General features: G+C 52.1%; 54 protein-coding genes (2 of these 54 running past the window's edge). 14 read left to right on the top strand and 40 right to left on the bottom strand.

All coding sequences use genetic code 11. The features are described 5' to 3' along the window. The 4 genes in view from BB497_12965 to BB497_12980 are tightly spaced (each overlapping or abutting the next) and all read right to left on the bottom strand, a layout consistent with a single transcriptional unit that may run on beyond the window. A protein-coding gene (locus BB497_12965; protein AVI63547.1) for a hypothetical protein crosses the window boundary here: on the bottom strand, window positions 1-573 show its 5' end (the start). 831 nt of this gene lie to the left of the window's left edge; 573 of the gene's 1,404 nt are visible here — the first part of the coding sequence; it begins with the start codon at window positions 571-573; its stop codon lies beyond the left edge, outside the window. Next, the gene (locus BB497_12970; GenBank protein AVI63548.1) at window positions 570-1,034 is read right to left on the bottom strand and encodes a phenylacetic acid degradation-related protein; all 465 of its coding nucleotides are present in this window, start codon (window positions 1,032-1,034) and stop codon (window positions 570-572) included. The genes BB497_12965 and BB497_12970 overlap by 4 nt, the downstream gene beginning before the upstream one ends. Further along, window positions 1,031-2,632, bottom strand: a complete 1,602-nt coding sequence (locus BB497_12975; protein AVI63549.1) for a long-chain fatty acid--CoA ligase — start codon at window positions 2,630-2,632, stop codon at window positions 1,031-1,033. The genes BB497_12970 and BB497_12975 overlap by 4 nt, the downstream gene beginning before the upstream one ends. Further along, window positions 2,632-3,783 carry an acyl-CoA dehydrogenase gene (locus BB497_12980; protein ID AVI63550.1) on the bottom strand — a complete coding sequence of 384 codons (1,152 nt, stop codon included), beginning with the start codon at window positions 3,781-3,783 and terminating at the stop codon, window positions 2,632-2,634. The genes BB497_12975 and BB497_12980 overlap by 1 nt, the downstream gene beginning before the upstream one ends. Before the next feature lie 231 nt (window positions 3,784-4,014). Here BB497_12980 and BB497_12985 point away from each other — a divergent pair, with 231 nt between their 5' ends. From BB497_12985 to BB497_13015, 7 genes are all read left to right on the top strand, one after another. Further along, the gene (locus tag BB497_12985) at window positions 4,015-5,538 is read left to right on the top strand and encodes a 3-hydroxyacyl-CoA dehydrogenase (protein ID AVI63551.1); all 1,524 of its coding nucleotides are present in this window, start codon (window positions 4,015-4,017) and stop codon (window positions 5,536-5,538) included. Between the two features lie 29 nt (window positions 5,539-5,567). Further along, window positions 5,568-6,776 carry a beta-ketoadipyl CoA thiolase gene (locus BB497_12990; GenBank protein AVI63552.1) on the top strand — a complete coding sequence of 403 codons (1,209 nt, stop codon included), beginning with the start codon at window positions 5,568-5,570 and terminating at the stop codon, window positions 6,774-6,776. Between the two features lie 102 nt (window positions 6,777-6,878). After that, window positions 6,879-7,700: an IclR family transcriptional regulator gene (locus BB497_12995; GenBank protein AVI63553.1), complete on the top strand. Its 822-nt coding sequence runs from the start codon at window positions 6,879-6,881 to the stop codon at window positions 7,698-7,700. A gap of 86 nt (window positions 7,701-7,786) precedes the next feature. Next, window positions 7,787-8,902 (top strand): ABC transporter permease, encoded by a 1,116-nt coding sequence (locus tag BB497_13000; GenBank protein AVI63554.1) that lies wholly within the window; start codon window positions 7,787-7,789, stop codon window positions 8,900-8,902. Then, window positions 8,902-9,699, top strand: a complete 798-nt coding sequence (locus tag BB497_13005) for an ABC transporter ATP-binding protein (protein AVI63555.1) — start codon at window positions 8,902-8,904, stop codon at window positions 9,697-9,699. Before BB497_13000 ends, BB497_13005 begins: the two co-directional genes overlap by 1 nt. Before the next feature lie 27 nt (window positions 9,700-9,726). Next, a complete protein-coding gene (locus BB497_13010; GenBank protein ID AVI63556.1) occupies window positions 9,727-10,668 on the top strand; it encodes an ABC transporter permease in 942 nt (313 codons plus the stop codon). After that, entirely contained in the window at window positions 10,665-11,282 is a 618-nt protein-coding gene (locus BB497_13015) for a hypothetical protein (protein ID AVI63557.1), read from the top strand. The genes BB497_13010 and BB497_13015 overlap by 4 nt, the downstream gene beginning before the upstream one ends. A 5-nt stretch (window positions 11,283-11,287) precedes the next feature. Here BB497_13015 and BB497_13020 read toward each other — a convergent pair whose 3' ends face one another. From BB497_13020 to BB497_13065, 10 genes are all read right to left on the bottom strand, one after another. Continuing rightward, window positions 11,288-13,129, bottom strand: coding sequence for a serine/threonine protein kinase (locus BB497_13020; GenBank protein ID AVI63558.1), 1,842 nt, complete (start codon window positions 13,127-13,129; stop codon window positions 11,288-11,290). Between the two features lie 14 nt (window positions 13,130-13,143). Beyond that, the gene (locus tag BB497_13025) at window positions 13,144-14,427 is read right to left on the bottom strand and encodes a dihydrolipoamide acetyltransferase (GenBank protein ID AVI63559.1); all 1,284 of its coding nucleotides are present in this window, start codon (window positions 14,425-14,427) and stop codon (window positions 13,144-13,146) included. Between the two features lie 17 nt (window positions 14,428-14,444). Beyond that, window positions 14,445-15,422 carry a 2-oxoisovalerate dehydrogenase gene (locus BB497_13030; protein AVI63560.1) on the bottom strand — a complete coding sequence of 326 codons (978 nt, stop codon included), beginning with the start codon at window positions 15,420-15,422 and terminating at the stop codon, window positions 14,445-14,447. Window position 15,423: 1 nt separating this feature from the next. Further along, entirely contained in the window at window positions 15,424-16,626 is a 1,203-nt protein-coding gene (locus BB497_13035; protein AVI63561.1) for a 3-methyl-2-oxobutanoate dehydrogenase, read from the bottom strand. A gap of 133 nt (window positions 16,627-16,759) precedes the next feature. Next, entirely contained in the window at window positions 16,760-17,533 is a 774-nt protein-coding gene (locus tag BB497_13040; protein ID AVI63562.1) for an osmoprotectant uptake system permease, read from the bottom strand. Continuing rightward, window positions 17,523-18,491: an ABC transporter gene (locus BB497_13045; GenBank protein AVI63563.1), complete on the bottom strand. Its 969-nt coding sequence runs from the start codon at window positions 18,489-18,491 to the stop codon at window positions 17,523-17,525. The genes BB497_13040 and BB497_13045 overlap by 11 nt, the downstream gene beginning before the upstream one ends. Further along, window positions 18,488-19,687, bottom strand: a complete 1,200-nt coding sequence (locus BB497_13050; protein AVI63564.1) for an ABC transporter permease — start codon at window positions 19,685-19,687, stop codon at window positions 18,488-18,490. Before BB497_13050 ends, BB497_13045 begins: the two co-directional genes overlap by 4 nt. Before the next feature lie 3 nt (window positions 19,688-19,690). Next, entirely contained in the window at window positions 19,691-20,599 is a 909-nt protein-coding gene (locus BB497_13055) for an osmoprotectant uptake system substrate-binding protein (protein AVI63565.1), read from the bottom strand. Between the two features lie 101 nt (window positions 20,600-20,700). Continuing rightward, a complete protein-coding gene (locus BB497_13060) occupies window positions 20,701-22,149 on the bottom strand; it encodes a cysteine--tRNA ligase (protein ID AVI63566.1) in 1,449 nt (482 codons plus the stop codon). Window positions 22,150-22,160: 11 nt separating this feature from the next. Further along, entirely contained in the window at window positions 22,161-23,840 is a 1,680-nt protein-coding gene (locus tag BB497_13065) for a glutamine--tRNA ligase (protein AVI63567.1), read from the bottom strand. A 156-nt stretch (window positions 23,841-23,996) separates the two neighbouring features. Here BB497_13065 and BB497_13070 point away from each other — a divergent pair, with 156 nt between their 5' ends. Beyond that, on the top strand, window positions 23,997-24,497 hold the full coding sequence (locus tag BB497_13070; protein AVI63568.1) for a peptidylprolyl isomerase: 501 nt from the start codon (window positions 23,997-23,999) through the stop codon (window positions 24,495-24,497). 15 nt (window positions 24,498-24,512) lie between these two features. After that, a complete protein-coding gene (locus BB497_13075; GenBank protein AVI63569.1) occupies window positions 24,513-25,283 on the top strand; it encodes a UDP-2,3-diacylglucosamine diphosphatase in 771 nt (256 codons plus the stop codon). A gap of 97 nt (window positions 25,284-25,380) precedes the next feature. Here BB497_13075 and BB497_13080 read toward each other — a convergent pair whose 3' ends face one another. From BB497_13080 to BB497_13115, 8 genes are all read right to left on the bottom strand, one after another. Beyond that, window positions 25,381-27,198, bottom strand: coding sequence for a peptidylprolyl isomerase (locus tag BB497_13080; protein ID AVI63570.1), 1,818 nt, complete (start codon window positions 27,196-27,198; stop codon window positions 25,381-25,383). A gap of 111 nt (window positions 27,199-27,309) precedes the next feature. Continuing rightward, complete coding sequence (locus BB497_13085; GenBank protein ID AVI63571.1) at window positions 27,310-27,582, bottom strand: DNA-binding protein HU; 273 nt, start codon at window positions 27,580-27,582, stop codon at window positions 27,310-27,312. Window positions 27,583-27,775: 193 nt separating this feature from the next. Further along, window positions 27,776-30,205, bottom strand: a complete 2,430-nt coding sequence (locus BB497_13090) for an endopeptidase La (protein ID AVI63572.1) — start codon at window positions 30,203-30,205, stop codon at window positions 27,776-27,778. A 223-nt stretch (window positions 30,206-30,428) separates the two neighbouring features. Next, window positions 30,429-31,706 (bottom strand): ATP-dependent protease ATP-binding subunit ClpX, encoded by a 1,278-nt coding sequence (locus BB497_13095; protein ID AVI63573.1) that lies wholly within the window; start codon window positions 31,704-31,706, stop codon window positions 30,429-30,431. 74 nt (window positions 31,707-31,780) lie between these two features. Further along, window positions 31,781-32,398, bottom strand: a complete 618-nt coding sequence (locus tag BB497_13100; GenBank protein ID AVI63574.1) for an ATP-dependent Clp endopeptidase, proteolytic subunit ClpP — start codon at window positions 32,396-32,398, stop codon at window positions 31,781-31,783. A 65-nt stretch (window positions 32,399-32,463) separates the two neighbouring features. Then, window positions 32,464-33,816 carry a trigger factor gene (locus BB497_13105; GenBank protein AVI63575.1) on the bottom strand — a complete coding sequence of 451 codons (1,353 nt, stop codon included), beginning with the start codon at window positions 33,814-33,816 and terminating at the stop codon, window positions 32,464-32,466. A gap of 231 nt (window positions 33,817-34,047) precedes the next feature. Further along, complete coding sequence (locus BB497_13110; GenBank protein AVI63576.1) at window positions 34,048-34,419, bottom strand: hypothetical protein; 372 nt, start codon at window positions 34,417-34,419, stop codon at window positions 34,048-34,050. Between the two features lie 2 nt (window positions 34,420-34,421). Further along, a complete protein-coding gene (locus BB497_13115; protein ID AVI63577.1) occupies window positions 34,422-34,883 on the bottom strand; it encodes a nitric oxide synthase in 462 nt (153 codons plus the stop codon). Window positions 34,884-35,026: 143 nt separating this feature from the next. Between BB497_13115 and BB497_13120 the strand changes: the two genes are divergently transcribed. After that, window positions 35,027-35,233 (top strand): hypothetical protein, encoded by a 207-nt coding sequence (locus BB497_13120; GenBank protein ID AVI63578.1) that lies wholly within the window; start codon window positions 35,027-35,029, stop codon window positions 35,231-35,233. Window positions 35,234-35,399: 166 nt separating this feature from the next. Here BB497_13120 and BB497_13125 read toward each other — a convergent pair whose 3' ends face one another. The 12 genes from BB497_13125 to BB497_13180 form a co-directional block, all read right to left on the bottom strand. Continuing rightward, a complete protein-coding gene (locus BB497_13125; GenBank protein ID AVI63579.1) occupies window positions 35,400-35,699 on the bottom strand; it encodes an integration host factor subunit alpha in 300 nt (99 codons plus the stop codon). A gap of 67 nt (window positions 35,700-35,766) precedes the next feature. Beyond that, on the bottom strand, window positions 35,767-38,148 hold the full coding sequence (locus BB497_13130) for a phenylalanine--tRNA ligase subunit beta (protein AVI63580.1): 2,382 nt from the start codon (window positions 38,146-38,148) through the stop codon (window positions 35,767-35,769). A 26-nt stretch (window positions 38,149-38,174) separates the two neighbouring features. Next, window positions 38,175-39,194 (bottom strand): phenylalanine--tRNA ligase subunit alpha, encoded by a 1,020-nt coding sequence (locus BB497_13135; GenBank protein ID AVI63581.1) that lies wholly within the window; start codon window positions 39,192-39,194, stop codon window positions 38,175-38,177. 155 nt (window positions 39,195-39,349) lie between these two features. Then, a complete protein-coding gene (locus BB497_13140) occupies window positions 39,350-39,703 on the bottom strand; it encodes a 50S ribosomal protein L20 (GenBank protein AVI63582.1) in 354 nt (117 codons plus the stop codon). 57 nt (window positions 39,704-39,760) lie between these two features. Beyond that, entirely contained in the window at window positions 39,761-39,955 is a 195-nt protein-coding gene (locus tag BB497_13145; GenBank protein ID AVI63583.1) for a 50S ribosomal protein L35, read from the bottom strand. 81 nt (window positions 39,956-40,036) lie between these two features. Further along, on the bottom strand, window positions 40,037-40,528 hold the full coding sequence (locus tag BB497_13150; GenBank protein AVI63584.1) for a translation initiation factor IF-3: 492 nt from the start codon (window positions 40,526-40,528) through the stop codon (window positions 40,037-40,039). 60 nt (window positions 40,529-40,588) lie between these two features. Continuing rightward, window positions 40,589-42,511 carry a threonine--tRNA ligase gene (locus BB497_13155; protein ID AVI63585.1) on the bottom strand — a complete coding sequence of 641 codons (1,923 nt, stop codon included), beginning with the start codon at window positions 42,509-42,511 and terminating at the stop codon, window positions 40,589-40,591. Window positions 42,512-42,730: 219 nt separating this feature from the next. After that, window positions 42,731-43,600 (bottom strand): flagellar motor protein MotB, encoded by an 870-nt coding sequence (locus tag BB497_13160; protein ID AVI63586.1) that lies wholly within the window; start codon window positions 43,598-43,600, stop codon window positions 42,731-42,733. Window positions 43,601-43,902: 302 nt separating this feature from the next. Further along, window positions 43,903-44,370 (bottom strand): hypothetical protein, encoded by a 468-nt coding sequence (locus tag BB497_13165; protein AVI63587.1) that lies wholly within the window; start codon window positions 44,368-44,370, stop codon window positions 43,903-43,905. Window positions 44,371-44,462: 92 nt separating this feature from the next. Continuing rightward, window positions 44,463-45,503 (bottom strand): cytochrome B, encoded by a 1,041-nt coding sequence (locus BB497_13170; protein AVI63588.1) that lies wholly within the window; start codon window positions 45,501-45,503, stop codon window positions 44,463-44,465. 34 nt (window positions 45,504-45,537) lie between these two features. Next, the gene (locus BB497_13175) at window positions 45,538-46,047 is read right to left on the bottom strand and encodes a hypothetical protein (protein AVI63589.1); all 510 of its coding nucleotides are present in this window, start codon (window positions 46,045-46,047) and stop codon (window positions 45,538-45,540) included. 15 nt (window positions 46,048-46,062) lie between these two features. After that, window positions 46,063-46,752 carry a Surfeit locus 1 gene (locus BB497_13180; protein ID AVI63590.1) on the bottom strand — a complete coding sequence of 230 codons (690 nt, stop codon included), beginning with the start codon at window positions 46,750-46,752 and terminating at the stop codon, window positions 46,063-46,065. Here BB497_13180 and BB497_13185 point away from each other — a divergent pair. Beyond that, window positions 46,751-46,942: a hypothetical protein gene (locus BB497_13185; GenBank protein AVI63591.1), complete on the top strand. Its 192-nt coding sequence runs from the start codon at window positions 46,751-46,753 to the stop codon at window positions 46,940-46,942. The genes BB497_13180 and BB497_13185 overlap by 2 nt on opposite strands. A 3-nt stretch (window positions 46,943-46,945) precedes the next feature. Here the strand turns inward: BB497_13185 and BB497_13190 are convergent, their stop codons facing one another. From BB497_13190 to BB497_13205, 4 genes are all read right to left on the bottom strand, one after another. After that, window positions 46,946-47,806 (bottom strand): MFS transporter, encoded by an 861-nt coding sequence (locus BB497_13190; protein ID AVI63592.1) that lies wholly within the window; start codon window positions 47,804-47,806, stop codon window positions 46,946-46,948. Continuing rightward, window positions 47,803-48,393, bottom strand: coding sequence for a cytochrome c oxidase assembly protein (locus BB497_13195; GenBank protein ID AVI63593.1), 591 nt, complete (start codon window positions 48,391-48,393; stop codon window positions 47,803-47,805). Before BB497_13195 ends, BB497_13190 begins: the two co-directional genes overlap by 4 nt. Before the next feature lie 27 nt (window positions 48,394-48,420). Then, window positions 48,421-50,064: a cytochrome c oxidase subunit I gene (locus BB497_13200; GenBank protein ID AVI63594.1), complete on the bottom strand. Its 1,644-nt coding sequence runs from the start codon at window positions 50,062-50,064 to the stop codon at window positions 48,421-48,423. 70 nt (window positions 50,065-50,134) lie between these two features. Then, window positions 50,135-51,250, bottom strand: a complete 1,116-nt coding sequence (locus BB497_13205) for a cytochrome c oxidase subunit II (GenBank protein ID AVI63595.1) — start codon at window positions 51,248-51,250, stop codon at window positions 50,135-50,137. Between the two features lie 431 nt (window positions 51,251-51,681). Here BB497_13205 and BB497_13210 point away from each other — a divergent pair, with 431 nt between their 5' ends. The 3 genes from BB497_13210 to BB497_13220 all read left to right on the top strand — a co-directional run bounded on the left by BB497_13210 (window position 51,682) and on the right by BB497_13220 (window position 55,168). Beyond that, window positions 51,682-52,041 (top strand): hypothetical protein, encoded by a 360-nt coding sequence (locus tag BB497_13210; protein ID AVI63596.1) that lies wholly within the window; start codon window positions 51,682-51,684, stop codon window positions 52,039-52,041. A gap of 87 nt (window positions 52,042-52,128) precedes the next feature. Continuing rightward, a complete protein-coding gene (locus BB497_13215; protein ID AVI63597.1) occupies window positions 52,129-52,335 on the top strand; it encodes a hypothetical protein in 207 nt (68 codons plus the stop codon). Between the two features lie 115 nt (window positions 52,336-52,450). Next, entirely contained in the window at window positions 52,451-55,168 is a 2,718-nt protein-coding gene (locus BB497_13220) for a carbonate dehydratase (protein ID AVI63598.1), read from the top strand. Here the strand turns inward: BB497_13220 and BB497_13225 are convergent. Together BB497_13225 and BB497_13230 are read right to left on the bottom strand one after the other, a co-directional pair. Beyond that, window positions 55,165-57,615 carry an ATP-dependent helicase HrpB gene (locus BB497_13225; GenBank protein AVI63599.1) on the bottom strand — a complete coding sequence of 817 codons (2,451 nt, stop codon included), beginning with the start codon at window positions 57,613-57,615 and terminating at the stop codon, window positions 55,165-55,167. The two genes, BB497_13220 and BB497_13225, sit on opposite strands and share 4 nt — an antisense overlap. 5 nt (window positions 57,616-57,620) lie before the next feature. Further along, window positions 57,621-57,671, bottom strand: the end of a protein-coding gene (locus tag BB497_13230; GenBank protein AVI63600.1) for a TetR family transcriptional regulator. Its footprint extends 609 nt past the window's final position; 51 of the gene's 660 nt are visible here — the last part of the coding sequence; its start codon lies beyond the right edge, outside the window — the gene reads right to left on this strand; it ends in the stop codon at window positions 57,621-57,623.

The raw sequence follows: 57,671 nt of genomic DNA on the forward strand, positions 1-57,671 counted from the left end.
AATACCCATAGGAGAAATCAGCGGCGCCAGGGAAAACCCGCGCAATAGCGCCAGCATCATGCGCCGCTGGCGCGCCTCACGTACCCACACCCGCCCCTGAGCCGCCCCTAGGGTATTGCTTTTTTCAATCATGGCGGCAAACAGGTTAAGTACGCCAATATTGAGAATAATCCCAAATAGCGCTGAACCAAGGGATAAAATTGGGTAGCGACGGCTAGGCGGCTGAAGCAGCATGCTCTGCCCACAACGGCGTACTAAACGCGAGCGATAGGCAGGCAAACGAAGCATACTCAAAGCCACCACAAAGGTGGCAAAAAAAGCAAAACGCCCGCTGGCTTCAAAAAGAAGCTGGCCAGGGTTTGATGCGCGCCAGAGCGCAAGCAGTGTTAACACTCCTGCGGCTAACAGTAACCCTTTCGCCATGCGGGTTAGCTGAGCACCCAGGGTTGTTAAATACAGGATCAGCGCACCGATACCGACGGCTTGCCACACCACACTCCCGAGCACCAGATGAAACAGCGTTGCCAGAGTGACCAGCAGTAGAAAAGAGACCCGCAGGCGGGCTGGACTCACTCAGCGGACTCCCACGGTTTGGTCAGTTGGGGCTGATTATCGGGCATGCCTTCGGGGGACTCACTGCCGCTTCGGCGCCGGAATGATCCCTCACCCACGGCGACTAAATTGCCGTTTCCATCCACTATCTCACCGCTGGTCATATAGGTTTTCTGTCCACCTCCGCGCAGCGTCCCCGTGGCGCGCAGTAACCCTTGCTGCGCGGGCCCGACAAAGGTGGTGGTCAAGGACAGCGTCATGCCGCGGCGAATATTGCCCGGCACGCGACAGTGCAGACCCGCCAAGCTTAGGGCGCTATCCAACATAGAGGCTAATACACCGCCGTGGACATTGCCGCTGCGGTTAAGATGCTTTGGCTCAATGGTCAGTTCAACGACAACTCGCCCCTCTTCCCACTCAACAACGTGCATGCCCAGCAGTTCGTGATAGCCCATTAGCGCCTGCTGAGATGAATGGCTCATTTGCCGCTCTCCTGCTGAGCTAAATCCCGCAGTCGCCCTTTAAGGATTTTTCCGCTGGCTGTGGACGGTAGCGAATCCATTAATACAATTTGCGTGGGCCTTTTGTAGGGCGCCAGCCGCTCGGCGATAAACGCCTTAAGCTCTGTAAGCTCCACCTCGACGCCCGGTTCACACTGAACAAAGGCGACGACTTCTTCGTTCCCGGCGATTTGCCGACCGACCACTGCAGTCAGCGTTACCGCCGGGTGCTCATTAATCACCGCTTCTACGTCCGGTGGGTAAATATTAAACCCCGAGCGGATAATCAGCTCTTTGCTGCGCCCAACGATATAGAGCTGGTCATCATGGTCGAGTTTGGCGATATCGCCGGTATTCAGCCAGCCATCCTCGGTTAATGTTGCGCGGGTTGCCTCTGGCTGGCGAAAATAGCCCTTCATAATATTGGGACCGCGAACCCACAGTTCACCCACTTCTTCGCCAGGCTGCTCAGAAGTTCCGCTATCACTGAGGGGTTCTAGACGATACTCCAGTAGAGGAAGCACGCGGCCCACGGTGCTATTGCTATGGCGATCATCGATGCGCGTTTGACTGATGGTGGGGCTAGCCTCGGTTAATCCATAGCCGTTATGCAGTGCTAGCCCAAAGGCCGCCTCCACGCGCACTTTGGTGTCGCTATCTAACGGTGAGCCACCTGCAGAGATATAAATTAACTCAGGTGCTTCGAGTGGTTGCTGCTCGCGCTTCAAATACTCCAAGGCACGGGCATACATGGCAGGCACGCCCTGGAGGACAGTTATTCGTTCCTGTTTCAGAGCCGCCAGCAGTTGAGCGGCATCAAAGCGCGGCACGGTATATAGGCAAGCGCCATTATACAGCGACCCCATACACACCGAGGAGAGACCAAACACGTGAGACATTGGCAATACGCCGTAGACCCGCTGGCCTTCGCTTAAATGGCGCATACCGCCTGAGATTGAGGCAATGTAAAGAATACCTCGGTGGGTCAGCATGACGCCTTTCGGTGTCCCGGTAGTGCCCGAGGTGTAGATCATCGCTGCCACTTGCTCGCCACCGCTTATGCTCACTGGCTCAGGCTCACTGTCATAAAGCGGCGAGATCCCGAGACCACCCAATGTAGGGTGCTGATAGCGGTCGGTTGCGTGACGCTGAGCGTGCTGGCCAGCCTCAGGCGAAGCATCACAGGTATAGAACACCCGCCGGGGCAGGCAGTTACCCTGAATCAGGTCAACTTCTTGAGCCGATAGTCGTGAATTAACAATCGCGACCCATACATTAAGCTCACTGGCTGCCAGCAGTAAGACAACCAGGGCACGACAGTTTTCACTCACTGTCATAATGCGATCGCCAGGACGAATACCCATCGTGCTTAACCAGTCGCAAGCGGCGTGTATTTCCTCACCAAGCTCAGCGTAGCTCCAGCGCACATCGCCATCCACAATGGCAGGATGCTCACTAAGCAATTTGGCATTTTCCAGCACGCGGGTACTCAGCCGGTCGGGAAGCTCTGCTACCAGTTCACTGGCGAGGCGACCAAAGATGCTTTCATCCGGCGCTTGGTAAGAGACCGATAAAGCCATTAAGACGCCTCCCGCACCATATTCCGCGCAATGACGATTTGCTGAATCTGTGTCGTCCCTTCGTAAATGCGGAATAGCCGTACATCGCGGTAAAAGCGCTCAACGGCATATTCGGACATATAGCCTGCACCGCCATGTACCTGCACTGCACGGTCGGCCACTCGCCCCACCATTTCTGCACAAAACAATTTGCAGCAAGAAGCCAAGGTAGACACATTTTCGCCATCGTCTTTGCGGCGTGCAGCATCCATCACCATGGTTTTGCCTGCATAGGCTTCGGTTTTACTATCCGCTAGCATCGCTTGAATCAATTGATGCTCAGCAAGGGCTGCGCCAAACTGTTTACGCTCCATGGTATAGCGCAGCGACTCTTCTACTAATCGCTCAGCAACACCTACACAGACCGCTGAAATATGCAGCCGTCCGCGATCAAGCACCTTCATTGCGGTTTTAAAACCTTGTCCCTCTTTTCCGCCAATAATATTTTCGGCGGGCACCCGGCAGTTATCGAAAATAATATCGCAGGTATGAGCGCCCTTCTGTCCCATTTTGCTATCGGCAGGGCCGCGAATTAATCCAGGCGTATCGCCTTCCACAATAAAGGCTGATATGCCGCCAGCGCCTTTGTTAGCAGGATCCGTGCGAGCCATTACGGTAAATAAATCAGCTTCAGGGCCATTGGTGATATAGCGCTTGGTGCCATTCAAAATGTAATGATCGCCATCGCGCACCGCTGTAGTACGCAGGCTGGCAGCATCAGAGCCTGAATCCGGCTCGGTCAAACAAAAAGAACTTAAAATCTCGCCGGTGGCCAAGCGCGGCACATACTTTGCTTTTTGCTCGTCGGTGCCATCAATCAAAATCCCTTGGGCGCCAATACCGTTGTTGGTACCAAACACTGAGCGAAAGGCTGGCGATGTTTTACCAATTTCTATCGCTACCAGGGCTTCCTCCTCCATGGTAAGCCCTAGGCCGCCGTACTCTTCTGGAATCGATAGCCCAAACAGACCCATCTCTTTCATTTCCGCTAGAAGCTCCGGAGGCACTGCATCCTCTTCCGCTAAACGCGCCTCGTTAGGAATTAAGCGCTCACGGACAAAGCGAGAAATAGTATCAACAAGCTGATTAAGCAGTTCGGGATCGCGGATCATGACGGCTCCTGGTGGCAACAGTTTTTTATCGTTAGAAGTGGCGCTTGCTGAGTGGCTTACGTCAAAGAGTGCGCCATCTATTTTGCATAGCGAAATTAGTGTTCACTCAGCTTGTCAGGCACTTTTGCATAGCCTAGGATGGCAGTCAATAATTGAAACACCATTCTGCATTGCAAAACTTGGCTATTAAAAATTCTATAACAAGAACTCACTCAAGAGAGGATTTAGCGTATGTCCAGCGAATCAACGACGTGCTCTTTTACCACGCTTGGCATTGTCGGTACCGGCGCTATGGGGCGTGGCATCGCTCAGCTGGCGGCTCAGGCAGGTCTAAACGTTATGCTTTTCGATGTAAAAGAAGGGGCTGTGAAAGAGGCTAAGCACTTTATTAATGGCTTATGGCAGCGAAGCGCTGAGAAGCAGCGAATTACCCCAGAACAGGCCCAGCACTATAGCGAGCGGCTACTCGAAGCAAACGCGCTCAACGCCCTCGCCCCTTGCGATATCGTGGTGGAAGCCATTGTTGAAAAGCTGGAGGCCAAGCAGGGGTTATTTAGCGATTTAGAAGCGATTGTCAGCCAACAGGCGGTATTGGCGACCAATACTTCTTCGCTCTCAGTCACGGCCATTGCCGCCGCCTGCCAGCATCCCGAACGCGTCATTGGTTTTCACTTCTTTAACCCCGTCCCGCTAATGAAAATTGCCGAGGTCATCCCCGGTCTTCGCACATCAGCCGACGTAACTCAGCAGGTCAACGCGCTCGGTAAAGCCATGGGCCATTTCACAGCCCAGGCCACCGATACCCCTGGGTTTCTGGTCAATCATGCCGGTCGCGCCTTCGGTACCGAGGCCCTGCGCATTTTAGGCGAAAGCGTAACAGACCCGGCCACCATTGACCGCATTATGGTCGACCAGGGCGGTTTCAAAATGGGCCCCTTTACGCTACTCGATCTTACCGGGCTGGATGTCTCTCACGCGGTGATGGAGTCGGTTTACCACCAATATTATGAGGAGGCACGCTTTCGCCCCTCACCCTTAACTCGGCAACGTTTGGCCGCGGGCTTGCTGGGCCGCAAAACCGGTGAAGGCTTTTATCGTTATGTGGATGGCAAGCAGCAAATGCCGGAAGCACCCGATATTAAGTCTGTATCCCCTTGCCCGGTATGGATCAGTCAGGACGACCCCGAAAGCGCTGACGCACTCGCAGCGTTAGTAACCGCTGCCGGCTGGCCGTTAGAAACAGGAGCAACTCCCTCTGGCCAAGCACTGTGCCTGCTTACCCCGTTTGGAGAAGATGCCACCAGCTGTGCGCTACGCCAGGGGCTAGATGCTAAACAGTGCGTCGCCGCGGATATGCTCGCCGGACTAGATAAACGCCGAAGCCTAATGGCCACGCCGGTGACCGGCACCGCCTACCTTCAGTCAGCGTGCAGCCTGTTCAATCACGATGGCACACCGGTAAGCACCTTGCAGGATAGTAATGGCTTTGTTCTGCAGCGCATTATTGCCTGCATCGTCAACGTAGGGGCGGACATTGCTCAACAAGGCGTCGCCGAACCTACCACTATCGACCGGGCAGTTGAGCTTGGCTTGGGCTACCCCTTCGGTCCATTGCGCATGGGCGACCATTACGGCGCCACGCGCATCATGACGATACTGACCAACCTGCTTGATGCCACCGGTGACCCTCGGTATCGCCCTAGCCCGTGGTTACGCCGTCGCGCCGCACTGCAACTATCGTTAACCACTGTGTAACGCACATCCAAATAACAAGGAGCTCTACTATGCAACACGCCTATATTTACGACGGTTTACGTACCCCTTTTGGTCGCCATGGCGGTAGCTTGGCGGCGATTCGGCCAGATGAGTTACTCGGCCTCACTCTCAAAGCACTGGTGGCCCGTAATCCTTTCGCCCTAGAGAGCTATGAAGAAGTGCTGGCAGGCTGTACCAACCAGGCAGGCGAAGATTCACGAAACGTAGCGCGCCATGGGGGGCTGTTAGCCGGCTTGCCTATCGAAGTGGCCGCCCAAACGGTGAACCGCCTTTGCGGTAGCGGCCTTGCGGCAATGATGGATGCAGCCCGGGCGGCACGGCTAGGCGAAGGCGAGCTGTTTTTAGCGGGCGGTGTAGAGTCCATGTCTCGCGCGCCTTACGTGCTGGGCAAGGCGGACTCCCCCTTTGCTCGCAATCAGCCAATGTATGACACAGTGATCGGCTCGCGCTTCCCTAACCCTCATATTGCCAAAGCGTTTGGCAGCCACAGCATGCCGGAAACCGCCGATAACATCGCTCATGACTTGAGTATCAGTCGCGATGCTAGCGATGCCTTTGCCGCCCGCTCCCAGGCGCGCTATGCAAAAGCGCTCTCAGACGGCTTCTATGACGGCGAAATGATGGGCGTTGAGGTACCCCAAGGGCGCAAGCTGCCGCCACTATTGGTTGATAAAGACGAGCATCCGCGCCCCCAGAGCACCGAAGATAAGCTTGCCAAGCTAGGCGCGCTATTTGAAGGCGGCGTAGTCACCGCCGGGAATGCCTCAGGCCTGAATGATGGCGCTGCCGCTTTGATTGTCGGTACGCAGGCCGCCGGAGAGCGCGTCGGTATAACACCCCGTGCACGAATTGTTGCCAGCGCCGTTGCCGGTGTAGCCCCTCGGGTGATGGGTTTAGGGCCAGTGCCTGCGTCACAAAAAGCGCTTGCTCGTGCAGGGCTCACCCTTGAGCAGATGGACGTTATCGAAATTAACGAAGCGTTTGCCGTGCAAGTGCTTGGCTGCGTTCAACAGTTGGGGCTTTCTGCCGATGACTCACGCTTGAACGCAAACGGCGGCGCTATTGCTATCGGCCATCCGCTGGGAGCTTCTGGGGCGCGCTTAGCACTTACCGCGCTGCGCCAGCTTGAAGCCACTAATGGCCGCTATGCGCTGGTTACCATGTGTATTGGTGTGGGCCAGGGTATCGCAACGGTTATTGAGCGGCTGGAGCGCTGAGCTAGCCATACTGGCAGCATATTTCGTTGATGCACGTATAAGCCGTTGCTAAGTAGATATGCGATAATTGCCCTTAAATAAGCCATTTAGTTGGGACTCTTAATGCAACCCGTTGACACCACTGGTGATGATTCACAACTGCCCGAAAAAGATCGTAACTTCGTAACCGCATTAGCACGCGGGCTAGAGCTGCTGCGTGCTTTTGGCGCGGGTGAAGAGTATTTAGGCAATGCCGAACTCTCGAACCGGACGCATATCCCTCGTCCCACGGTGTCACGGTTAACCTATACCCTTACACAGCTTGGCTATTTGCAGCACAACACTCATTTGGAGAAATATCGGCTCGGCCCAGGTGTATTGGCGCTGGGGTATCGCTTTCTTGCCAATATGGGCATTCGTGAAATTGCCCGACCGCATCTGCAGAAGTTCGCCGATGCCACTGACTGCAATGTGAGCCTGGGGGGTGCCGACCGCAATGATATGGTTTATCTGGAAACCTGTCATGGTCATGGCCCTCTCATTATCCGCTTGGATGCTGGCTCGCGGTTGCCTATTGCCACCTCAGCCATCGGCCGCGCCTGGCTATGTGGTTTGTCTGACGAAAGGCGCCAGCAGGTGCTTCAAGAGCTGGCTGAGGTGTATGGCAGTGAGTGGCCACGCTATGAGGCGGGCATTCAGCAGAGCTTCAAGGATTATGCTCAATACGGCTTTTGCCTTTCTGAGCAAGAGTGGCAGCGCGATATAAGCGCAGTAGCTATGCCGCTTATCCTAGAGGATGGCGCAGAAGTAATGGCTATTAACTGTGGCGGTTCCAGTCTACGCCTAGACCATGATCGCTTAATTAACAATTTAGGGCCTCGCTTAAAAGAAGTAGCCGCCAATATTAAGCAGGAGCTAGCACCGCGATATCGTGTTTCACGTTAAGTAGTTCATAACTTTTCTTTAACTAACACTCGTTTGATTGCATCATAAGGCCATCACGTTACCGTGGATGTCGATGAGGAGCAGGGATGCCAAACGAGTGGATAACCAACGAGAGCGGGAAGCTATCGCTTCACGGTGAGTGGACGCTTGGCAATTTTCATACCCTAAAGCGCGCGCTTAGCCAACAGCGTCAGCTATCTTCACATACTCACGTCATGCTAAACGGTATTGAACGCCTGGATACCGCAGGTGCGGCGTTGATTGTTGAAATGATCGGCATTGAAAAGGCCAAGCAAGTGCCCGAGTGGGCTGGTGACTTACCGAAAGAGCAACAGGCGTTGCTGGTGCGCATTGCCGAAGCAATGGAAGCGCCTCTGGATATCCAACCCCGTAAACAGCAGCGAATAACTGATGCGCTGGCTACCACCGGTCAGCAAGTGATTGGGCTGTGGTCTCAACAGCGCCAACTGCTAGCCTTTATTGGCTTGGTACTTGCCACTTTTTTCTCCTTACTACTGCGCCCCAGCCGCTGGCGCTTCACCGCCATGATTGCCCATATTCAGCAAAGTGGCTTGAATGCGGTGCCCATTGTCGCTCTTTTAACCTTCATGGTGGGAGCCGTGGTCGCTTTCCTGGGCGCCACGGTGCTCGCGGAGTTTGGCGCCACCGTCTACACCATCGATTTGGTCGCCTTCTCTTTTCTACGCGAATTTGGCGTTCTACTTGCCGCTATTTTGCTCGCTGGCCGCACCGCAAGCGCATTTACTGCGCAGTTGGGCGCTATGAAATCCAATGAAGAAATTGATGCCCTTCAAGCACAAGGCCTTGATCCTATTGAGCTGTTGGTACTTCCCCGGGTCATGGCGATGCTGATCAGCCTACCGCTACTGGCCTTTGTTGGCATGCTCTGCGGGCTGTTAGGTGGCGCCGTAGTGGCAACCCTCTCACTGGATATACCCCTTACTCAATTCATGAACACGTTACAAAAGGATGTCTCGGTAACGCACTTTTTGGTAGGGCTTAGCAAGGCACCTGTATTTGCGTTTGTGATTGCTGTGATCGGCTGCCTGGAAGGCTTTAAGGTTAGCGGCAGCGCGCAATCAGTGGGTGAGCATACTACCTCTAGCGTCGTGCAATCGATTTTTATGGTGATTTTGCTGGATGCCCTGGCTGCGCTGTTCTTTATGGAGATGGGCTGGTGATGGCGTCAGATAAACCTACACAACAAGCCAATCAGCCGGTGATTAAAGTCCGAGGGTTGGTGAATCGCTTTGGCGACCATGTTGTTCATGAAGACCTGGACTTCACCCTTGAGCGCGGTGAAATCCTGGGGGTAGTGGGCGGCTCGGGAACAGGAAAGTCAGTTCTACTACGGAGTATTGTTGGCTTAAAGCGACCTAATGACGGCATTATTGAAGTGTTAGGTACGCGCTTAAATGACCTCAACGAAGAGCAGCGTAGTCAAGTAGAGCGGCGCTTTGGCGTGTTGTTTCAGCGCGGCGCCCTGTTTAGCTCGCTAAACTTGCAGGAGAACATTGCGTTACCGCTCATTGAGCACGCAAAGCTTTCAAGAGAAGAAGCAGAGTATTTGGCACGAATCAAGCTGTCGCTGGTGGGGCTTTCACCTAATACCGCACTGCAATTTCCTGAGTCGCTTTCGGGCGGGATGATAAAACGCGCAGCGCTGGCCCGTGCCCTTGCGCTAGACCCAGACATTCTCTTTCTCGATGAGCCAACGGCGGGCCTTGACCCTATTGGTGCGGCAGCTTTTGATGAACTGCTGGTTACCCTGCGCGATGCGCTGGGCTTCAGCGTTTTTCTGGTGACCCATGACCTGGATACGTTATACGCGGCCTGTGACCGGGTAGCGGTTATTTCGCAAAAAAAGGTGCTTGTAGCTGACACGCTTGCGCGCGTCGCATCGTACGACGATGAGTGGATACAAGATTATTTCCAAGGCCCCAGGGGCAGAGCGGCACAACACGCTCATCAACAATAGACGCTCATCAACCACAGGAGAACGCATATGGAGACGCGTGCCCATCACATACTGATTGGACTCTTCACGCTACTAACAGGGGTTGGTGCGCTGCTGTTTGCACTATGGATGAGCCATGCAGCAGGCGAACGAGACTACCAACCTTATCAAATTTTATTTGAGCGCAGCGTCAGTGGCCTTTCCGTTGGCAGCAGAGTGCAATATAACGGTATCGAAGTAGGGAATGTGACCGGCTTAGAATTAAACCCAAGAGACCCGCGCCAAGTCATTGCAGCGATTCGCGTGTACGAGGATACCCCCGTCAAACTGGATACCCGCGCGAAGCTGGCATTTGCTAATATCACGGGCAGTATGTCAGTTCAGCTACACGGTGGCAGTCCGGAAAGCCCACGCCTGACCGACCAAACCAGTGATGACGCGCCATTCATTCAGGCGGATGCTTCGCCTATCGCTACGCTCTTTGACGAGGGCGAAGAGATGATTGAGAACATCAATTCCATTCTTCGAAACGTCAACGAGCTGTTCGACGATGGTAACCGGGAACAAGCAGGCAATATCCTCACTAACATTGCCCAAATCACTGACATGATAGCTTCCCAACAGGCAGCGCTTGAAGAAAATATGGCGCTGTTTGGTGACGTGTCACGCCAAGCCACCACTACCCTTGGCAGCATTGACGCGCTTAGTCAGGAAGCTACACAGCTACTGAGACAGGATGGAAAGCTAGTAATGGAGAGCGCGGCTGTCGCCAGCCGTGATGTCGCTAGTGCCGCTCAGCGTATTGAGCAGTTGGTAAATGACAATGCGGGTGACGTTGAGAGCACGCTACAGGGTACGCGGGATATCGCCCCCGCCCTTTCTGCGCTGCGCTCTATGCTTAATTCGTTAGACCGCATTACCCGTCAACTTGAAGAGAGCCCCAGAGATTTTTTCCTGGGTCGTGATCAGGTAGAGGAGTTCCGCCCATGAGCCTTCGTTCCCCGCTTACAGTCGTCATGTTGGCGACTTTATTGCTAACCTTTGGCGGTTGCTCAATACTGCCGGAAAGCGAACCCGCCACGTTCTATCGGCTGCCCGCATCTACGCCCTCTGCTACGTCAGAAGCAACCTCCTCAGCACTCCCTATACGGCTGGGTATAGCGACCCCTGAAGCTGGCCACTTGCTAAGCAGTAACCGCATTGTGGTGTATCCAGAGCGCAATGTGGTTAATGTATACGAAGGCTCTCGATGGCATGAAGATGCACCGGCTATGCTACAAGCTCGGCTGATTACTGGTTTACAGCAACGCCAGCTGTTTACTAGCGTAGGTAGCGACCGCCTGCCTCATGATCTATTACTACTTAGCGAGCTACGCCACTTTCAAAGCGAGTACGACACCACCCCGCCCAGCGTTAAGATTCAGCTAGACGTACAACTGGTAGGTACTCAAGATCGTCAGCCAATAGTGGCCAACAGTTTCTCAACTCGCACCCAGGCAAGCAGTGCTGAAATTCCTGACGTAGTTGATGCTTTTGGCCAAGCAAGCGATGTGCTCACCCAGCAGTTGGCGACATGGCTGGGGGATCAAGCCCGCAGTTTATAAGCCATTTATGAGTGCTTTCTTAGGAACGCCCGAGGGTTTTTAGGGTAGTAGTGCTCGGGCTGACGCTCAAGGTGGGTGAAAAACCGCGTATCTTTATAGGGCATTTTCATAAACCCAGACACCCCAAGCCCCTCGATCTGGCTAACGGAGTCCAGCATACGCGCCAGCAAGCTGCAAAACTCTTGCTCGCGGCTAGGATCAAGTAACCGATAATAGCTGTGGATTTTAAGATGCTTAGGCAGTGCTTCGAAGATAATCATCCCCGTATGATGAATCTCATTAAGCCGCTTTAATATCTGCATAATGCTGTTGGGAAGCGCAAGAAGCTCTTCTGGATCAGGACCATCTTCAAAGTAACTATGCTGACGAGTGCGGTCTTCCATTTCAGGCGCCGCGCTAAGTTCATAGCTAATCACCATGCCCGGCTCACAATGAAATGACGCCTGCACACTGTCGCGTTCTAAGTGCAGCGTCTGGCGGGCATTAAACAGGCAGCTTTTGAAAATCCCCTGACGATGAATAGCACGGGCCAAATGCACCATGTTATTAACCGCTTCGATAAAGGCAGTTTTTAACGCCGGGTCGTGCAGATTAAGTGACGAATCGATATAGACACCTTCCCGCTCCCAACGCACTGCTAGGCCGCCCACCACGGGGTATTTTCCCAAACGGCTCACCGAGGCCAGAAAAGCCTTTTCGGTCTCTCCCATGCCCTGCATAAACTGCTTGTAATAGCGGTCCAGCTGCACATCATTAACGTCGTTAAGCGTTTCTTCCGCGTTCGCTTCACGTAGAAAGGCTTTGCGCGAGCTATACACCACTGTGTCTATTTCTTGTCGCGCGGGACGCCCCCATACCGGCACAAGCGGTGTTTGTGGTGTAACGGGTAGGTCAATCATCACCCCTTGGGCTAGTCGTGGCATGGCGCTTAAAAAATAGTCCCCAGCACGCCGACGCATTTGCGGGTCAGGGTCCAGCATACCGTCTAAGGTGCGGGCAAACTCCATTGGCAGCCCCAGTGAGCTTGCCGGGATGGCACGATGCCCAAAACGGCAGGATTGTGCTGAGGCGAGCGCATAAAGCGTGCCCGCCACGCCCTGCTCGTCAAAGCGCGGCGACGAGAGTGCCCCGTTAAGCTGCTCCTCCCCTATAAAGTAGACATCCCCTAAGCGGGCGTTCGTTTGCTGCAAGTTATCCGACATCAGCTCCATCACATTCGCGCCTACAAACTGCAGCTTTTCATCCAGTTGCGCAAACACAGAGGAGCCCCAGTCAATCAGCGCGACCTGCTCGGTTGAGGGGTTAAACACCAAATTAGAAGGCTTGATGTCACCGTGCACGACGGGGCGGGCATTAGGGCCTGCTTCACGGCGAAGCGTTGTCAGAATATCTGCCAGTTGAACGGCAATGCGGATAATTAAGCGGGGAGAAAGCTTCCCCTCTTTGAGCGAGACCTGCTCCAGGTTCCAGCCTGGCGCACGCTCCATCACCAGGATTGACTGGCCTCTCGCACGCTGGTAGGCCACTAGTTTAGGAATCAGCGGGTGGGCCACTTGATCGAGCATAAACGCTTCTTCTTCGAGGCGTTCTTGCAGATGCGCGGGTAGGGTAATACGCGAAAACTTGAAAACGTAGTGGGCAGGTACACCTTGCTCAAGCGCACTGCCCGCAAATACGAACCCATAGGCACCTTTGCCGATAAGCTCAATTCCCGTGTAGCCAAGCTGGGTGAGCTGTGTTTGGCACAGCGCCACCCAGTCTTTGAGCTTACGGGCATCATGGTGGCTTAGCAGATATACCGACTGCTCTTCAGGTATATAAAACTGCTGAAGCGGTGCCTGAGTCATGGGTTAACGTGCACCTAGCCCAAGTGCAGCAGCATGGTTTCCGGCGCTTCTAAAAAACCTTTCCAAGCGTTACAGAAACGCGCGATGGTACCACCATCAATAAAGCGGTGGTCTCCTGCCCAGGTGATCGTCATAATCGCCCGACGCTGCACCGCACCATGCTCATCAAAGCGCGGCAGCCACTGGGTTTTGCCAATGGCCACAATAGCCGCTTCAGGGGCATTAATAATCGGCGCTGCATAGGTCCCACCCAGCGCTCCGATATTGGAAATGCTGATGGTGCCGCCTTTTAGGTCTGCCTGATCTACGCGGCCCTCTCTCGCGGAGGTGGTTAACCGCCCTACTTCACGGGCTATATCCAGCAGCGTCAGTTGCTCAACGCCTTTGACATTAGGCACCAGTAAGCCCGCTTTACTATCTACTGCCATACCGATATTGCACTGGGCATAGTAGTGAAGCTCGTCACCTGCGGCATTAAGCTGGGCATTAACGATCGGTGCTTGGGCAACGGCAAGCGCCATCGCTTTCATAAAGAAAGGCATCAGCGTCAAGCGTTCGCCCAGGGCCTCTACTTGTGGCTTTAAGCGCTCGCGCAGGGCTAGCAGCTCGGTAACGTCAATCTCTTCGCCGTAGTGAAAGTGCGGAATGGTGCTTGCAGACTCAACCATTCGCTTGGCCATCACCGCTCGCACGCCACGCAGCGGCTCAACCCTAGGCGTCTGTGGTTCGCTTCGCACCAAAGGCTGGCCACTCACTTGGTTTGCAGATGCTGGCACTAGCGCCGTTTGGTCAAGGTGCGCCAGCACATCCTCTTTTAATACCCGGCCATCTTTACCGCTACCTGAAATGTCGTTTAACTGCAGCTCATGTTCCCGTACCAAACGACGAACCGCGGGGCTAGCGGGTACTTTTCCCATGGTGGTTTTACCCATGGAATTGCTCGGTGCAGCATGTGACGACGATGATTCCCTGGATTTAGGCGCCGAATGCGCTTGCGCAGCTGCTTTGGGCGCTTCCGCTGTATCAGCATCGCTGCTTTGCCCTGTCCCGCCCGTTACCTCACTTTCTAACTGATAGGCATACAGTGGCGCATGCACCTTGGCCACTTGGCCCTGGGGCACATAGAGCTTAGTGACGATGCCTGGCTCTGGTGCAGTAATCTCTACCAGCGCTTTGTCGGTCATTACCTCAACAATTGGCTGGTCTTCTTCAATTCGATCACCTTCAGCAACGCGCCATTCAACGACTTCGCACTCAACAATGCCTTCACCGATATCCGGCAGCATAAAATCGCTCATTATTTTTCTCCCTGGCGCTAAAAGTTAACGCTTTCGCGAATCGCTTCAAAAATTTTCAGATGGTCGGGCAGATACTCTTTTTCCAGCACTAGCGGGAATGGCGTATCCAGCCCAGTCACCCGTGAAATGGGCGATTCCAGATAGAGAAAACAACGCTCTTGAATGGTCGCAGCAATTTCTCCTGCAAAGCCGCCGGTTAAGGGGGCTTCGTGGCTAACAATCAAGCGTCCGGTTTTGAGCACTGACTCCGCCACCGTATCTTCGTCCCACGGCAGCAGGGATCTTAGGTCAATAACCTCACAGGAAATACCTTGCTCTTCGGCAAGCTCTGCGGCTTTACCAATAACCTCCATCTGCGCGCCCCAGCCCACTAGCGTGATGTCACTGCCCTCTTTGACAATCTCAGCTTCACCTATCGGCAGTTGATAATCCTCTTCCGGCACGTCGCCTACCGCTGCACGGTAGAGTCGCTTAGGCTCAAGAAAAAGCACGGGGTCTGGGTCGCGAATAGCCGCCAACAACAACCCTTTAGCTTGATAGGGGTTGCGGGGCACCACCACTTTCAGGCCTGGCGTATGCGTGAAGTACGCTTCTGGAGATTGCGAGTGATAGAGACCGCCTGAAATACCGCCGCCGTAGGGCGTGCGGATGGTTAAACCGCCTACGTTAAACAAATCTCCCGACCGATATCGGAACTTGGCTGTTTCATTAACAATTTGGTCAAACGCAGGAAAGATATAATCGGCAAACTGAATTTCCGCAACGGGCACCGAGCCTTGTGCGGCTAAGCCGTTAGCAAAGCCGATGATTCCCTGCTCCACCAGCGGCGTGTTGAAACAGCGAGCTTTGCCATATTTTTCCTGTAAATGGCTGGTGGCACGAAAAACCCCACCAAATACCCCGACGTCTTCACCAAAGCAGATCACTTTTTCATCTTCGGCCATGGCGATATCAAGGGCGTTATTAATCGCCTGTAACATATTCATCGTAGGCATTTTACGCATCCCCCTGGGAATCAGTGGCCGTATCAACATCCAGGTCAAGAGACTTGGCACCTTTCGGGTACGCGTCTGGGTAGCGACGAATATGACGCTTGAGCTGGTCTAGCTGACGTTGTAGCGCGGGGGTGACATCGGCGTAGACATCGCTAATCAATGAGTCCAGCGGCGGCGGCGGGCGTTTTTCAGCTCGTTTCAGGGTGTCGAGCACCTCTCTTCGCAGGCTCTCTTGCTGGGCAGCCTCCTCTTCTTCACTCCACCAGCCCTTTTTAACGAGCCACTTTTGCAGGCGCAGCAGTGGGTCTTTCGCTCTCCATATCTCTTCTTCCTCCTTCGAGCGATAGCCGGAAGGGTCATCAGAGGAAGAGTGAGCCGCAAGCCGATAGGACATTGCCTCAATCAACACAGGCTGGTTTTTCTCTACGGCAATTTTACGGGCCTGGGTAGTCGCTTCAAACACCGCTAGTGCATCATTACCGTCCACACGAATAACATGCATGTGGTAGCCGAATGCCCGCGGCGCAATTCCATCGGCGGCGAACTGTTCCGTAGAAGGCGTCGAAATGGCATAACCGTTGTTACGGCAGAAGAAAATCACTGGCACTTGATGCACCGAGGCCATATTGAGTGCGGCGTGAAAATCCCCTTCAGAGGCGGCGCCTTCGCCAAAGAAGGTCAGCGTGCAGTGGCCATCCCCCGCCAGTTTTTGGCCGTAAGCATAGCCAGTCGCCTGAGGAATTTGCGTAGCAAGGGGGGAGGAAATCGTCATGTAGTGCAGCTTGCGCGAGCCATAGTGGATCGGCATTTGCCGACCCTTTCCATAATCCAGCTCGTTACCAAAGAGCTGGTTCATGAATTCGTCAATGGAGAAGCCGCGGTACATCAAAGCGCCCTGCTCACGATATTGCGCCATGATCATATCAGCGTCGTTAAGTGCGGCAGTTGCCCCGACGACGGCTGCCTCCTCACCCGTGCACTGCATGTAGAAACTAAGCCGCCCCTGGCGCTGAGCGGCTAGCATGCGTTCATCAAGAATGCGGGTTGCTAGCATCGCTTGATAGAGCCGTCTCGCGTGGTCACGCTCAAGGGCTGGCTCACTGGCACCTTCATAAAGCTCGCCCTCTGGGTCGAGCAAACTAAAAGTGTCAATTGTAAACTCGTCACCGGTCAAGAAGAGCGGCTGATGTACGTACTGTGTCATCATTATTATCCTTGTTTTGCCCCTTTTGAGGGCAGTGTTGTCGGTGCTGACCTTTTATGCCAGTGGATTTATCTGACAGCGATCAACGCAACACAAGGACATTAACTCAGTAGGCTACTTTAGGGGATACAACTTAAGACGCAGAAAGGCGGGAACGTAGGGTTTGTTGGTAAGCATCGAAGAGGCTGTCCACTGTCAACGCTAGCAGTGCTATGAGCAAGGCCCCCTGCACTACATAGGCCATATTGCCATTCACAATGCCGGCAATAATGGGGTCACCTAAGTTACTGGCACCCACCGTCGCGCCTAAGGCAGCGGTTGCGATGTTAATCGTTACCGATGTTCGAACACCCGCCAGTATCACGGGTGCGGCTAAGGGCAGCTCAACGCGATGCAATACTTGCCAGGGAGTCATGCCCATGGCAAGCGCTGCCTGTTTGATATCAGCGCTTACCCCCTGGAGACCCGCCAAGGTATTACGCACAATAGGCAGCAGCCCATAAAGCATCAGCGCGACGATAATAGGCAGCGTACCAAAGCCCAGCGTAGGCACTGCTAGCGCCAATACAGCCACAGGCGGAAACGTCTGCCCGATGGAAGCTAACTGCCCAACTAGCGGTAAAAAATCTTGCCCACGTTTGCGGGTAACCGCAATTCCTGCCAGCACCCCCACTAAGACCGTGACCACCGCTGCGACCCCCACCACCAATAAGTGGCGACCTAATAGATTAGAAAACTCAGCCCGGCGATATATGACCTGACGTGCATCAGGCTCCAACCAGCGGAACACGCTCTCCAGATAGGGCATAACTAACACAGCAGCAACTAACAGCACGCCCCAAATAAGGGGTAACACCCACCCATGGTGAGCGTTTGATGAAGGCTCAATACGCCGACTAGTAAGCATCGCGTGCACTAACCTTATCTAGCTGCGCTTCTTTAACAATTTTTCGCAACGAGAGCTCTCCGATCGGCATATCTTGCTGGTCTACCACCGTAAGCCGGTCACAATGGTCGCGCAGCATCATGGAAAGCGCCTGACGGAGAGAGTACTCAGCAGGCACTCGCGACTGAGCCGGTAGGCTTTGCCCAAGAGAGGTCATGTGATCTTTCACTCGGGTCAGCGCTGCCTGTTTCAGGCCCCGCTCAAGCCCCCCTAGCAGCGAATCGACGAAAGGGTCTTCCGGGTGCTGCAATAGCGCCAGCGGCGTTCCCTGTTGGACAATTCGTCCGTTGCGCATCACCACTAAATGATCGGCAAGCTTTAGGGCCTCATCCATATCGTGGGTCACGAACACCACTGTTTTATGCAGGCGCGCCTGAAGCTTGACCATTTCATCCTGAAGTTTTTCACGGGTGATAGGATCAAGGGCGCCAAACGGCTCATCCATTAATAGAATATCAGGATTGGCGGCTAACGCCCGGGCAACGCCCACACGCTGAGCCTGGCCTCCCGACAGCTGATGAGGATATTTATGGGCAAACTCTTCTATCGGCAGACCCAGCATTCCCATGAGTTCTTCTACTCGCGCGGTGACCTCGTCACGCGGCCACTTCAAAAGCCTGGGTACCAAACCAATATTACGCGCGACCGTCCAGTGGGGGAAAAGTCCGGTACTTTGGATGACATAACCAATACGTCGGCGAAGCTTTACGGGGTCGTAACTCTGGATAGCCTGACCGTCAAGCAGGATGTCGCCTGCGCTATGTTCGATGAGGCGGTTAATCATACGTAGGGTGGTGGACTTACCACAGCCAGAGGTACCGACCAACGCACAGAACTTTCCCTTGGCAACACGCAGCGATATATCATCAACGGCGGCTTCTTCACCAAAGTGCTTTGATACATGGGAAAGCTCTATCATTCATGTCCTCCGGGACGCAGCGCGTCGGCCAACGCCCCTAAGCCAGCGTCAACGACCAACGCTAGTAATAAAATAGGGAGAGCACCAAGTAGCACCATATCCATCGCAGCCTGGCCTAGTCCCTGAAAAATAAAGGTGCCCAGCCCTCCTGCACCAATCAATGCCGCTACTGCGGTTAAGCCTATCGCTTGGACAGTGGTAATACGTACGCCCTCTAACAGCACCGGCAAGGCCAAAGGAAAGCGTACCTGCCAAAAGCGTTGGCTACTGCGCATTCCCATCGCTTTAGCCGCTTCCAAGGTGTCACTACTTACCTCTTCCAGCGCGATGTAAGTATTACGCACCATAGGCAATAAACTGTATGTGATCAGCGCGATTAACGCGGGCGTGGTACCAATTCCACTCACCCCGAGCTTTGCTAAAAACGGAAGGTTAGCCGCTACCCATGCCAGAGGCGCCAGTAGCAGGCCAAATAGTGCGATACTGGGAATGGTTTGTAAAAAACTCAGCAGAGAAAAAGCAATTTTTTGTAGCTTGGCATAGCGTCGCATTAGCATTGCTAACAGCAAACCTGCCACAACGCTCACCCCCACCGCCGTGCTGACTAAATGAATATGTTGAAGCGTGGCGCGCCAAAACTGCTGCTCACGGGCCTGAAATTCCTGCACCAGCGCCATATTCTGCAGCCACAACGAAGCACTCAACCACCACACAACACCCACGCAGCTCAATAACAGCGTGGTCGCAAGTCGAGACAAACCCAGCCGAAGACGTAGCTCTACCAGGCAGAGTAACAGTATAAACAGCAGCGACCAGGAAGCGGCGCCAATGCTTAAACGCGCTTGAGGGAGATCAGGGTCTACTAACCAATGACTAGCGACCATCAGGCCAAACGGCATAAGTAACAGCATGACAATTACTAGTGCCAACATTGCCCGGTAGTTAGCCTGCGTTGGAAGCAGCGCCAATGCAGCCAGCGCACTTATCAATAATGAGATGAGTAGCGCCCCAAACCACCCCACTGCGTCTAATAGGTGGTAAGAGGTACCTGGTACAATTCGGTTGGGAGCAACACTGACCGGGTTTAACAGCCAGATAACCGCCAACATCACTAGGCTTAAACTCAACAGCACCGCATTAGGGTGCCATATGCGCTGATTCAGCTTAGCGATGGGCAGCGCATCAGTTAACGGCATTCATTAGTCATCCAAGCTATCAAGGTAATCACGTGCCACTTGGTTAGGCGATAAGCCATTAACCGCTACGTCAGCATTTAAGGACTGCAGCGTGACTAAATCCAGCGTCGCAAACACATCGTTAAGCAGCGCTTCAATACGGGGATGCGCCTCTAAGACGCCTGCACGCACAACAGGGGCGGGTTGATAAACCGGCTGTACGCCTCTGGAGTCTTCCAGCACCACCAAGCCAAGCGCACTCAAACCACCATCAGTACCATAGGTCATCGCCGCATTGACACCACTCGTTTGCTGCGCAGCGGCGCGCATTGTCGCTGCCGTGTTACCGCCGGATAGCACTAGCAATTGATCGCCGCTTAGCTCGAACCCATAGGCTTCTTGAAAGGCCGGAAGCGCTTGTTCAGATTCGACAAACTCCGCGCTGGCGGCAAATTTAAACACTCCACCTTCGGCTAAATATTCGGCAAGATCGTCCAGGGTGACCAGCTCATGAGCTGTGGCCACATCTTCTCGAACACTCATCGCCCAGGTATTATTGGCACTCGCGGGCTGCAGCCAGACAAGCCCTTGCTCCGCATCACGCTCTTTAACCGTTTGGTAGGCATCTTCAGCACTGTTCCACACCGGGCTATCGGTCATATCGAAGAAAAACGCACCGTTACCGGTATATTCAGGGTAAAGATCAATTTCGCCGGCTTGTAGCGCACTACGTACTACGCTAGTGCCCCCAAGCTGCAAACGGTCTTGAGTAGCAATGTCGTTACGTTCTAAGGTTTGAATGATTAACTCACCCAGCACCGATCCTTCCGTATCTATCTTGGAAGAAACGACAACCGGATCACTGGCGTTAGCCGCCGAGAAAACCAGGGCTGATAAGCCAGCGGCGAGTATAGGTTTCATGACATAGCGCATCTTAGTTGTCCTTTTCATAAGCGGCTTTTGCAGTCACTTCAGTATAAGAGCCATCTGCGTTGAAGTCAGACGCCGCTCTCGCGGCGTCTGAACGTTGCGATTTATTGAGGCGCTTCAATAACCCACGTGGTTCCTTCCCGAGAGTCTTTTAGAATAATACCAAGCGCTGCCAACTCGTCGCGGATCGCGTCTGCTTGCGCAAAATCTTTACTGGCTTTAGCCTCTTTGCGCTGGGCAATTTTAGCTTCAATCTCGGTCTCGCTTAGCGCAACGCCGTGCTGCTGCGCCCCCTTTAAAAAGGTGTCGGGCGACTGCTGTAGCAAGCCCAGCACGCTGGCTAAACGCTTAAGCTCAAGTGCAAGAAGCAGAGCTTTTTGAGGGGACTCACCTTTCGCACGATTAACCTCACGGGCTAAATCAAACAGCACCGCCAGTGCTTCAGGTGTGTTGAAATCATCATCCATCGCCGTCGTGAAGCGTTCGCTATAAGCAGCAACTTCTTCTTTGCTGGCGATAAACGCGACCTCACTGGTTGGCGCCTGCTGTAACTCTTCACCTACACTTTCCTGTACCTCTACGCCCTCCAGTGCCGTATAAAACCGCGTCAACGATTTACGTGCCTCGACCAGTGAATCCACCGAATAATTAATCGCGCTACGGTAGTGGCTGGCCACTAACAGATAACGCACAACCTCTGGATCGTGCTCTGCCAGCACGTCACGGATAGTGAAAAAGTTGCCTAAGGATTTTGACATCTTTTCCTGATTAACCCGCACAGCGCCTGCGTGCATCCACGTATTAACGTAGGTTTTGCCGGTAGCCGCCTCAGACTGGGCAATTTCATTTTCGTGGTGAGGAAACGTGAGGTCGGGACCGCCACCGTGAATATCGAAAGTATCACCTAAGCAGCAGGTCGACATGGCAGAGCACTCGATATGCCAGCCAGGACGCCCATCTCCCCATGGCGAGGGCCAGTGTGCCTCAGTAGGCTTGGCGGCTTTCCATAGCACGAAGTCGAGCGGATCTTCTTTATGAACATCCACGTCCACCCGTGCGCCCGAGCGCATATCGTCGAGCTGACGATTATTCAGCTTGCCGTAGTTCGCAAATTTCCGCACTCGGTAATAGACATCGCCATTTTTAGCAGGGTAAGCAAAGCCTTTATCAATGAGTGTTTCGATCATCGCGATGATATCGCCAATATGCCCCGTAGCGCGTGGCTCCCTGCTCGGTGGCAGCACGTTTAGGCGCGCTTCATCATCGTGCATTGCATCAATCATACGCTCCGTCAGCGCGCTGATCGTTTCTCCGTTCTCGTCAGCGCGCTTAAGGATTTTGTCGTCTATATCGGTGATATTGCGAACGTAGGTAACATCGTAACCGCGATGGCGAAGATAGCGGGTAATTACATCAAAGGCCACCATGACTCGTGCGTGACCAAGGTGACAATAGTCATACACCGTCATACCACAGACATACATGCTTACTTTACCCGCGACGAGCGGGGTAAACGGTTCTTTGCGGCGTGTCAGCGTATTGTAAATCTGCATATGACTATTCCTTAACCCTTCTGTTTGATTTTCGCCCAGCTATCTTTTAATCCTACGGTCCGGTTAAACACCGGCTGTCCTGGTTTGGAGGCGTGACGGTCGGCACAAAAATACCCCATCCGCTCAAACTGAAAACGATCTTCGGGGGCCGCATCGGCCAAACTAGGCTCACCAATCGCCTGACAAACCGTCAGAGACTCAGGGTTGAGGTGCTCTAGGAAGTCGACATCTTTGTCACGATCCGGCTGCTCAACTAAGAACAGGTTTTCATACAAGCGAACTTCCATGGGCACACCGTGGGCCGCGCTCACCCAATGAATGACGCCTTTCACTTTGCGCCCTTCTGGGTTTTTGCCCAGGGTATCGAAATCTACTGAGCAGTGCAGCTCGGTCACCTCGCCCGCTGCGTCCTTAATCACATCATCGCAGCGAATCACATAGCTATTGCGCAACCGCACTTCTTTCCCCGGCGCTAGGCGGAAGAACTTTTTAGGGGCATCTTCCATAAAGTCATCATGGTCGATGTAAAGCTCGCGGCCAAACGGCACTTTACGCACGGCCATATCATCCCGCGCGGGATGTCCCGGCACTTCGTAGACTTCTTCATGGTCTTCCGGAACGTTGGTCAACACCACCTTAAGCGGTTTTAGCACACACATACCACGCGGAGCATTGTCCTCAAGGTCTGAGCGAATCGCATGGGTCAGCATGGCGATATCAACCAAGCCACCGTCAGCCCGGGTAACACCGATCATTTCACAGAACTTACGAATTGAGGCTGGTGTGTAGCCACGACGGCGCATACCGGAAATTGTCGGCATACGCGGGTCGTCCCACCCATCGACAATGCGCTCATCAACCAATAGCTTCAACTTGCGCTTAGAGGTTAGCGTGTAATCAAGATTCAGGCGGGCGAACTCAATTTGGCGCGGTTTCGCTGGCACTGGAAGGTTGTTTAAAAACCACTCATAAAGCGGGCGGTGATCTTCAAATTCCAACGTGCAGATTGAGTGGGTAATGCCCTCGATAGCATCTGATTGGCCATGGGTGAAATCGTAAGAGGGGTAGATTTTCCACTTATCCCCAGTTTGATGATGGTGGGCGTGCCGAACGCGATAGAGGATCGGGTCGCGCAAATTAATATTGGGAGACGCCATATCAATTTTAGCGCGCAGCACTTTTCCACCTTCTGCAAACTCGCCGATACGCATCCGCTCAAGCAGATCAAGGTTCTCTTCAACGCTACGCTCGCGGTAAGGGCTTGGCTTGCCAGGTTCAGTTAAGGTACCGCGATACTCGCGGATTTCGTCCGGCGATAAATCGTCAACATACGCTTTGCCCTCACGGATTAAGTGCTGCGCCCAGATATAGAGCTGGTCGAAGTAATCTGATGCAAAGCGTACCGGGCCAGCCCACTCAAAACCCAGCCAACTGACATCTTCCTGAATGGCATCAATATACGCTTGCTCTTCTTTCGCCGGGTTGGTGTCGTCAAAACGTAGGTGACACTCACCACCCAACTGCTCCGCCAACCCGAAATTTAGGCAGATCGACTTAGCGTGACCGATATGCAGAAAGCCATTAGGCTCGGGGGGAAAGCGCGTGACAATTTTACTGACCTGGCCGCCCTCAATTTCCTCGCGTACTTGGTTGCGGATGAAGTTCGGCGCAGGGGTGGTCTCGTTGGTCATGGTGGTGTTGATAACCTCATGGTGGATGGCGTGCTAGGCAACCGATGCCTACGCTAATAGGGTTAGCGCTTCGCGGCGCCGGGCAAAACCGCTATTATAACGTGACGCCGATGCACAGCGCCAAGGCGAACGCCTTTATTGAACAGGAATTTATCTATGATCGTATTACAGACCAACCACGGTGACATCACTATTGCGCTTAATCATGAAAAAGCGCCCGTTAGCGCTGCTAACTTTGAGCAATATGTGCGCGAAGGATTTTACGACGGCACGCTCTTTCATCGCGTCATCGATGGTTTCATGGTGCAGGGCGGCGGTTTCGACCAAGAGTTTAATCAAAAGCCGACCCGCGATCCTATTGAAAACGAAGCCGATAACGGCCTGCAAAATACCGAAGGCACGCTCGCTATGGCGCGCACCCAAGACCCACACTCTGCCACTGCACAGTTTTTTATTAATGTGGGCAACAATAGCTTCCTAAACCATAGCGGCAAGAGCCTTCAAGGCTGGGGTTACGCTGTATTTGGTGAAGTGGTCGACGGAATGGACGTAGTCAACGCTATCAAAGGCGTTAACACTACCCGCCGTGGCATGCATGCGGACGTACCCGCTGAAGATGTGATCATTGAGCGTGCGTACGTGAAAGAAGCAGAATAAAACGCCGGGAGTCTTATGCGTACTTTGTTGGTAGCCGACATGCACCTGAGTAGCGAGACACCTGAGATTAACCAAGGGTTTTATCGCTATTTAGAACAAACTGCCACGGGGGCAGACGCCCTATATATTTTGGGCGACCTATTTGATGCTTGGATCGGCGATGACCTGCTCGACACGCCGCACCCCCTGAGCGTAATCGCCCATGACGTAATCCAGCGGTTACGAGCGCTTAGCAGCAATGGAACGGCCGTCAACTTCCTGCATGGCAACCGTGACTTTTTAATCGGGGAGCGCTTTATTAATGCCTGCCAGGGGAACTTACTGCCCGAAGCCCAGGCAGTTGAGCTTCAAGGCGTACCCGTGCTCATTCTCCATGGCGATAGCTTATGCACGAGAGATGAGGCCTATATGGAGTTTCGCCAACAATCTCGAGACCCACAGTGGCAAGCGCAAATATTAGCGCTTCCCCTGGAACAGCGCTCTGAGCTCGCTAAAAGCTTACGCATGCAGTCGGGGGATGCTAACGCTAACAAGGCTGAAGAGATCATGGATGTTACCCATGATGAAGTAGTGCGGCTGATGGCACGTTTTGGCGTATCGACCATGATTCACGGCCATACACACCGCCCGAAAGTGCATGACATAACGGTGGAGGACGTGCCGGCTAAACGGTTTGTTCTCGGTGACTGGGATAACCAGCACGGTTGGGATGTAATCATTGAGCAAACACCTGAACACCATGCCATGCCCGTGCTTCGCCAGTTCGCACTGCACTCCCCGCCATAGCTATCGTTAGTAGCAGTAAAAAAATGCAGTAAAAAAGCCGATCACATGATCGGCTTTTTCAGTTTTAAAGCTATTTAGTTTTGGTGCTATTGAATATTTATCGCTCAATATCAGCATTACTGCGAAGGTCATCAATCAACCCCTGGATGACTGATTGCGAGCGAAGCTGTTCGGCCATTTGCGCCACAAAAGAGGTTATCTGCTCATCCACCTCTCCGGTAGACACGCTGTCCAATGCGACCACCGCCACACCTTGCGGTAACGCTATCGCACGAAAGATACTTTGCCCTTCTTGAGGACGAGGCATGCGAAACACCTCCTGCACCAGCGCTTGTGGCAATGTAGTATCAGACTGCCGCGATACATTAGCAGCCTCAAGCCATGAAACATCTACCTCGCTACCTGACTCTAGCGCTGAAATAATACGCGCAGCCTCGTCCTGAAGCGCTTCTTGACGCTGCTGTGCAGCGACAGCACTTTCGACTTCGTCGCGCACATCATCCAAATCTAGACGGGTAGGTTCACGATGCTCGGCGACGCGAAGTACCAGACGACGATCGTCGTCAAGTTCGATCACTTCGCTGTTATAACCCTCTTCAAGCACGTCAGCACTGAATGCTTCATCCAGCACTCCCGGTTCGGATAACGCACCCTCGCCTTCACCGCGGGCTAGCCAGTCTGTCTGATTGAGCATCAAACCAAGGTCATCTGCTACGCTTTCCAGATCATCAGCCGCAAAACTTTCGTCAATTAAGCGCTGAACCTGGCGATTAAAGTCATCGTTCACTTCACGCAGCGCTACTTCCTGCTGAAGCGCATCGCGCTGTTCTTCAAACGTTGGCGCTGCTATGCCCGTCACCTGCAAAATATGGAAAGCGCCGTCCATTTCTACCAGTTGAGACGTTTCACCTTCGCTCAGCGCAAAAGCAGCCTCGTCAAAGGCATCACCAAAGAAACCACGACTAATCACGCCTAAGTCGCCACCCTCTTCTGCACTGGCAGTATCATCGGAGTAGCGTAAAGCCGTTTCAGCGAAGGTATCTCCCTCTTCCAAAGCCTGCAACGCTTCCTCCGCGCGTTCCTGGGCTTCTTCACGGCTGCGATCTCCGCCAAACGTCACCATAATATGGGACACTTGGCGATCAGCGTTTCGATTCTGTTCGCGCCATGCCGCCCGCAAGGCATCTTCATCGACATCACGTCCCGCAGCCATTTCCTGACGATCAATCATCACATACTCAACACGCACCTGTTCGGGACGCTCAAAGCGTGACTGATTGGCATCGTAATACGCCTGCATCTGCTCTTCAGTAACTTGGATGTCTAGCTCAACATCATTGGCACTTAGCATTGAATAACGGAAGCTACGCTGCTGGCGCTGCAGTTCTGCCAAACGCTCCTGCTCACTGGCTAAGCTAAAGTCACTAAATGCTAAACCTTGCTGAAGGTGCTGGCGCTTAATATCTACCCGGAGCTCTTCTCGGAATGAGAGCGGTGTATAGCCCGCTCCGGCCAAACGGTTACGAAAAACTTCAGATGAGAAGCGGCCATCCTGATCATGGAATTCAGGTAGACCAATAATCATCTGGTCTAACTGGGCATCCGACACATAGAACCCGCCATCCTCTGCATACTGGGTCAACAGCTTTTGAGTAATCAGCTGATCAAGCATTTCATTACGCAAAGCACGCTCTTGTTCCGGCGGCACTTGACCAGAGCGTAATGCGCGCTGAACCTCAAGCTCAACCTGCTGACGCATGATCGGCTCGCCATTGACGCTTGCTACTTCATTAGGATCACTGCCGAATACGCTGAACAGCGACTCAATACCGAACAGTGCCATGGCAGCCACCATAACACCGATGATTATTTTGGCACCCCAGCTTCTGGAGCCATCTCGAATACTTTGCAGCATGCTAGCCTCAGATTATTACAGCAAAAACCATCGCCCCAAATAACGGGCTAGAAAATAACATGGGCGCATCGCGGATGCGATGCGCCCATTAGATTACAACAAACGCGCCAATTAGTTGACGGCGTCTTTCAGCGCTTTTCCGGCTTTAAAGCTGGGAACCTTAGCAGCGCTGATTTGAATTGGCTGACCCGTTTGTGGGTTCCGGCCTGTACGTGCAGCGCGCTCTTTAATCGCGAAAGTACCAAAGCCTACCAGTGAAACACTCTCGCCTTTTTTGAGGCTATCGGTGACAGACTCCACCATGGCATCCAATGCGCGGGTTGCCGCTGCTTTAGGAATATCAGCAGACGCGGCAATAGCTTCAATCAGCTCGGACTTATTCACACTTCACCCCTTAACTGTTTCAAAAAATGGCTCTGAACGGCGCGATCACCGGGTACTACAACCTCAAAGCATAGCTGCGTTTTATAGCAATGCCTTGAAACACCTGTCAAGCGACCGAGCCGCAGAATGCCCTTTGCACACGGCAATGGGCAAACTTATTACGTAATATTAAAGCTCCAAAGAGCCCTAATGCTTAATGCGTGCTGACTACGGCATTCGAACTAAAAGACTTATCAGTACCTTTTAACGAGGCACCTTCATCGACTTGATTGTTCACAAGCGCTACCGCTAACACCTCATCTATCCATTGTACGGGACGAATATCAAGTGCACCTTTGATATTTTCCGGTACTTCCTTGAGATCTCGACGATTTTCCTCAGGAATTAAGACGGTCTTTATACCACCGCGACGAGCTGCCAGCAATTTCTCCTTTAACCCGCCGATAGGCAATACTTCTCCACGCAGGTTAACCTCACCTGTCATGGCAACATCACAGCGCACCGCACGCTGAGTATAGGCCGAGACAATCGCTGTCACCATGGCAATACCAGCACTTGGTCCGTCCTTCGGTGTCGCACCTTCCGGAACGTGTATATGAAGATCTTCGGTCTCAAACCGCTGGGGGTCGATCCCGTACTCATGCGCACGCGCCTTGACCACCGTTTGAGCAGCGCTGACCGACTCTTTCATCACGTCGCCAAGCGAACCCGTTTTATTAATGCGGCCTTTACCAGGCGTCACTACAGACTCAATATTGAGCAGCTCACCCCCCACGGAGGTCCAGGCAAGCCCAGTTACACGCCCCACTTGGTTCGCTTTCTCTGCTAGTCCGTAGCTATAGCGGCGTACGCCCGCATAGGCTTCGATCTCTTCAGCGGACAGCTCTTGGCCCGCTTGTAATTTGCTACCTTTCTGCTCTTGAGAGACCCGCTCCGCCTCTAGACGTTCGCGCAGCACCTTTCGACATACTTTTGCGATTTGGCGCTCTAATTCACGCACACCCGCTTCACGCGTGTAGTAACGCACTAGTTCTAATAACGCGTCATCCTGCAGTGCCAGCTCGGCATCTTTGAGACCATTAGCTTCCAGTTGCTTGGGCAACAAGTAGCGTTTGGCGATGGCAAGCTTCTCATCTTCGGTGTAACCCGGCAGACGAATAATCTCCATACGGTCAAGCAGCGGACCGGGGATATTCATCGAGTTGGCCGTACAGATAAACAACGTTTCGGAGAGATCGTAATCAAGCTCTAAGTAATGATCACTAAAGCTATTATTTTGTTCAGGGTCGAGAACTTCCAAAAGCGCTGACGCGGGGTCACCACGATGATCCATACCCAGTTTATCCACTTCATCAAGTAAGAATAGCGGGTTCTTCACACCTGCACGACTCATTCGCTGCATCAATTTACCGGGTAGCGACCCGATATAAGTACGCCGGTGGCCACGAATCTCTGATTCATCGCGCACCCCCCCTAACGCCAAGCGCACATATTTACGATTGGTCGCTCGCGCAATGGACTGCCCCAGAGAAGTCTTACCCACACCAGGCGGCCCCACTAAACACAGCACAGGGCCTTTCATCTTGCGTACGCGCTTCTGTACCGCCAAATACTCCAGTATACGCGCCTTGACCTCTTCCAGGCCGTAGTGATCCTCATCAAGCACTTGCTGAGCTTTTACCAAGTCATGCTTTACCCGCGTGCGCTTTTTCCAGGGAACAGCAATTAGCCAGTCGAGATAAGACCGCACGACAGTAGCTTCGGCGGAGTTAGTTGCCATCATCTTAAGCTTATTAAGCTCTTGAGTCGCTTTTTCAGCCGCCTCTTTGGGCATACCTGAAGTCTGGATGGCCTGCTCGTACTTTTCCGTCTCATTAGGAACATTATCCAGCTCACCCATCTCTTTCTGGATGGCTTTCATCTGTTCATTCAGGTAGTACTCACGCTGGGTCTTTTCCATCTGCTCTTTGACGCGAGAACGAATGCGCTTCTCGACTTGAAGCAAATCGATTTCAGACTCAATTAGCGCCATCAGATGTTCGATGCGATCCCGCACACGATCCATCTCTAGTAGCTCTTGTTTGTCACCAATTTTCAGCGACAAATGAGCGCAGATGGTATCCACCAAACGGCTCGGGTCTTCAATCCCCGAAAGGGAGTTAAGAACTTCGTTGGGGACTTTTTTGGATAGTTTTACGTACTGCTCAAATTGATTTAGCAGCACGCGCACCAGCGCTTCTTGCTCGCGACTGGTAAGCGGTTCACTTTCACGCGCCACTAAATGGGCCTGAGTATAACCTGCTTCATTTTCTTCAATAGTGACAACATCAGCTCGAAAACTACCCTCAATAAGCACCTTTACGGTGCCGTCTGGCAATTTAAGCAACTGCATAATATCCGCCACAGTCCCCATGGCGTAAAGGTCTGCGTTGTCCGGATCATCCTGAGAAGCCTCGCGCTGAGCCACCAGCAGTACACGCTTGTCGGCCTCCATCGCCGCTTCCAAGGCTTGGATAGATTTTTCACGGCCAACAAAAAGAGGGATGACCATTTGCGGGTAAACAACGACATCCCGCAGTGGCAACAGGGGTAGACATTGTGTCTGTTCGGCGTTCTGCTGCATCGCAGACGTTCCTCAAAATCGGATGTGTACTTTAAGGGTACTTGAACAAGCACCTCACAGCATGAAAAGCACTTGCACAAACATTGTACAAGAACACTATGTAAAAGCACTATACTAAAAGCATGTCACAAAAATGTACTATGCCTAATAGCAGGGGGTCGCCTAGGCGACCCCCTGGTTCAACACAAGCGACATATGCTAGGCCGCAGTGCAAGCCAACTGGCTAGCCATCAGTGCCATCAACGCGAGCTTCCTCTTGGGAGTAGAGCAACAGTGGCTCGCTTTCTCCTGCAATTACAGACTCGTCAATAACCACTTTGCTGACACCTTCCAGCGAAGGAATCTCATACATAGTGTCAAGCAGGACAGACTCAAGAATAGAACGCAGACCACGGGCACCGGTTTTACGCTCCATTGCCTTAGCCGCTACTGAGCGCAGTGCATCATCCCTAAATTCAAGTGTGACATCTTCCATTTCGAAGAGCTTGGCATACTGCTTCACAAGCGAGTTCTTGGGCTCGGTCAGAATCTGTACCAGTGCATCTTCGGTTAGCTCGGTGAGCGTTGCTATTACCGGAAGTCGACCTACGAATTCGGGTATTAACCCAAATTTCACTAAATCTTCTGGCTCAACATCCGCAAGCAGCTCGCCAACACCACGCGAGGACTCTTTACTCTTCACGCTGGCGTTAAAGCCAATGCCGCCTTTCTCAGCGCGATCACGAATAACCTTATCCAAACCAGCAAACGCACCACCTACGATAAACAGAATATTACCCGTGTTTACCTGAACAAACTCTTGCTGCGGGTGCTTACGGCCACCTTGCGGCGGCACAGAGGCGGTCGTACCTTCAATTAGCTTAAGCAGCGCCTGCTGTACACCTTCACCTGATACGTCCCGTGTAATGGATGGGTTATCAGATTTGCGTGAAATTTTATCTATCTCATCGATGTAGACAATTCCGCGCTCAGCTTTTTCGACGTCGTAATCACACTTCTGGAGCAACTTCTGGATGATGTTTTCGACATCCTCACCCACGTAGCCTGCTTCCGTTAATGTTGTTGCATCAGCAATGGTGAAAGGCACATTTAATAGCCGCGCCATGGTTTCTGCTAGCAGCGTTTTACCACTACCGGTAGGACCAATGAGCAGAATATTAGATTTACCTAGCTCCACATCGCCATCACGTACGTCTGCTTTTAAGCGCTTGTAGTGGTTATAAACCGCTACAGAAAGCACCATTTTGGCGCGATCTTGCCCGATGACGTAGTCGTCTAATGTGTGACGTATTTCGCGGGGCGTAGGTAAACGCTCCTCATCGCTCTCGGCATCGGCTTCGAGAACTTCCTCGCGAATGATGTCATTACATAAGTCGACACACTCATCGCAGATATATACGGACGGGCCTGCAATTAGTTTACGTACTTCGTTTTGATTTTTACCGCAAAACGAACAGTAAAGCAGCTTACCACCTTCGTCCTTGCCTTTGCCGTCGGCCATTCGCGTACCTCTATCACTGCGGCGGCTTACGCCGCCGGAAAAGCTCGTTAGAAAAGCAGAATCCTATCACGCTATCAGGATGTAGGGCGCTTATCCAGCACTGCGTCAATCAAGCCATATTCTTTGGCTTTATGAGCGCTCATAAAGTTGTCGCGATCAGTATCACTGGCAACTGTCTCGATATCTTGGCCTGTGTGATGCGCCAAAATCTGGTTTAACTTCTCGCGGATACCCAATATCTCACGGGTGTGGATTTCAATATCCGACGCTTGCCCCTGATAACCACCTAGCGGCTGATGGATCATTACCCGAGAGTTGGGCAAGCAGTAGCGCTTGCCAGCCGCACCGGCTGTCAGCAGCAGCGCGCCCATGCTGGCCGCTTGACCGATACATACGGTAGAAACGTCAGGCTTGATAAACTGCATGGTGTCGTAAATTGACATACCCGCTGTCACAGAGCCGCCTGGCGAGTTGATATAGAGATGAATATCTTTATCAGGATTTTCCGACTCAAGAAATAGCAGCTGCGCGACGACCAAATTCGCCATGTAATCTTCTACCGGGCCTACCAGGAAGATGACACGCTCTTTTAGCAGACGTGAATAAATATCGTAGGCTCTTTCCCCTTTGGCGCTCTGCTCAACCACCATGGGCACTAAACCGCCGGCGTTTTGAATATCAAATTCACTCATTCGGGTGATTCCTTGCGTCCGGTAAGGGAAAAGCGCACCCGTTAAAGGTGCGCTACTCAATGAGATCAGGCGCTTGCCTGCTCGCCCTCTTCAGCGTTCTCATCTTGTTCAGCCTGCTGTTGAGCAGCCGCTAGCGCTTGCTGATAAGACATCTCAACGTCTTTGACATTGGTTTGCTCCAGCAGCTTCTCTACCGCCTTCTCTTCAAGAATGGCAGACTTCACCTGGGTTTTTAGCTGTTCGTTACCCATATAGTAACTAACAACCTCTGATGGATCTTGGTACTGTTCAGCCAACTCTTCGACCTTAGCTTTGATGGCATCATCATCAGCATCTAGCTCGTTAGCCTTGATAACTTCCGCCAGCAACAGGCCTACTTGAACACGACCTTTGGCTTGCTCTGCAAACAATTCGTTGGGCAACTGACTAACGTCGAAATCTTCGCCTAAACCAAACTGCTGGGCAGCCTGACGCTTCATACCATCCGTCTCTTGCTGAACCAAGGCGCTAGGCACGGGGATTTCATTAGCGTTTTTCAGCGCATCCAACACCTGCTGCTTGACACGGTTATCAACCGCCTGAGCCGCTTCACGGGTCATATTTTTCTTAATTTCAGCACGGAATTGGGACTCGTCACCGCCTTCCACACCGAAACGCTCGATAAATTCAGCGTCAACCTCAGGTAGCTTCTGGGTGCTCACCTTGTGGACGGTGACTTTGAACGTCGCTTCTTTACCGGCAAGATGCTCAGCCTGGTAGTCGTCAGGGAAGGTAACGCTGATGGTTTTTTCTTCACCTGCTTTAGCGCCAATCAACTGCTCTTCAAAGCCGGGTATAAAGCTGTTAGAACCGATAACAAGGGCATGACCTTCAGCGCTTCCGCCTTCAAATGGCTCATCGCCCAGGAAACCCTGAAAGTCGATGGTCACTTGGTCACCATCAGCGGCGGCGGCATCCACTTCTTCCCACCCAGCGTTTTGCTTACGCAGCGTGTCAATCATTTCATCGACATCTGCATCGCTGACGGTTACCACAGGACGCTCAACTTCAACACCTTCAATCGAAGCCAATTCAACCTGAGGGTAAACTTCCATCAGTGCAACAAATTCAAGGTCTTTACCCGCTTGATTAACTTTAGGCTCAATCTGCGGGAAGCCTGCAGGGTTAAGACCCTCTTCAGTGATGGCGCGCACATAACGCTCACGCATTACCTCGCCAACCACTTCATTACGTACACTATCGCCGTAGCGCTGACGAACTACAGCCATCGGCACCCGGCCTTGGCGAAAACCATTCAAGCGAACGTTTTTCGCAGTGTCTTTCAAGCGAGCGCTGACGGCCTCGTCGATTTCGGCAGCCGGCACCTGAATTGTGATACGGCGTTCGATCTGGGAGGTCGTCTCGACGGAAACTTGCATGAATTGTCCTCTAGCGGCTGGGCGTTGTGTTGATTGCGTATAATAAGTTCAAGGGGCGATTTTAAGAACCCTAGCGCATGGTGGCAAGCGCCATGCTCGCAAGATGGGGTCAGAACCATCAATTACAAGGGAACAACCCTTAAATACCGTGCTTAAAACGTCACTTTGAGCGGAAACACTGCTCTATTCGTTCGAATGTGGCTATTTTTAACTAACCACTCATCTCATTTTTCACTCTTCACGCCTGAACCACCACAAACTAACGGCATGTAGCAGCAAGCCAGCGGTGGCAGCATGAGAAATAAAGACCTGCCAACTGATCCAGTCAGTAAATAGCGCATGCCAGCTTCCCATGGCTAGTGCTCCGAATACCATCATTACGGCCAACCGCATAATGAGCTTCGGCAAGCCTTGGCGCGCAGTCACAGATAGCATCCGCCACTGTAACACGGCAGCACTAGCGACGAAGACTAAGGCTATCAAAAGCAGTGTCTGGCGCGACTCATGCCCTCCTGCCGCATAGCGCGGCAAAGCGGACAGCATGACAAGACACAGTCCAATAGCGACGCTAACCCGTTCGGGAGAGTAAGGGATCCTCTGCATCGCTAGCCAACCTTCAGCTGCTGAGCATCAATCCACTCTTCTACCCAGGGCAGCGCGGCATCATCTGCCATAAAAGTCTCCATTGCATCCACCTCAAGCCGTTCGCCTAGGCGCATCGCACCATGGTCTTCCAACAACGCATCAAGGGCCCTACCTGCACCACAGAACGTTTCTCCGTAGGAGCTATCGCCCAACGCAATCAGGCCGTAGCGCAAGGCCGTTAGCGAAGGACTTTGGTCGCGCAAAGAGCGAACAAAAGGCACAAAGTTACCTGGAAAATCACCACTTCCTGTCGTGGAGACACAAAACAGGGAAACCCCATCACTACCGGTCACATCATTTAAGGTGGGCTGTTCAATAATATCGACGCTGTAGCCTGCCTGCTCAAAAAGTGGCTTAACTTGCTCAGCAACATCTAACGCGCCGCCATACATGGTTCCAACTAAGATGTTTAGCTTGGGCATCGTCGCACTCCCCTGTAAAAGTGTCGCACTGCGCTTTGTTCAGTCGACAAATACCTGATGAATTTGCTCAAATATTAACACGATTGGCAAAATTGACGCACGCCTCTCCTTCAGCCCTCTTGCGACCACAACTAGGAGTTCTCATGCAGCAAACCTTTGAGACTTGGATAACGCCGATCATGGTTGGCGGTCTAATTATTTTCATGTGCTTTATTATTTGGGATCTTGCGAAAAAATCGAATGCGGGGAAATTTGGCACCATTATGCTGTTTGTGGTGCTCGGCGCTGGCATGCTGGGCTATATTCTCAAGGTAGTGATAACTTGGCTGATAGAGGGGCGAGGCGTATAAAGCCTTTAGCAACGTCCTCCTAGATTTTGCTGGGCTAAGTTACTCAAAAACACACAGGCATCAAAAAACACATACGCATTAAAAAAGGAGCGCCATAGGCACTCCTTTTTTGTTGGCTACATTCACCGGCCTTGCGTTCACCTACAGACGGATAAAGCGCTAAGGGCTATTGTGAGCTGGTAAAATGCTCCACTTGCTGCTTCAGCTTTTGGCCAGGGCGAAACGTTACGACGCGACGAGCAGAGATAGGTATTTCCTCGCCTGTTTTAGGATTACGCCCAGGGCGCTCACGCTTATCGCGCAAGTCGAAGTTACCAAACCCCGATAGTTTGACCTGCTCGTTCTCGCGCAAACAGGCACGGATCTCTTCAAAAAAAGCTTCCACCATCGCTTTTGCTTCTCGCTTAGACAGCGCCAGCTCTGTGTGTAAATGCTCCGCTAGCTCTGCTTTGGTCAACGCACCCATAAGGCTCCTCCTTGTAGCAAACGCATTGCCAAGAACGTGATAAGCGTCGCGTCATGGCATGTACTGGTTAGCCGCGCAGTTCAGCGTCCAATTTGACACGCACTTGTGTCACGATTGAATCGACCAACTGATTGATTTCTTCATCGTTTAGCGTGCGCGATGGATGCTGCCAGGTCAAGCCTAACGCAATACTCTTGAAGCCGTCAGCAACCCCTTTACCAGCATAGACATCAAATAGCTTAATGTCTTTCAAGTAATCACCTGCCTCAGCCTGGGCACAGTCTAGCAATGCCTGAACCGGCACTTCTTGGCTCAGCATAAAGGCTAAATCGCGACGCACTTCTGGGTAACGTGATAACGGCTCAAAAGCAGGAATACGCCCTTCGCTAAGGGCATCAAGGCGTACTTCAAAGAGCACCGCATCGACTTTTAGCCCCAGCGTTGCCCGAACCTGCGGGTGAAGAGTGCCAATCCAGCCAGCAGGCTCGCCATTATGCAGCAGCTGCGCACTTTGGCCTGGGTGTAACGCCGGATGCACCGCTGGCTCAAAACGCCACGCGTGCTGATTCCCCCCAAGTGTCAACAGACTTTCCAGGTCGCCTTTCAAGTCGTAAAAATCAACCGACGACTTGGCACAACTCCAGCCTTCAGCCTCACGGGAGCCACACACTAACGCCCCCATCATGGGTACTTGGGCGAGATTGTCTAGATGACCATTGAACACCAAACCAGTCTCAAATAAACGCACCCGGGTCTGCTGGCGATTAAGATTGTGTTCTAGCGCACGGACTAGCCCAGGAAATAGGCTTGCGCGCATCACTGACAAATCAGATGAGATCGGGTTGGCTAGCACTGGAGAAACCGCATCAGGCAAGATAGCCGCCTGTAGCTCAGGTGCTACAAAGCTATAGGTAACCGCTTCTTGGAAGCCACGCGCAACCATCTGATTACGCAGCTGCCTTTGGGTCAGCGTTGCCTCGTTAGCAGGCCGCAACGCTAACCGTGCCGCAGGCCGACGTACAGGCAGGTTATTGTAGCCATGGATACGAGCAATCTCTTCGATGAGATCCTCTTCGATAGCCAAGTCAAACCGCCAACTGGGGGCTGTCACCGACCAGCCTTCAGCCTGCTTATCTACCTCTAACCCCAGCCGCTGAAGAATATCGGTCACATCATCGGCAGCCAGATGCTTTGAAAGGGCACTCTCCAACCGGCTTTCTCGCAGAAAAATCGCCCGCAATGCTGGCATATGCGGCTTGCTAACCGCCTCTGTCACAGGACCTGCCTGCCCACCACAAATGTCGATTAACAGCTGCGTGGCGCGTTCAATGGCCACACCAGCAAGCTCAGGGTCAACACCACGCTCAAAACGATGCGATGCATCAGTATGCATACCGTAGGAGCGGGCTTTTCCCGCAATCGCTAAAGGTGTGAAATACGCCGATTCTAGGAAAATAGTATGAGTGGATTTACTAACACCTGAATTCTCACCGCCCATAATGCCGGCCATCGCCAAGGGGCCGCTATTATCTGCTATCACCAGCGTTTCAGGGCGCAACGCGATGTCCTGACCATCTAGCAGCGTTAGCCGCTCACCCTCTTGGGCCAAACGCACCGTGATACCACCTTGCAAATTATCGCGATCAAACGCATGCAAGGGCTGACCAAGTTCCAGCATAACGTAATTAGTAACATCTACTACTGGGTCGATGGATCGAACGCCACTACGGCGCAGGCGCTCTACCATCCAAAGCGGCGTTTCAACGGTAACATCGACGCCTTTAATGACTCGACCAGCATAGCGCGGGCACTGCTCGGGAGCCTCAATACCTATCGGAAAAGTATCATCAATACTAGCGGATATTGCCTGGGTAGCAGGCCCGCTCACCGGTAGCCGATTCAATACGCCAACTTCTCGGGCAAGACCCTTGATACTAAGGCAGTCACCGCGGTTAGGTGTTAGATCAACCTCAATAGTCATGTCATCGAGCTGCATATACTCTCGAAAACTGACCCCGATTGGCGCTGAGGCTGGCAACACCAAAATACCGGGAGAGACCTCCTCCTCCAACCCCAATTCAGAAGCAGAGCAAACCATGCCCCGTGACTCGACACCACGCAGCTTGGCTTTTTTAATTTTAAAATCCCCTGGCAGTACACCCCCTACCTGGGCGAAAGGAATTTTCTGACCTACATCGACATTGGGCGCCCCACATACCACCTGAACTGGCTCGCCCGTACCATCATTAACCGTACAAACGTTAAGCTTATCAGCATCAGGGTGCTTCTCTTTGGTAAGCACTTCCGCCACAACAACGCCACTGAATGCTGATGCAACCGACGCAACCGCATCAACTTCTAGGCCAGCCATGGTGATTTGATCAGCAATCGCTTGCGTATCCAACTGCGGAGATACCCATTCACGCAGCCACTGTTCTGAAAATTTCATATTCGTTCCTGTCTTTGGCGGCGGCGTTAGGAGAATTGACGTAAAAAGCGCAAATCATTTTCAAAAAACAGGCGCAGGTCATTCACCCCATAGCGCAGCATGGCTAGACGCTCCGCTCCCATTCCAAAAGCAAAACCGGTGTAGCGCTCAGTATCAATTCCCGAGTGGCGGAATACTTCTGGATGCACCATTCCACAGCCCATTACTTCTAACCAACCGCTATGGGAGCAGACGCGACAACCATTACCACTACACATGACGCACTGAATATCGACTTCTGCCGAAGGCTCAGTAAACGGAAAGTAGGAAGGACGAAAACGTACAGAGAGGTCGTCACGCTCGAAAAACGCTTGAAGGAAATCCTCTATCGTTCCTTTCAAGTCTGCAAAGCTTATGCCCTCGTCAACCAGCAGGCCCTCTACCTGATGAAACATGGGCGTATGCGTTAGGTCGGAGTCGCTTCGGTATACCCGCCCAGGACAAACGATCCTAATCGGCGGCTCACTGCTTTTCATTGTGCGTACTTGCACCGGCGAGGTATGCGTACGCAACAAGCGAGTAGCATCAAAGTAGAACGTGTCTGCCATTCCACGCGCAGGGTGGTGAGCGGGAATATTGAGCGCTTCAAAATTATGGTAGTCGTCCTCAATTTCAGGCCCTACCGCCACATCGTACCCAATACGGGTAAATAAACTCTCGATACGCTCAAGCGTTCGTGTAACAGGGTGCAACCCACCCTCTGCCTGGCCACGCCCCGGTAGCGTGACGTCAATCCGCTCTGCCGCTAACCGTGCGTTCAATGCCTCGGTTTCTAGCGCATGCCGCTTCTTATCAATTTCTTCGGAAAGAGTTTGCTTCGCTTGGTTAATACGCTCGCCAGCGGCAGGACGCTCTTCTGCGGATAACTTACCCAAGCCTTTTAACAAGGCAGTAACATCGCCTTTTTTACCTAAATAACGTACTCGTAACTCATCTAACGCAGAGACACTCGGCGCCGCCTGGATGGCTTCGCGAGCTTCTGATACCAGAGTAGGAAGGTGATCCATCCGTTTCACTCCGAATTAAGCGGTTTCCATCCAAAGATGGTGTGGCATAGGGAGGTGACAAAAAAACAGGGGAAGAGCGGCTGCTCTTCCCCTGTTTGGGTCACACTGAAATGACCTCGGGCATTTCACACTGATCTAACTCAGCGCGAAAAACCTTATTGGGCAGCCTTGGCTTTTTCCACGATGGCAGCAAACGCTGCTTTTTCGTGTACCGCCAGATCGGCCAATACTTTACGGTCGATTTCAATACCGGCTTTTTTGAGGCCACCAACAAAACGGCTGTAAGACATACCGTTAATGCGCGCACCAGCATTAATACGCTGGATCCACAGCGCACGGAACTGGCGCTTACGGTTACGGCGGTCACGGTAAGCATACTGGCCGGCTTTGATAACAGCCTGCTTGGCTACGCGGAAAACACGCGAACGGGCACCGTAGTAACCTTTGGCCTGTTTCAGTACTTTTTTATGGCGACGACGGGCAACTACGCCACGCTTAACACGGGTCATAACACACTCCTGACATTAAGTCTGAGGCAATATGCACTCAGATAAGATAATTCGACCTTACAGATTCGGCAGCATGCGCTGGATCAGCGCTTTATCAGCAGCATGAATCTGCTTCATTCCACGCAGCTGACGCTTACGCTTGGTCGACTTCTTGGTCAGGATGTGGCTACGGAAAGACTGCTTGTGCTTAAAGCCATTAGCGGTCTTTTTAAAGCGCTTAGCAGCGCCGCTGTTGCTTTTGATTTTCGGCATGAGAGAACTCCGCTCGATATTTTTTAGAAAACCCAGGGCCGACCAGCGTTTACACGCTGGCCCGTTTACTTCGCCGTTGGATCACTTCTTTTTCGGGGCAATAATCATGATCATCTGGCGGCCTTCCATTTTCGGGAAAGCCTCAACCGCTCCGATCTCTTCCAGGTCTGCCGCGATCCGTTCCATTAGCTTGCGACCAATGTCCTGGTGCGCCATTTCACGACCACGGAAGCGCAATGTGACTTTGCCCTTGTCACCACCTTCTAAAAAGCGCGTCAGGTTTTTAAGCTTGACCTGATAATCGCCTTCGTCGGTGCCAGGCCGGAATTTAACTTCCTTGACCTGGATTTGCTTCTGCTTTTTCTTTTGAGCCGCTTTTTGCTTCTTCGTCTCAAAAACAAATTTGCCGTAATCCATAATCTTACAAACAATAGGATCGGCATTCGAAATTTGCACGAGGTCTAAACCAGCAGCTTCTGCACGCTCAAGAGCTTCGGTGGTGGGCACAACACCCAACTGCTCACCTTCAGCATCAATTAGACGTACTTCTTCTTCGGTAATTCGCTCGTTCATTGGTGGGCGTTTGTCTTGTGGACGCCCGCGCTGATTGCTTCGCTTGATCGCTCCGTCTCCTTAGGCAATTGACGATGTCGCCAGGGCTGCTCGCTCTTCACTAAAACGCTCAATGAACTCATCAACCGTCATAGTGCCGAGATTCTCGCCGCTGCGAGTTCGCACGGCCACTGAGTCAGCTTCTACTTCCTTATCTCCCACCACAAGGAGATAGGGAACTTTCTGTAACGTATGCTCACGGATTTTAAAGCCGATCTTCTCGTTCCTCAAGTCCGCCTTGACCCGTAAGCCATTTTTTTGCAGTCGATGCTCTAATTCGAGCGCATAGTCACGCTGTGCGTCCGTAATTGTCATCAAAACTGCTTGCTGAGGCGCCAACCAAAGTGGCATCGCACCCGCATAGTGCTCAATTAGGATGCCTAAGAAACGCTCAAAGGATCCTAAAATTGCACGGTGAAGCATTACAGGAGTTTTTCGCGTACCGTCTTCATCGACGTATTGCGCTCCCAAACGTCCTGGCAAATTAAAATCTAGCTGAAGAGTACCACATTGCCAAACACGATTCAGGCAATCACGTAGAGCAAATTCAATTTTAGGCCCATAAAAAGCGCCTTCACCCGGCTGAAGCTCCCATTTGAGCCCCGTCGCATTGAGCGCGGCTTCAAGCCCCTGCTCTGCACGATCCCACATTTCAGCTTCGCCCAGAAAATCCTCGGGACGCGTTGATAGCTTAAGCTCAACTTCATCGAAACCGAGTGTTTTGTATACCTGCAGCGTTAGTGCGATAAATGCTTCAGCCTCTGCTTGGATTTGCGCTTCTGTGCAGAAAATATGGGCATCATCTTGAGTAAAGCCACGCACGCGCATCAAACCGTGCAACGAGCCTGAAGGCTCATTGCGGTGACAGCTGCCAAACTCTGCCAAACGCAGTGGTAAATCCCGGTAGCTCTTTAGCCCCTGATTAAACACCTGAACGTGACATGGACAGTTCATTGGCTTGACCGCGTATTCGCGCTTTTCCGACTCTGTCGTGAACATCAGTTCACTGTAGTGCCCCCAGTGGCCAGATTTTTTCCACAACGACAAATCAACCACTTGAGGCGTCTTGATCTCTTGATAACCATGCTCGCGCTGAATCTTGCGCATGTAATCTTCTAACGCCTGGTACATTGTCCAGCCATTAGGGTGCCAAAACACCATCCCCGGCGCTTCTTCTTGCAGATGGAACAAGTCCATCTTACGCGCTAGCTTGCGGTGATCGCGCTTTTCAGCCTCTTCAAGCCGCTGCAAGTAGGCCTTCAGCTGTTTTTTATCGCCCCATGCAGTGCCGTAAATACGGGTCAGCATAGTGTTAGCAGCGTCACCACGCCAATAAGCACCCGCCAACTTAGTCAGCTTAAAGGCTTTCAAATGACGAGTATTCGGCACGTGCGGGCCGCGACACATATCGACATACTCTTCGTGATGATACAACCGAATGGTCGCCCCCTCGGGGATATCACGAACAATTTCTTGCTTATAAGGCTCTTCACGGTGCAAAAAAGCCAACATTGCTTGGTCGCGATCAACGTACTCGCGCACTACATCGTACTCGTGTTCAATTAATGAACGCATGCGCGTTTCGATGGCCTCAAGGTCATCTGGAGTAACCGATTGACCAAACTCGATGTCGTAGTAAAAACCATCTTCAATGACCGGCCCTATCGCCATTTTGGCTTCAGGGTACATTTGCTTAACCGCATGCCCAATCAGGTGCGCGCAAGAGTGACGGATGATCTCTAGACCTTCCGGATCGCGAGCGGTAATTATCGCCACTTCAGCATCTTGCTCAATTAAATCAGCGGCATCAACCAATACACCATCAATCTTGCCAGCCACACAGGCCTTGGCCAAACCAGGGCCAATGGATTCAGCAAGCTGCATAATAGAAAGCGGTGTATCGAACGTTCTTTGGCTGCCATCAGGCAGTGTCACAATGGGCATTCAAATATTCCTTGAGCGCAGTGGTGATCCATACCAAGGATCACATTTCGCTATCAATGGGCGGGAGTTGCGGGCCTTTCTTATAGCAGGACGCTAGCCTATCAGAATTCGGTGAGCCGTAAAATAAAACGGGAGGCACAAAGGCCTCCCGCTTCTTTATTTGATTAAGCAAACCATTGCAATAAGCAATCATTGCTCAACCGAACTAGCCTCAGTGGCTTAGTTCCACTCATCCAGCTCTACACGACGGTTCTGAGCGCGGCCCTCGTCTGTCTCATTAGAAGCAACAGGACGCTCTTCACCGTAGCCTACTGCACGCATACGGTTAGTCTCTACGCCACGCTGTGACAGGTAAGCAGCAACTGATTCGGCACGACGCTGAGACAGGTTCTGGTTGTACTCTGCAGAGCCGCGCGAGTCAGTGTGACCTTCAATGCTCACACGAACGTCAGGGTTGTTAACCAGACGCTCGGCAACGCCGTTAAGCACTTGCTGTGCGCTGGGTGTCAATTGAGCAGAGTCGAACTCGAAGTTAACATCACGCAGTACAAGGCTTTCTGGGCAGCCCAGGGCGTTAACTTCAACGCCTGCGGGGGTATCCGGGCACTGATCACGGTAGTCCGGCACGCCGTCGCCATCAGAATCCAGCGGGCAGCCACGCGCGTCTACTTCAACGCCAGCCGGAGTACCTGGACACTGATCGCGGTAATCCGGCACGCCGTCACCGTCGGAGTCCAGTGGGCAGCCTTGCGCATCAACGGCAACGCCAGCTGGCACTTCGCCGTAGCTTGGGCACTGCGGCGCAACAGGCTGAGGCGTGCGGTCAGCACATAGCAGGCCACCAATAGCAGCGCCAGCTGCAGCACCTGTAGCGGCACCACTTTCTTCATCGGAACTACCGCTGGTGGCATAGCCAATGCTGCCGCCGATTAAACCACCAGCCAAACCACAAACAGCCGGGTGCTGATACCAGCTACGATCACTGCTAGCACTAGCCTGTCCAGATGTCTGGGTGGCAGAGCTGGCGCAGCCTGATAAACCAACTACCAGGGCAGAACCGACTAGCAAGCCAGTTGTTGATTTTTTCATGCAAGACTCCTTCTTGATCCAATGCTGAAATGGTCACACGACCAATTCTATCCAATGCTTCTTATTGCGAGAGCATCCTTTTTTCGCCTGCCCAGCACCCTAGCAATACATAGCTAATGCTCTAATACTGGACACTCTGCCTATGATTAACGTTTAAACGCTAGAAGGCAACAATACCGAGATATCAACTTCTTGCTAATACCCACCGTTTCAGCATAGCAAAAAGGGTGCTGTAAGCGCCAAAAAAGCTGAACTCGTTTCAAAAATAGTTGTCATTGTGCGTTTGGGGTTCCAACGAGGCATCAGTGTAATGACGTTGGTCCTTTGGCACGCCACTTGATAACGGCTGCTGCTGCCGCTAACACTGCGGGGCGCATTTCATCCTCAACAATCAAACGCTCTTTATCTTCCTGCATCCGCTCACGGGGGGAAAGCTGCTTACGTGCTGAGTGTGTTTTCAAGTGCTGTGTGCGTTGATAAACCTCGGCAAACGCTTGAAACTCTGGCCTTTCGGTTAAGCTTGGATCAACAATCTCAAGCAGAACCTTACAGCGCCAGGAGGCCTCAGTTATATCTACTTGCTCCTGAACCAACGCACTAACGACGTAGTCAAGGTTCTCTAGACTATTTTGGTGTGCGCGACGATCTTCATCGACACGATAAGCTTCTCGCCGCTTTACCTCCTTACGCAGGGTAAGCGCATAGGCACAGAGAGCAACAATGACCGCAATACCTACTGCGAGCAAAACTAAAGCTGTAGTGGAATTCATGGCACTCCTTCAGCTAGCCACACAAGAATAATTTAACGAGAATTGTACACCCTAAAGGTGTCGTTACACCAATGACACCCACTTTTAACTCACTACTTGGCAGTTGCTGGAGCCAATTGACGCTCAACAAGTGTCGCATCAGGTGCTTGCCGCCAGCACCACCATGCCCAACCAACGCTAAGCGTCAGCACCACTGCACCAGCGGTATGCAGTAAAGCAAGCCATAAAGGCAGCCACAGAAGGACGTTGGCAATACCCAGCGCCACCTGTACGGCATAGGCACTAACCACAACAGCTAGCGCCTTCCCTAGGATCACTAAATAGCGATACCGCCACCAAAGCACCAATAACGCAATACCCAAAAACAAGGCACCAATACGGTGAACCACTTGTATAGCGGTGCGTGCGTCTGCGTGCAGCTGACCGTGTAAATAATTAGGCCCAACCGTTTGTGTTAAATGAAAACCCTCGCTTAGATCCATCTCTGGCCACCATTGGCCGTTACAGGTGGGAAACCCTTGACAAGCAATACCTGCATAGTTGCTGGTGACCCAGCCGCCAAGCGCCAGCTGAATCACTAGTAAGCCAATAGCCGCTGCCCATAAAAAATTAATAGACTGCCGCCCCATCGCCCTCTCTTTCCATGCGTGACGAACGCGCAAATGAAGCCAGAAAAACAGCATTAATACACTCAGCCCACCCAGTAAATGGAGAGTGACCACCTGCGGCCAAAGCTTGAGTGTTACGGTAAATGCACCAAAGCCCCCCTGGATTAGAATCACAACGAGTAACGCCAGGCTAATGCCCCAAGGGTACCCAGGACGGCGACGCAGAGGCCAGCCTAGCGCGACGACGCTAATGACCATCAGTCCTAAAAAACTCGCTACATAGCGGTGCGCCATTTCCACCCATGCTTTAAAAGGCTCAAGAGGCACATCAGGATGACGTAGCGCGGCTTGCTCGCTATCGGGAACCAGCAAGCGCCCATAACAACCCGGCCAATCCGGGCACCCCAACCCAGCATCAACTAAACGTGTCCAGGCACCTACTAAAATCACTAGGGCTGTCAGCAGAGTGCCTGCCAAGGTGAGGCGCACCAACCAACGTAATCGCCGCTCCATTGCGTATTGCATGCTCTTTCCTTACGGCCCAGGGTGCCGACTAACATTAATGGTGATTTACTTTGAACAGATGCCTTATATCGTCAAGAATATCACTTGCATTAGCCTGTTCATTAAATGCTAACGCTGGCATTCCCATTGGATCCAGTAACCAAATAACGCTTTCATTACGCCAAGCTGGCGACTCTTGCCACTGGTTAGCCTGCTCTCCGGGCAAGGTTTCGTAGGAACCACCGATGCGCAACCGCTGCAAACGCGGCGCTTCACGGCCAAGAGCACGGTGAAGGCGCCAAAGCTCGTCTTTACGCTGTTCACAATCAACGGCGCACTCGAACGCCAACGTCCATACATCCTTCGAACCTTCCGGTACATTAACCAATGGCCACTCATATAAATTTGGCGCCGTTACTGCTACTTCTCCATGTGCAGTGTGTTGAGCAGGAATGCCAAAACCCCATTTAACCATTCCCCAGGCTGTCGCCATAGGCGCTGTAAAAACAATAAAGATCATTATCAATTTGAGCCGCTGATATCGAACCGTTTTAGCCTGCTCCATTCTTCATTCCTCTTATTATTGTATGCGGTCTTTGCGCATGCGATAGCCACCCAATATCATTACAACGAAAGCTGCAAGTGTTAACCCCCACCACTGAAAAGCATAGCCAATATGCCGGCTGGGCGGCATTACATTTGCTTGCCACCAGGGTATAAAAACACCTTCTCCTTCCGTGGCATGTAGCCACCCCTGGTAGCTAATGGGCGCTAGCGTTTCTTGCCAAGGTATCAAGCTCATTTGCTGCAGACGGAGTCCTTCTTGATTATCCCCATATAATGGTCCACCAGGGCGAGTGGTTTGCCATTCACCAAACACTTCTACACTGCCGCTAGGCGTTTGCGCAGCGGGGGCATTACGACTTGGGCCTGTTTCAATAAAGCCACGCTGTATTAACCAAACCTGCCCATGCTCATCGCGCAACGGGGTGAGAACAGCCACCCCAAGCCGACCTTCTACCACACGATTGTCTAAAAAGAGCGTGTGTTGTGGGAGATACTCGCCCCTCAATCTTACCATTGCGCCGTCCTGCGGCATCTCTTGGGGCGCCGTTAAAGCCGGAGCTGCCGCCCGTGCGTCTAACAAAACACGCTTGTCATTAGCACGCTCCCACTGCCATAGTCCTAAAAAAATGCCTAATGCAACTAACAAGCTCCAAAAAGCACACCACGCGTAAAAGCGCCTTAATCTGACAGAGGTAGACATCATGTGGTTACAGTTTCTTATTGCCTTAGTATTTATTGCCATGGTTATTAGCCTTGCAGCGGGCGCTGGTTTTTTATTGCGAGACAGCGCCCCTTCAAAGCGATTGCTGGTATCACTAAAGTGGCGTGTTGCCCTGGCATGCCTTCTCATGGCGCTATTAGTATTCGGCTTTTGGTCAGGAGAACTGGGCTAGCCGCTATAGGACATAAACAAAAATAAACAGCCCCACCCACACCACATCAACGAAATGCCAGTACCAGCAGGATGCTTCAAAACCGAAATGATGATCGTTAGCAAAATGGCCTTTACAGATCCGGACGAGAATACAGCCTAAGATGATCGTACCGATAATGACGTGCACACCGTGAAACCCCGTCAAAATAAAGAAAGTAGCGCCAAAGATACCGGCTTCCAGCGTAATGCCGTAATGGTTGTAAGCTTCGTAGTACTCGACCCCCTGTATAACGATAAAGCAGCAACCCAACAATACTGTGCCAGCAAGCCAGTTTCGGCAGGTAATACGCTCGCCCAGTTTTAACGCTTCATGGGCCACCGTTAGCGTGATACTGGACGTGATAAGGATCAGCGTATTAACGAGCGGCAGTTGCCATGGGCTGAACACTTGCTCAGGACCTAGCACAGAGGAATCAGGAGGGTTCATCAGAGGCCAGTGAGAGATGAATTCTGGCCATAGCAGCGCTGAGACACCTTTCTCTCCCTCACCACCTAGCCAAGGAATAGCAAAAGTTCTAACGTAAAAAAGGGCACCGAAAAAGGCAGCAAAAAACATCAACTCAGAGAAGATAAACCACCCCATCCCCCACCTAAATGAGCGATCCATCTGGGTGTCGTACAACCCACTCATAGACTCCCTGACCACATCCCTGAACCAAAGCCCCATCACCGCCACAACGCCAAGAACACCCGCCAGCATTACTAACGCACCAGTGTCATAAACTAGCTGGGAACCTGCCCCCACCATCATGACCCCCAGCGCCAGTGAGCCGAGAATGGGCCATCTGCTAGTCGTCGGAACATAGTAGTTACCGCCGCTCATATCTTATCCCCCACGCTATTGTTGTTATTCACTGTGGAATCTAGTGCCATGTTATGAACTGGGTACAGGGTATAAACCAGCGTAATCGTTGTGATCTCTTCCGGCAGATCTCGCGCCAATTGGAAGACCAGTGGAATGGTTAAACGCTCATCACCCTGCAACTGCTGCTCCTGAAAACAGAAGCAGCTTACTTTTCGCAAGTGGGTCGTCGCATTAGAGGGAGAAACACTTGGGATGGCTCTTCCCCAACTCTCTTTGGCGCTATTATTCGTAAAAGTAAAATCCACTTCAGCCGTTTGCCCAGGGTGTACTCGCATTTGACGCGTGGCTACGCTCATTTGCCAAGGTAAGCCAGCACTCCCCCGAGTGATAAACTGCACCGTGATATAGCGCGACTGATCAACCTCCTCATGGATGATGGCCTGGGCAGTGGTATCTACTTTGCCGTTAATGCCTGTAATGCGGCAGAAAACGTCATAAAGAGGCACTAGCGCAAACGCAAACGCAAACATGCCTATCAGTGCCGCAATCGACCGAATGACGGTGCGCCGCACACCCGCAGCCCTGACGACTTCATATTCAGACATATCACTCCCCTTGCCTTATATAAGGCCTTATTCGCCGTGTTGTGCACGATGAAACACGGGAGGTGTTTCAAAGGTATGCAAGGGCGCTGGACTAGGGACACTCCACTCAAGGTCTTCTGCGCCTTCCCATGCCTTAGCAGGCGCTTTTTTACCCCCTCGGACACACAGCACCACCACCAGCACAAAAATTAACTGCGACACCCCGAAGAAAAAGGCACCAATGCTTGAAACAAGATTAAAGTCCGCGAACTGAAGCGCATAGTCAGGGATACGCCTCGGCATCCCGGCGAGACCGGCAAAATGCATTGGGAAGAACGTCAGGTTTACGCCCACAATCGAACACCAAAAATGGCACTGTGCTAATCGTTCATGGGGGTAGTGCCCCGTCCACTTGGGAAGCCAGTAGTAAACCCCTGCCATAATGGCAAAGATGGCCCCTGGCACTAACACATAGTGAAAATGGGCTACCACAAAGTAGGTATCGTGGTATTGAAAGTCGGCAGGGGCAATTGCCAACATAAGCCCCGAAAAACCACCGATGGTGAACAGAACGACAAATGCAAGTGCGAACAGCATGGGGGGTTCAAAACTAATTGAGCCTCGAAACAGTGTGGTGATCCAATTAAAGACTTTAACCCCCGTTGGCACTGCAATCAGCATTGTGGTGTACATAAAAAACAGCTCTGCTGCTAACGGTAGACCAACCACAAACATGTGGTGTGCCCAAACTAAAAACGAAAGCAGTGCGATAGCGCCGGTTGCATAAACCATGGAGGCGTAGCCAAACAACCGTTTGCGGGCAAACGTAGGAATGATGGCGGAGACAATCCCGAATGCGGGCAAAATCATAATGTAAACCTCAGGATGGCCGAAAAACCAAAACAGATGCTGGAAAAGCACCGGGTCTCCACCGCCCGCAGCATCGAAGAAGCTAGTGCCAAAGTTTATATCCATTAACATCATGGTAATGACGCCCGCCAACACAGGCATAACGGCGATAAGTAGGAAAGCGGTGATGAGCCAAGTCCAGACAAACAGCGGCATATCCATCATGCGCATGCCAGGAGCACGCATGTTGAGGATAGTCGCAACAATATTAATCGCACCTAATATTGAGCTAATACCCGCGATATGCAGGGCAAGAATAAAGAACGTGGTTGAAGGCGGCGCATACGTCGTTGATAGAGGCGCATAGAATGTCCAGCCAAAATTTGGCCCTCCTCCAGGCATCAGGAGCGTTGACAACAGCAATGTAAACGCGACGGGCAGCAGCCAGAAGCTAAAGTTGTTTAGACGAGGAAGCGCCATGTCTGGCGCGCCAATTTGCAGAGGAATCATCCAATTAGCCAGGCCAGTAAATGCTGGCATTACCGCGGCAAAGACCATTATTAGCCCATGCATTGTGGTCATTTGGTTAAAAAACTCAGGCTCAACCAGCTGCAGACCCGGTTGGAACAGCTCTGCTCTCACTACGAGCGCAAAAATACCGCCAATAAAAAACATAATCAGCGAAAAGATGAGGTACAAAGAGCCGATCTCTTTGTGATTGGTCGTGAGCAGCCAACGCATAATCCCTTTAGGCGTTTCGTGATGCGCATGGGGTGCTTGACCGTCAGCCACTGCGGTAGAGCTATGCTGCAGCGAGTGTTGAGGAGGTAGTTTGGGCGCCATAAATCTCTCCGCCTACTTTATTGTTGTGATAGCGTTAGTAGCTATCATTGCTGATTGGCACGCATGCGTTTTATTGAACAATTTTTTCAGCAATTGCCGCTGGCTGAATTGCATCGCCCGTGTCGCTGCCCCATGCGTTACGCGTATAGGTCACTACCGCAGCAATCTCCACCGGGTTCAACGTATTGCGAAACGCGGGCATGGCGGTTCCCGAAACGCCATTTAAAATACGGTCGATATGCCAGTCCAAGTCGTCGATTAATTGGTCATTATTGGCTAGCGCCGGGAAAGCAGGCGGCGCGCCTTGACCATCCGCCTGATGGCATGAGGCACAAATAGCGCGGTATACCGGCTCCCCTCGCGCCATTAGCTCATCAAGCTCCCACTCCCGATCCACTCCCATCGCTTCTTGCTGAGCCGCTTCTTTACGTTCCGCTAACCATATTTCAAACTCTTCCTCCTCAACGGCATGCACCACCACGGGCATAAACCCATGGTTAACACCACAGAGTTCTGCACATTGACCACGGTAAATACCCGGTTCGTTAATTTGCACCCAATTCTCATTAATGAAGCCAGGGATCGTATCTTGCTTGACGGCAAGGTCCGGCACCCACCAAGAGTGGATAACGTCATCTGAGGTCATTAAGAACCGTACTTTGCGGTTAATAGGCAGCACCAGTGGCTCATCTACATCAAGTAAATAGTGCTCATCACGTGCCTCCTCGCCACGAATCTGCTCCCAAGGAGTGCTCATGCTTGAGTTAAAAGCCACATCCTCACCAAGATACTCGTAGCGCCAGCGCCACTGCTGGCCGATGATCATCACATCTAGTTCGGCTTCAGAGGTGTCATACATATTCTTAAGTGTGGCCGTGGCAGGCACGGCCATTCCCACTAAAATTAACACCGGAATAGCTGTCCAAAGCACTTCAACAGTGGTGTGCTCGTGAAATTTCGCTGGTTTAGCTCCTTTTGAATGCCGATAGCGGAACAGCGAGTAAAACATGACTCCAAACACTATCAGGCCAATCACTACGCATATCCAAAAGATTGTCATATGCAGACCGTAAATATCGCGACTGATATCTGTCACGCCTACGGGCATGTTCCACCCGCTGGATTGAGCTTGGGCAGCGGTTGAAATAAAGCTTATGGGCAGCAGCCAGCGCCACGGTGAGAGCATAATTACCTCCTTTGTTATTGTTGTTATTAACGGCTTTTTAATTAGGGTGGGATTATGTGATAAGAATCAGTATAGAAAACATGTGTCATACGTCACGAACTACCTTGCAAAAGCTGTCAACGCTTTTCACCGCGCCGCCATATTAGCCACAGCTATGAGCAGCAGCACAAAAATTAGGGTTACCACAATGGCAACTAAGATAAAGGTAGTGGGCTTCCCACTTGAGAAATCCTGCTGGCGCTGGAAATCGCTTTGGACGCCAATAAGTGCGGCTAGAACCGATTTAATAACCGACCACATAGAGCATCTCCTGGAAAGTGACAAATTTCGTTACGAAAACGGCGCACTCATGCTGCACTTAGCTATAGTTCAAGATAGGCAATCTTAAAAATCATGCCGTTCAGTTTCCACTATCAAAAAAGGAGCTCACCATGGCAACTAGCGATAAAACCCCTTCCATGCCATGGATTGACGATGCCCAACCCATGCAGGCGTGGTGGCATCGATACTGCTTATTAAGCACGATGCCCATGGTACGACTTCAAATTGCTTGGTTAGAAAATGTGACTCAGGCTATGCAGATGGAGGCGCAACTTTTTCAAGCCCTAGCCAAAAGCAGCGAAAAATTAACGCTGTGCCTGACCGACAATCCGTACCACTGCAACGCTGCTGAGTTCACAGAACACTACCAAGAAATGGTTAAGACGCTCACCGATGCCAACATGGAGCGCCTGACAAAAGTTTCTCAGCTTTCCCATGAGTTTCGGCGCAGCTTATGGGAAGAGCTCTAATAATTTACAATCAAGCGTGTTGCGCCCTATAGTGCCGCTCACAGTTTATTTAAAACGAAGCAGCAACCCCAGGTTATGGAGCCAACTATGCCCAAGTGCCGTAAATTTCATGTATTCATTCCCTTTATCACCCTGGGGTTGTTGCTACCTTTAACCGCCTGCACCACGTACACGTGGCCAGATGGCTCTCAGGAAACTGTATTGGGCGTCGTTCCGGAAAATGAAAACCAACGTTATGAAGAGCAACGGGCGGAAGGCGTTCGCTATCGTCTACCAGGCGATATTCCTGAATAACGTTTCGTTCATCTAGCTTTTCACTATTACATCTAAGCCTTGTCCCCAGTCACTGCACTGCAGCATATATTTCCCTATACTGCATTTTGTATTGACACATTAAAGGGGGCACGGAATGGCCAAAACACCACTACCGAATGAAACCACTGCTGCATGGCACAGCACTGATGCAGACGAAGCGATATCATCACTGCAATCAAGCACGACCGGCTTATCCAGCCAAGAAGCTGAATCGCGGCTGAAAACCCATGGCCCGAATAGGCTTCAGCAAGAACAAGCGCGACCCTGGTATCGGCGCTTTTTAGATCAATTTAATAACATCCTTATGCTTATCCTGATTATCGCAGCAGTTGCCAGCGCTCTGCTGGGGCATCACTTGGATGCCGCTGCCATCCTCGGGGTGGTAGTGATCATTGCGTTAATTGGATTTATTCAAGAAGGTAAAGCTGAGCAGGCCATTCAAAGCATACGCAATATGCTTTCCCCTCAAGCCACAGTGTTACGCAATGGGCAGCGAACTGTCGTTGACGCGGAAACAGTCGTTCCTGGTGATGTGGTACTTATTGAAAGTGGCGACCGTGTTCCTGCCGACCTTCGCTTAATTGAAGTAAAACGCTTTTGCACCGACGAAGCGGCTCTTACGGGCGAGTCCATACCGGTTGATAAACAATCCCACCCCGTATCGACCGACGCTGATTTAGCTGAACGTAGCTCAATTGCTTATGCCAGTACGATTGTTGTTCAAGGCACTGCCAAAGGCCTAGTGGTGGCAACTGGCACCCAAACAGAGATTGGTAAAATTTCTGAGCTAGTACGCGGCATTGAACAGCTTAAAACCCCTTTATTGCGCCAATTAGACCGCGCTGGAAGCATGCTAGCGTTCTTTATATTAGGCGCAGCCGCACTAACTGCGGCCGTAGGTAGTTTTTTTCACAACCAACCCCTAGACGAAATGTTTATGGCGGCAGTAGGCTTGGCAGTGGCCGCCATTCCTGAAGGCTTACCCGCTATTGTTACCATTAGCCTAGCCCTTGGCGTTCAGCGCATGGCGAAACGAAAGGCAATTATTCGGCGCCTTCCTGCGGTTGAAACTCTTGGCTCAATTTCGACTATTTTTTCCGATAAAACCGGCACACTTACTCGCAACGAGATGACAGCCACATCTATTTGGCTTGGTGACGCTCAATACACCATTGAAGGTACTGGCTTTAACCCCGAGGGCAATATTCGACAGGTCGACGCTGATGCTCAATCACAACCCTCTTCTATTTCCATAGAAGATCACACTGCATTAAGCCACTTCCTGAAGGTCGCTTCGCTTTGCAATGATGCAGAACTTGCCCAGCGTGATGATTCATACCACATCGTCGGCGACCCGACAGAGGGCGCTTTAATCGTTGCTGCCGCTAAAGCAGGCTTTGAAATTCAGCCTCTACGCGAGCGCCATCCGCGACTTGATGCAATTCCTTTCGAGTCTGAACATAAATATATGGCAACGGTAAACGAGCTTGATGGCAAGCATCGAGTATTGGTAAAAGGCGCCCCGGATAGGCTCCTTGAGATGTCGAGTCATACGTTGACTCAAGAAGGGTTATCACCTATTGATCGCAGCCAATGGGAAACACGGATTGAAGAGCTATCTTCGCAAGGCTTGAGAGTGTTAGCTATCGCAGAAATAGCATCACCCGACTCACCGTCTCTTGATCATGAACATATTCAACAGGATCTCACCTTTTTAGGCATCATCGGCCTACTCGACCCTCCGCGTGAAGAAGCCATTGACGCAGTGAAAGAGTGTCTCAGAGCAGGCATTCGCCCTGTCATGATTACCGGGGACCATGCCGCTACTGCCCTTTCTATTGCCAAACAACTAGGTTTTTCACAGACAGAGCGAGTGGTTACCGGTCGCGAAGTTGAAGCAATGAGCGATACACAGCTTGAAGAGATTATTACGGATGTCGATGTATTTGCCCGCGCATCGCCTGAACACAAGTTAAGACTGGTTAAAGCTATGCAGGCAAAGGGCGGTATATGTGCGATGACTGGGGATGGGGTCAATGATGGCCCTGCCCTTAAACGTGCTGATGTCGGCGTGGCGATGGGCATTCAAGGCACCGAGGCAGCAAAAGATGCCTCTGAAATGGTACTTGCAGACGATAATTTTGCCACGATTGTGAATGCGATAGCTGAAGGTAGAAAAGTCTACGACAACATTCGTAAAACGATCACCTTCATTCTGCCTACCAACGGTGCACAAGGCTTAGCAATAATGCTGGCGGTGCTGGCGGGCACCAACCTACCGATCACCCCGCTTCAAGCGCTTTGGGTAAACATGGTGGTGGCTACCACACTCGGCTTAGCCCTAGCCTTCGAGGAAAGTGAACAGGATTTAATGCAGCGTCAACCGCGGGACCCAAAAGCGGCATTGCTCGATATGTTTCTACTCTGGCGTGTCATCTTTGTCTCATTACTATTACTGGGCGGTGTTTTCAGCGTTTTCAGCTGGGTTCTCGCCCAAGGCGAAAGCATTGAGTTAGCGCGCACTGCCGCCGTCAATATGCTGGTGGTCGGTAGCGCTGCCTATTTAATCAATAGTCGCTTCCTCATCAACAGCACATTCTCCTTTCACGGCATTTTTAGTAGCCGCATGGTTTGGCTAGCGATTGGCGCTATTATGCTCCTACAGCTAGCATTTACTTACTGGCCGATAATGCAGGTTATTTTTGCCAGCGAAGCCCTACAATTGCAGCACTGGTTAGCCATTTTGCTGTTAAGTCTCGCTATTTACGCGTTAGTCGAAATTGAAAAAGCCATATGGCGCCGCCTACGTTAATGCGCTGAGCCACTGCCATGCGTTGTCTTGGCAGTGGCTTTTGCAGTTAACGGATTTTCTGGCCAGGGGTGTTTTGGATAGCGACCACGCATCTCCTTACGCACCTCTGAATAGCCATTTAGCCAAAAGCTACGTAGATCTTGAGTTACTTGTAGCGGCCTTCTTGCAGGTGAAAGCAGATGAATGAGAACCACAGCATGCCCATCAGCAATGCTAGGTGAGTCTTGCCATCCAAACGCTTCTTGCAGTTTAAGCGCTAACACAGGCGGGCGGCCATCATGACAGGGAGCATAATCGAGCATCACCTGACTGCCGCTAGGCACAGGCAGCGCCTTAGGCGCTAATCGATCAAAAGCAACCTGATCATCCCACTTCAACGAAGCCAGTAAATGCGTGTGAAAGGACATCTTTTCTAGCTGACTCATGCGCGTCATGCCCGCTAAGTAGGGTAAAAGCCATGTATCCAACGCATCCATTAACACTTTATCTGACCAGTCTGGCCACTGGTCTGGAAAGAGACGATGTAGCAGCGCCATACGCCCCTGCAGCTGCCGTACCTCCTTTGTAAACACCACGTTTGGACGCTGTTTCAGCGCTATGAGTAATGCACGCTGAATAGCCTCAGCGGGCAGCTCCCCGAGCGGTCGAGAGGCTAACACCAGCTCTCCATGACACTGAACGGCTTCGCCGACAAGCTTGCCTTGGGAATCTGACCACCTTATCCGATCCACCCACTGTTGGGTTGCCGGGAAAAAACGCACAAGTGTTGCCAACGCAAGCGACTCTGCCAAGTAAATGGCTGCATCCTTGGAAGCACTTTCAACACTCACCGCAACAAGGTAAGGGGCGTTTGCCAGGGAGTGGCGGCTGGGTAATGTTGCGGTCTTCCCATTGGCCAATTTGAACCGGCCGGAAGTGATAAGTTGACCGATACGATCCGGATAAGCCAGTGCCAGCAGCACGCCTAACGGCTCGCAACTAACGCTGCGAGACAACGCTATACCCGCTACTTTAGCCAGGCGCTCAGCCTCTCTTTGCCACTGGGGAAACCGTGCGGGCTGCCCAAATCGCTGAACTAAAGCCTCCTGTAAAGTGCCGTTTATGCGCTCTCTACTCTCTAATAGCGCTGCCAATCCACAGGCTAATGGCACCGCATTGAGTGAAAAAGACGTTGCCAGCATAACGGCTAGCCGTGGCTCAAGGGGCCAGAGTGCACTCTGCTTACCCAGCGGCGTTAGCTTAGTCACCGAGTCAATGATGCCTAGCTGCTCAAGCAACGCCTGGCCACTTTGCCAAGCGCCCTTTGGCGGTGGAGTCACCCATGCCAGCACATCGGGTGACTGAACGCCCCAGACCGCAACTTCAAGTACCAATTTAGATAAATCGGCCTGGGCGATTTCTGGCTCGCCATAGGCAACCAGCGGCTGTTCTTGGGGCCATAAGCGGAAACATATGCCTGGTTGCTGCCGACCGGCCCGCCCCCTGCGCTGGTCAGCGCTGGCGCGATTAACACGTCGTGTGGTTAAGCGTGTTAACCCTGTACGCGGCTGAAATAGCGGTACTCGCTCCAGGCCTGCGTCGATAACCACATTTACACCGTTTACGGTGACACTGGATTCAGCAATCGCGGTTGATACAATCACACGTTGGCGCACTTCATGAGGCTTCAACGCAGCTTGCTGTGCTTCGATGGGCATTCGTCCGTGTAATGCACGCACTTCAATATCAGGCATGTCACTCTCTAGCGTCTGAACTAGTCGAGCAATTTCAGCCACACCGGGCAAGATAACCAGCACATCGCGTGCATCTGGCCATGATAGAGCCTCGCTTATCACGCGAAAAGCCGCCATTTCTAACGATTCGCTGCCGCGTGTAGGACGATATTGTGTTTCAACAGGGAATTGTCGACCGCTGCTTTCAATGACGGGCGTATCGTTTCCCAATACATTTTTCAACGCGACGACATCGAGCGTGGCAGACATCACAATAAGCCGTAGGTCATCGCGAATGCTTTGCTGTATATCCAGCGCAAACGCAAGACCAAGATCCGCTTCAAGACTACGCTCATGAAACTCATCAAAAATAATGCCCGCAACGCCTTCAAGGAGCGGATCATCCTGCAGCATGCGAGTGAGCACCCCTTGGGTAACCACTTCCAGACGGGTTTGTGCGCTAACCTTGCTATCACCACGCATTCGATAACCGATCGTCTGGCCAACCGACTCATTAAGCTGCTCTGCCATATAGTTTGCCGCTAACCGCGCCGCAACGCGCCGGGGTTCTAGCAGCAAAAGCTTTTGCCCCTGTGACCACGAGCTGCCAAGAAGTGTTAACGGCACACGGGTAGTCTTACCCGCTCCCGGTTGAGCAACCAAAATCAGCCGGTTGTGAGCATCTAATGCGGTTTGCAAGGCGGCTAAATGCGGCTCAATAGGCAAAGTAGACATGATAGTTACGCGTGGATACTGCTAGGCGAGGAAGATTGCCGAATGCCGCAGCCTTT

This window comes from Halomonas sp. GFAJ-1, from assembly GCA_002966495.1.
GTDB lineage: Bacteria > Pseudomonadota > Gammaproteobacteria > Pseudomonadales > Halomonadaceae > Vreelandella.

What these genes read in the sequence shown, in the direction of transcription:
- BB497_12970 (AVI63548.1), bottom strand. Translation starts at nt 1,034, where the DNA reads ATGAGCCATTCATCTCAGCAGGCGCTAATGGGCTATCACGAACTGCTG.
- BB497_12975 (AVI63549.1), bottom strand. Translation starts at nt 2,632, where the DNA reads ATGGCTTTATCGGTCTCTTACCAAGCGCCGGATGAAAGCATCTTTGGT.
- BB497_12980 (AVI63550.1), bottom strand. Translation starts at nt 3,783, where the DNA reads ATGATCCGCGATCCCGAACTGCTTAATCAGCTTGTTGATACTATTTCT.
- BB497_12985 (AVI63551.1), top strand. Translation starts at nt 4,015, where the DNA reads ATGTCCAGCGAATCAACGACGTGCTCTTTTACCACGCTTGGCATTGTC.
- BB497_12990 (AVI63552.1), top strand. Translation starts at nt 5,568, where the DNA reads ATGCAACACGCCTATATTTACGACGGTTTACGTACCCCTTTTGGTCGC.
- BB497_12995 (AVI63553.1), top strand. Translation starts at nt 6,879, where the DNA reads ATGCAACCCGTTGACACCACTGGTGATGATTCACAACTGCCCGAAAAA.
- BB497_13000 (AVI63554.1), top strand. Translation starts at nt 7,787, where the DNA reads ATGCCAAACGAGTGGATAACCAACGAGAGCGGGAAGCTATCGCTTCAC.
- BB497_13005 (AVI63555.1), top strand. Translation starts at nt 8,902, where the DNA reads ATGGCGTCAGATAAACCTACACAACAAGCCAATCAGCCGGTGATTAAA.
- BB497_13010 (AVI63556.1), top strand. Translation starts at nt 9,727, where the DNA reads ATGGAGACGCGTGCCCATCACATACTGATTGGACTCTTCACGCTACTA.
- BB497_13015 (AVI63557.1), top strand. Translation starts at nt 10,665, where the DNA reads ATGAGCCTTCGTTCCCCGCTTACAGTCGTCATGTTGGCGACTTTATTG.
- BB497_13020 (AVI63558.1), bottom strand. Translation starts at nt 13,129, where the DNA reads ATGACTCAGGCACCGCTTCAGCAGTTTTATATACCTGAAGAGCAGTCG.
- BB497_13025 (AVI63559.1), bottom strand. Translation starts at nt 14,427, where the DNA reads ATGAGCGATTTTATGCTGCCGGATATCGGTGAAGGCATTGTTGAGTGC.
- BB497_13030 (AVI63560.1), bottom strand. Translation starts at nt 15,422, where the DNA reads ATGCCTACGATGAATATGTTACAGGCGATTAATAACGCCCTTGATATC.
- BB497_13035 (AVI63561.1), bottom strand. Translation starts at nt 16,626, where the DNA reads ATGACACAGTACGTACATCAGCCGCTCTTCTTGACCGGTGACGAGTTT.
- BB497_13040 (AVI63562.1), bottom strand. Translation starts at nt 17,533, where the DNA reads ATGCTTACTAGTCGGCGTATTGAGCCTTCATCAAACGCTCACCATGGG.
- BB497_13045 (AVI63563.1), bottom strand. Translation starts at nt 18,491, where the DNA reads ATGATAGAGCTTTCCCATGTATCAAAGCACTTTGGTGAAGAAGCCGCC.
- BB497_13050 (AVI63564.1), bottom strand. Translation starts at nt 19,687, where the DNA reads ATGCCGTTAACTGATGCGCTGCCCATCGCTAAGCTGAATCAGCGCATA.
- BB497_13055 (AVI63565.1), bottom strand. Translation starts at nt 20,599, where the DNA reads ATGCGCTATGTCATGAAACCTATACTCGCCGCTGGCTTATCAGCCCTG.
- BB497_13060 (AVI63566.1), bottom strand. Translation starts at nt 22,149, where the DNA reads ATGCAGATTTACAATACGCTGACACGCCGCAAAGAACCGTTTACCCCG.
- BB497_13065 (AVI63567.1), bottom strand. Translation starts at nt 23,840, where the DNA reads ATGACCAACGAGACCACCCCTGCGCCGAACTTCATCCGCAACCAAGTA.
- BB497_13070 (AVI63568.1), top strand. Translation starts at nt 23,997, where the DNA reads ATGATCGTATTACAGACCAACCACGGTGACATCACTATTGCGCTTAAT.
- BB497_13075 (AVI63569.1), top strand. Translation starts at nt 24,513, where the DNA reads ATGCGTACTTTGTTGGTAGCCGACATGCACCTGAGTAGCGAGACACCT.
- BB497_13080 (AVI63570.1), bottom strand. Translation starts at nt 27,198, where the DNA reads ATGCTGCAAAGTATTCGAGATGGCTCCAGAAGCTGGGGTGCCAAAATA.
- BB497_13090 (AVI63572.1), bottom strand. Translation starts at nt 30,205, where the DNA reads ATGCAGCAGAACGCCGAACAGACACAATGTCTACCCCTGTTGCCACTG.
- BB497_13095 (AVI63573.1), bottom strand. Translation starts at nt 31,706, where the DNA reads ATGGCCGACGGCAAAGGCAAGGACGAAGGTGGTAAGCTGCTTTACTGT.
- BB497_13100 (AVI63574.1), bottom strand. Translation starts at nt 32,398, where the DNA reads ATGAGTGAATTTGATATTCAAAACGCCGGCGGTTTAGTGCCCATGGTG.
- BB497_13105 (AVI63575.1), bottom strand. Translation starts at nt 33,816, where the DNA reads ATGCAAGTTTCCGTCGAGACGACCTCCCAGATCGAACGCCGTATCACA.
- BB497_13110 (AVI63576.1), bottom strand. Translation starts at nt 34,419, where the DNA reads ATGCAGAGGATCCCTTACTCTCCCGAACGGGTTAGCGTCGCTATTGGA.
- BB497_13115 (AVI63577.1), bottom strand. Translation starts at nt 34,883, where the DNA reads ATGCCCAAGCTAAACATCTTAGTTGGAACCATGTATGGCGGCGCGTTA.
- BB497_13120 (AVI63578.1), top strand. Translation starts at nt 35,027, where the DNA reads ATGCAGCAAACCTTTGAGACTTGGATAACGCCGATCATGGTTGGCGGT.
- BB497_13125 (AVI63579.1), bottom strand. Translation starts at nt 35,699, where the DNA reads ATGGGTGCGTTGACCAAAGCAGAGCTAGCGGAGCATTTACACACAGAG.
- BB497_13130 (AVI63580.1), bottom strand. Translation starts at nt 38,148, where the DNA reads ATGAAATTTTCAGAACAGTGGCTGCGTGAATGGGTATCTCCGCAGTTG.
- BB497_13135 (AVI63581.1), bottom strand. Translation starts at nt 39,194, where the DNA reads ATGGATCACCTTCCTACTCTGGTATCAGAAGCTCGCGAAGCCATCCAG.
- BB497_13140 (AVI63582.1), bottom strand. Translation starts at nt 39,703, where the DNA reads ATGACCCGTGTTAAGCGTGGCGTAGTTGCCCGTCGTCGCCATAAAAAA.
- BB497_13145 (AVI63583.1), bottom strand. Translation starts at nt 39,955, where the DNA reads ATGCCGAAAATCAAAAGCAACAGCGGCGCTGCTAAGCGCTTTAAAAAG.
- BB497_13150 (AVI63584.1), bottom strand. Translation starts at nt 40,528, where the DNA reads ATGAACGAGCGAATTACCGAAGAAGAAGTACGTCTAATTGATGCTGAA.
- BB497_13155 (AVI63585.1), bottom strand. Translation starts at nt 42,511, where the DNA reads ATGCCCATTGTGACACTGCCTGATGGCAGCCAAAGAACGTTCGATACA.
- BB497_13160 (AVI63586.1), bottom strand. Translation starts at nt 43,600, where the DNA reads ATGAAAAAATCAACAACTGGCTTGCTAGTCGGTTCTGCCCTGGTAGTT.
- BB497_13165 (AVI63587.1), bottom strand. Translation starts at nt 44,370, where the DNA reads ATGAATTCCACTACAGCTTTAGTTTTGCTCGCAGTAGGTATTGCGGTC.
- BB497_13170 (AVI63588.1), bottom strand. Translation starts at nt 45,503, where the DNA reads ATGCAATACGCAATGGAGCGGCGATTACGTTGGTTGGTGCGCCTCACC.
- BB497_13175 (AVI63589.1), bottom strand. Translation starts at nt 46,047, where the DNA reads ATGGAGCAGGCTAAAACGGTTCGATATCAGCGGCTCAAATTGATAATG.
- BB497_13185 (AVI63591.1), top strand. Translation starts at nt 46,751, where the DNA reads ATGTGGTTACAGTTTCTTATTGCCTTAGTATTTATTGCCATGGTTATT.
- BB497_13180 (AVI63590.1), bottom strand. Translation starts at nt 46,752, where the DNA reads ATGATGTCTACCTCTGTCAGATTAAGGCGCTTTTACGCGTGGTGTGCT.
- BB497_13190 (AVI63592.1), bottom strand. Translation starts at nt 47,806, where the DNA reads ATGAGCGGCGGTAACTACTATGTTCCGACGACTAGCAGATGGCCCATT.
- BB497_13195 (AVI63593.1), bottom strand. Translation starts at nt 48,393, where the DNA reads ATGTCTGAATATGAAGTCGTCAGGGCTGCGGGTGTGCGGCGCACCGTC.
- BB497_13200 (AVI63594.1), bottom strand. Translation starts at nt 50,064, where the DNA reads ATGGCGCCCAAACTACCTCCTCAACACTCGCTGCAGCATAGCTCTACC.
- BB497_13205 (AVI63595.1), bottom strand. Translation starts at nt 51,250, where the DNA reads ATGCTCTCACCGTGGCGCTGGCTGCTGCCCATAAGCTTTATTTCAACC.
- BB497_13210 (AVI63596.1), top strand. Translation starts at nt 51,682, where the DNA reads ATGGCAACTAGCGATAAAACCCCTTCCATGCCATGGATTGACGATGCC.
- BB497_13215 (AVI63597.1), top strand. Translation starts at nt 52,129, where the DNA reads ATGCCCAAGTGCCGTAAATTTCATGTATTCATTCCCTTTATCACCCTG.
- BB497_13220 (AVI63598.1), top strand. Translation starts at nt 52,451, where the DNA reads ATGGCCAAAACACCACTACCGAATGAAACCACTGCTGCATGGCACAGC.
- BB497_13225 (AVI63599.1), bottom strand. Translation starts at nt 57,615, where the DNA reads ATGTCTACTTTGCCTATTGAGCCGCATTTAGCCGCCTTGCAAACCGCA.